This is a genomic window from Roseivivax sp. CAU 1753 (genome assembly GCF_054482575.1).
In genome coordinates this window covers 115344-172008 of sequence record NZ_JBTLRF010000005.1, presented here as the reverse complement: position 1 = coordinate 172008, position 56665 = coordinate 115344, and the positions used below count along the sequence as shown (strand labels likewise).

52 protein-coding genes (2 of these 52 only partly in view) are annotated in these 56665 nt (G+C 65.6%); 23 read left to right on the top strand and 29 right to left on the bottom strand.

The window, feature by feature from the left end:
• Positions 1–774 carry the 3' portion of a histone deacetylase family protein gene (locus tag ACXYMN_RS12395; RefSeq protein WP_459013993.1) on the top strand. The gene continues 144 nt to the left of window position 1, outside the view, so only the last 774 of its 918 coding nucleotides appear in the window; the start codon falls outside the window, past its left edge; its stop codon occupies positions 772–774.
• Between the two features lie 15 nt (positions 775–789).
• On the opposite strand, the gene iolG is transcribed toward ACXYMN_RS12395, so the two are convergent.
• Genes iolG through iolD form a run of 5 tightly spaced genes read right to left on the bottom strand, consistent with a single transcriptional unit; the run spans position 790 to position 6347 of the window.
• Positions 790–1779, bottom strand: coding sequence for an inositol 2-dehydrogenase (gene iolG / locus ACXYMN_RS12390; RefSeq protein ID WP_459013991.1), 990 nt, complete (start codon positions 1777–1779; stop codon positions 790–792).
• Between the two features lie 15 nt (positions 1780–1794).
• The gene (locus tag ACXYMN_RS12385; protein ID WP_459013990.1) at positions 1795–2625 is read right to left on the bottom strand and encodes a class II fructose-bisphosphate aldolase; all 831 of its coding nucleotides are present in this window, start codon (positions 2623–2625) and stop codon (positions 1795–1797) included.
• A complete protein-coding gene (locus tag ACXYMN_RS12380; protein ID WP_459013989.1) occupies positions 2622–3479 on the bottom strand; it encodes a 5-deoxy-glucuronate isomerase in 858 nt (285 codons plus the stop codon). The genes ACXYMN_RS12385 and ACXYMN_RS12380 overlap by 4 nt, the downstream gene beginning before the upstream one ends.
• A gap of 4 nt (positions 3480–3483) precedes the next feature.
• Positions 3484–4482 carry a 5-dehydro-2-deoxygluconokinase gene (gene iolC, locus ACXYMN_RS12375; protein ID WP_459013988.1) on the bottom strand — a complete coding sequence of 333 codons (999 nt, stop codon included), beginning with the start codon at positions 4480–4482 and terminating at the stop codon, positions 3484–3486.
• Complete coding sequence (gene iolD, locus ACXYMN_RS12370; protein ID WP_459013987.1) at positions 4482–6347, bottom strand: 3D-(3,5/4)-trihydroxycyclohexane-1,2-dione acylhydrolase (decyclizing); 1866 nt, start codon at positions 6345–6347, stop codon at positions 4482–4484. Before iolD ends, iolC begins: the two co-directional genes overlap by 1 nt.
• Positions 6348–6466: 119 nt before the next feature.
• On the opposite strand from iolD, the gene ACXYMN_RS12365 reads away from it, so the two are divergent.
• Genes ACXYMN_RS12365 through ACXYMN_RS12355 form a run of 3 tightly spaced genes read left to right on the top strand, consistent with a single transcriptional unit; the run spans position 6467 to position 9626 of the window.
• Positions 6467–7570, top strand: a complete 1104-nt coding sequence (locus ACXYMN_RS12365) for a Gfo/Idh/MocA family protein (protein WP_459013986.1) — start codon at positions 6467–6469, stop codon at positions 7568–7570.
• A gap of 11 nt (positions 7571–7581) precedes the next feature.
• Positions 7582–8478, top strand: coding sequence for a sugar phosphate isomerase/epimerase family protein (locus ACXYMN_RS12360; protein WP_459013985.1), 897 nt, complete (start codon positions 7582–7584; stop codon positions 8476–8478).
• A gap of 14 nt (positions 8479–8492) precedes the next feature.
• Positions 8493–9626 carry a Gfo/Idh/MocA family protein gene (locus tag ACXYMN_RS12355; protein ID WP_459013984.1) on the top strand — a complete coding sequence of 378 codons (1134 nt, stop codon included), beginning with the start codon at positions 8493–8495 and terminating at the stop codon, positions 9624–9626.
• Here ACXYMN_RS12355 and ACXYMN_RS12350 read toward each other — a convergent pair whose 3' ends face one another.
• Positions 9627–10622 (bottom strand): LacI family DNA-binding transcriptional regulator, encoded by a 996-nt coding sequence (locus ACXYMN_RS12350; RefSeq protein ID WP_459013983.1) that lies wholly within the window; start codon positions 10620–10622, stop codon positions 9627–9629.
• A 150-nt stretch (positions 10623–10772) separates the two neighbouring features.
• Here ACXYMN_RS12350 and ACXYMN_RS12345 point away from each other — a divergent pair, with 150 nt between their 5' ends.
• The 9 genes from ACXYMN_RS12345 to ACXYMN_RS12305 all read left to right on the top strand — a co-directional run bounded on the left by ACXYMN_RS12345 (position 10773) and on the right by ACXYMN_RS12305 (position 20288).
• A complete protein-coding gene (locus ACXYMN_RS12345) occupies positions 10773–11699 on the top strand; it encodes a sugar ABC transporter substrate-binding protein (RefSeq protein ID WP_459013981.1) in 927 nt (308 codons plus the stop codon).
• 64 nt (positions 11700–11763) lie between these two features.
• Entirely contained in the window at positions 11764–12864 is a 1101-nt protein-coding gene (locus ACXYMN_RS12340) for an ABC transporter permease (protein ID WP_459013980.1), read from the top strand.
• Between the two features lies 1 nt (position 12865).
• The gene (locus ACXYMN_RS12335; protein WP_459013979.1) at positions 12866–13660 is read left to right on the top strand and encodes an ATP-binding cassette domain-containing protein; all 795 of its coding nucleotides are present in this window, start codon (positions 12866–12868) and stop codon (positions 13658–13660) included.
• The gene (gene iolB / locus ACXYMN_RS12330) at positions 13657–14466 is read left to right on the top strand and encodes a 5-deoxy-glucuronate isomerase (RefSeq protein ID WP_459013978.1); all 810 of its coding nucleotides are present in this window, start codon (positions 13657–13659) and stop codon (positions 14464–14466) included. Before ACXYMN_RS12335 ends, iolB begins: the two co-directional genes overlap by 4 nt.
• 42 nt (positions 14467–14508) lie before the next feature.
• Entirely contained in the window at positions 14509–15690 is a 1182-nt protein-coding gene (locus tag ACXYMN_RS12325) for a phytanoyl-CoA dioxygenase family protein (protein ID WP_459013977.1), read from the top strand.
• A gap of 255 nt (positions 15691–15945) precedes the next feature.
• On the top strand, positions 15946–17259 hold the full coding sequence (gene ugpB, locus ACXYMN_RS12320; protein WP_459013976.1) for a sn-glycerol-3-phosphate ABC transporter substrate-binding protein UgpB: 1314 nt from the start codon (positions 15946–15948) through the stop codon (positions 17257–17259).
• Between the two features lie 238 nt (positions 17260–17497).
• Positions 17498–18379 carry a sn-glycerol-3-phosphate ABC transporter permease UgpA gene (gene ugpA / locus ACXYMN_RS12315; protein ID WP_459013975.1) on the top strand — a complete coding sequence of 294 codons (882 nt, stop codon included), beginning with the start codon at positions 17498–17500 and terminating at the stop codon, positions 18377–18379.
• A gap of 20 nt (positions 18380–18399) precedes the next feature.
• Complete coding sequence (ugpE, locus tag ACXYMN_RS12310; RefSeq protein ID WP_459014175.1) at positions 18400–19236, top strand: sn-glycerol-3-phosphate ABC transporter permease UgpE; 837 nt, start codon at positions 18400–18402, stop codon at positions 19234–19236.
• Between the two features lie 2 nt (positions 19237–19238).
• Entirely contained in the window at positions 19239–20288 is a 1050-nt protein-coding gene (locus ACXYMN_RS12305) for a sn-glycerol-3-phosphate import ATP-binding protein UgpC (RefSeq protein WP_459013973.1), read from the top strand.
• Between the two features lie 33 nt (positions 20289–20321).
• Here the strand turns inward: ACXYMN_RS12305 and ACXYMN_RS12300 are convergent, their stop codons facing one another.
• On the bottom strand, positions 20322–21647 hold the full coding sequence (locus ACXYMN_RS12300; RefSeq protein ID WP_459014174.1) for a GH1 family beta-glucosidase: 1326 nt from the start codon (positions 21645–21647) through the stop codon (positions 20322–20324).
• Positions 21648–21973: 326 nt separating this feature from the next.
• On the opposite strand from ACXYMN_RS12300, the gene cls reads away from it, so the two are divergent.
• Both cls and ACXYMN_RS12290 read left to right on the top strand, forming a co-directional pair.
• Positions 21974–23392: a cardiolipin synthase gene (cls, locus tag ACXYMN_RS12295; protein ID WP_459013972.1), complete on the top strand. Its 1419-nt coding sequence runs from the start codon at positions 21974–21976 to the stop codon at positions 23390–23392.
• A 3-nt stretch (positions 23393–23395) separates the two neighbouring features.
• Positions 23396–24151, top strand: a complete 756-nt coding sequence (locus ACXYMN_RS12290; protein ID WP_459013971.1) for an endonuclease/exonuclease/phosphatase family protein — start codon at positions 23396–23398, stop codon at positions 24149–24151.
• Here the strand turns inward: ACXYMN_RS12290 and ACXYMN_RS12285 are convergent.
• Together ACXYMN_RS12285 and ACXYMN_RS12280 are read right to left on the bottom strand one after the other, a co-directional pair.
• Positions 24136–24606 (bottom strand): hypothetical protein, encoded by a 471-nt coding sequence (locus ACXYMN_RS12285; protein WP_459013970.1) that lies wholly within the window; start codon positions 24604–24606, stop codon positions 24136–24138. The genes ACXYMN_RS12290 and ACXYMN_RS12285 overlap by 16 nt on opposite strands.
• A gap of 171 nt (positions 24607–24777) precedes the next feature.
• Positions 24778–25857, bottom strand: a complete 1080-nt coding sequence (locus ACXYMN_RS12280) for a fatty acid desaturase (RefSeq protein WP_459013969.1) — start codon at positions 25855–25857, stop codon at positions 24778–24780.
• A 689-nt stretch (positions 25858–26546) separates the two neighbouring features.
• On the opposite strand from ACXYMN_RS12280, the gene ACXYMN_RS12275 reads away from it, so the two are divergent.
• Positions 26547–26735 (top strand): hypothetical protein, encoded by a 189-nt coding sequence (locus ACXYMN_RS12275; RefSeq protein WP_459013968.1) that lies wholly within the window; start codon positions 26547–26549, stop codon positions 26733–26735.
• A 121-nt stretch (positions 26736–26856) separates the two neighbouring features.
• On the opposite strand, the gene ACXYMN_RS12270 is transcribed toward ACXYMN_RS12275, so the two are convergent.
• The 16 genes from ACXYMN_RS12270 to ACXYMN_RS12195 form a co-directional block, all read right to left on the bottom strand.
• The gene (locus tag ACXYMN_RS12270) at positions 26857–27258 is read right to left on the bottom strand and encodes a hypothetical protein (RefSeq protein ID WP_459013967.1); all 402 of its coding nucleotides are present in this window, start codon (positions 27256–27258) and stop codon (positions 26857–26859) included.
• Positions 27258–27992 (bottom strand): ABC transporter ATP-binding protein, encoded by a 735-nt coding sequence (locus ACXYMN_RS12265; RefSeq protein WP_459013966.1) that lies wholly within the window; start codon positions 27990–27992, stop codon positions 27258–27260. The genes ACXYMN_RS12270 and ACXYMN_RS12265 overlap by 1 nt, the downstream gene beginning before the upstream one ends.
• A gap of 4 nt (positions 27993–27996) precedes the next feature.
• A complete protein-coding gene (locus ACXYMN_RS12260; protein ID WP_459013965.1) occupies positions 27997–29133 on the bottom strand; it encodes an ABC transporter permease in 1137 nt (378 codons plus the stop codon).
• Positions 29130–30293, bottom strand: a complete 1164-nt coding sequence (locus ACXYMN_RS12255; RefSeq protein WP_459013963.1) for an efflux RND transporter periplasmic adaptor subunit — start codon at positions 30291–30293, stop codon at positions 29130–29132. The genes ACXYMN_RS12260 and ACXYMN_RS12255 overlap by 4 nt, the downstream gene beginning before the upstream one ends.
• On the bottom strand, positions 30290–30904 hold the full coding sequence (locus tag ACXYMN_RS12250; RefSeq protein WP_459013962.1) for a TetR/AcrR family transcriptional regulator: 615 nt from the start codon (positions 30902–30904) through the stop codon (positions 30290–30292). Before ACXYMN_RS12250 ends, ACXYMN_RS12255 begins: the two co-directional genes overlap by 4 nt.
• A 182-nt stretch (positions 30905–31086) precedes the next feature.
• Positions 31087–31401: a hypothetical protein gene (locus tag ACXYMN_RS12245; RefSeq protein WP_459013960.1), complete on the bottom strand. Its 315-nt coding sequence runs from the start codon at positions 31399–31401 to the stop codon at positions 31087–31089.
• A gap of 67 nt (positions 31402–31468) precedes the next feature.
• Positions 31469–33307: a Na/Pi cotransporter family protein gene (locus tag ACXYMN_RS12240; protein ID WP_459013959.1), complete on the bottom strand. Its 1839-nt coding sequence runs from the start codon at positions 33305–33307 to the stop codon at positions 31469–31471.
• Between the two features lie 7 nt (positions 33308–33314).
• Positions 33315–34886, bottom strand: a complete 1572-nt coding sequence (locus ACXYMN_RS12235) for an inorganic phosphate transporter (RefSeq protein ID WP_459013958.1) — start codon at positions 34884–34886, stop codon at positions 33315–33317.
• A 230-nt stretch (positions 34887–35116) separates the two neighbouring features.
• Positions 35117–36097 carry a type II secretion system F family protein gene (locus ACXYMN_RS12230; protein WP_459013957.1) on the bottom strand — a complete coding sequence of 327 codons (981 nt, stop codon included), beginning with the start codon at positions 36095–36097 and terminating at the stop codon, positions 35117–35119.
• A gap of 9 nt (positions 36098–36106) precedes the next feature.
• Positions 36107–37066 (bottom strand): type II secretion system F family protein, encoded by a 960-nt coding sequence (locus ACXYMN_RS12225; RefSeq protein WP_459013956.1) that lies wholly within the window; start codon positions 37064–37066, stop codon positions 36107–36109.
• Positions 37066–38517: a CpaF family protein gene (locus ACXYMN_RS12220; RefSeq protein WP_459013955.1), complete on the bottom strand. Its 1452-nt coding sequence runs from the start codon at positions 38515–38517 to the stop codon at positions 37066–37068. The genes ACXYMN_RS12225 and ACXYMN_RS12220 overlap by 1 nt, the downstream gene beginning before the upstream one ends.
• A 5-nt stretch (positions 38518–38522) precedes the next feature.
• The gene (locus ACXYMN_RS12215) at positions 38523–39899 is read right to left on the bottom strand and encodes an AAA family ATPase (RefSeq protein WP_459013954.1); all 1377 of its coding nucleotides are present in this window, start codon (positions 39897–39899) and stop codon (positions 38523–38525) included.
• A gap of 10 nt (positions 39900–39909) precedes the next feature.
• Positions 39910–40536: a TadE/TadG family type IV pilus assembly protein gene (locus ACXYMN_RS12210; RefSeq protein WP_459013953.1), complete on the bottom strand. Its 627-nt coding sequence runs from the start codon at positions 40534–40536 to the stop codon at positions 39910–39912.
• The gene (locus ACXYMN_RS12205; RefSeq protein WP_459013951.1) at positions 40533–41018 is read right to left on the bottom strand and encodes a TadE/TadG family type IV pilus assembly protein; all 486 of its coding nucleotides are present in this window, start codon (positions 41016–41018) and stop codon (positions 40533–40535) included. Before ACXYMN_RS12205 ends, ACXYMN_RS12210 begins: the two co-directional genes overlap by 4 nt.
• Positions 41015–42514, bottom strand: coding sequence for a pilus assembly protein TadG-related protein (locus tag ACXYMN_RS12200; protein ID WP_459013950.1), 1500 nt, complete (start codon positions 42512–42514; stop codon positions 41015–41017). The genes ACXYMN_RS12205 and ACXYMN_RS12200 overlap by 4 nt, the downstream gene beginning before the upstream one ends.
• A 126-nt stretch (positions 42515–42640) precedes the next feature.
• A complete protein-coding gene (locus ACXYMN_RS12195) occupies positions 42641–42841 on the bottom strand; it encodes a Flp family type IVb pilin (RefSeq protein WP_459013949.1) in 201 nt (66 codons plus the stop codon).
• Positions 42842–43158: 317 nt separating this feature from the next.
• Here ACXYMN_RS12195 and ACXYMN_RS12190 point away from each other — a divergent pair, with 317 nt between their 5' ends.
• On the top strand, positions 43159–44010 hold the full coding sequence (locus tag ACXYMN_RS12190) for a helix-turn-helix transcriptional regulator (RefSeq protein WP_459013948.1): 852 nt from the start codon (positions 43159–43161) through the stop codon (positions 44008–44010).
• Positions 44007–44507, top strand: coding sequence for an A24 family peptidase (locus ACXYMN_RS12185; protein ID WP_459013947.1), 501 nt, complete (start codon positions 44007–44009; stop codon positions 44505–44507). Before ACXYMN_RS12190 ends, ACXYMN_RS12185 begins: the two co-directional genes overlap by 4 nt.
• Here ACXYMN_RS12185 and ACXYMN_RS12180 read toward each other — a convergent pair.
• The 4 genes from ACXYMN_RS12180 to ACXYMN_RS12165 form a co-directional block, all read right to left on the bottom strand.
• The gene (locus ACXYMN_RS12180; RefSeq protein ID WP_459013946.1) at positions 44504–45985 is read right to left on the bottom strand and encodes a carnitine 3-dehydrogenase; all 1482 of its coding nucleotides are present in this window, start codon (positions 45983–45985) and stop codon (positions 44504–44506) included. The genes ACXYMN_RS12185 and ACXYMN_RS12180 overlap by 4 nt on opposite strands.
• Entirely contained in the window at positions 45982–46893 is a 912-nt protein-coding gene (locus tag ACXYMN_RS12175; RefSeq protein ID WP_459013945.1) for a beta-keto acid cleavage family enzyme, read from the bottom strand. The genes ACXYMN_RS12180 and ACXYMN_RS12175 overlap by 4 nt, the downstream gene beginning before the upstream one ends.
• Positions 46894–46998: 105 nt before the next feature.
• Positions 46999–48408 carry a sensor histidine kinase gene (locus tag ACXYMN_RS12170; RefSeq protein ID WP_459013944.1) on the bottom strand — a complete coding sequence of 470 codons (1410 nt, stop codon included), beginning with the start codon at positions 48406–48408 and terminating at the stop codon, positions 46999–47001.
• Positions 48401–49072: a winged helix-turn-helix domain-containing protein gene (locus tag ACXYMN_RS12165; RefSeq protein WP_459013943.1), complete on the bottom strand. Its 672-nt coding sequence runs from the start codon at positions 49070–49072 to the stop codon at positions 48401–48403. The genes ACXYMN_RS12170 and ACXYMN_RS12165 overlap by 8 nt, the downstream gene beginning before the upstream one ends.
• A gap of 246 nt (positions 49073–49318) precedes the next feature.
• On the opposite strand from ACXYMN_RS12165, the gene ACXYMN_RS12160 reads away from it, so the two are divergent.
• From ACXYMN_RS12160 to ACXYMN_RS12140, 5 genes are all read left to right on the top strand, one after another.
• Entirely contained in the window at positions 49319–50350 is a 1032-nt protein-coding gene (locus ACXYMN_RS12160) for a metallophosphoesterase family protein (protein ID WP_459013942.1), read from the top strand.
• A gap of 240 nt (positions 50351–50590) precedes the next feature.
• A complete protein-coding gene (locus ACXYMN_RS12155; RefSeq protein WP_459013941.1) occupies positions 50591–51280 on the top strand; it encodes a transglutaminase-like domain-containing protein in 690 nt (229 codons plus the stop codon).
• Positions 51281–51995: 715 nt separating this feature from the next.
• On the top strand, positions 51996–53126 hold the full coding sequence (locus ACXYMN_RS12150) for a branched-chain amino acid ABC transporter substrate-binding protein (RefSeq protein WP_459013939.1): 1131 nt from the start codon (positions 51996–51998) through the stop codon (positions 53124–53126).
• A 9-nt stretch (positions 53127–53135) separates the two neighbouring features.
• Positions 53136–56414 carry a response regulator gene (locus ACXYMN_RS12145; protein ID WP_459013938.1) on the top strand — a complete coding sequence of 1093 codons (3279 nt, stop codon included), beginning with the start codon at positions 53136–53138 and terminating at the stop codon, positions 56412–56414.
• Positions 56411–56665, top strand: the 5' portion of a protein-coding gene (locus ACXYMN_RS12140; RefSeq protein WP_459013937.1) for an Hpt domain-containing protein. It continues 102 nt past the right edge of the window; 255 of the gene's 357 nt are visible here — the first part of the coding sequence; it begins with the start codon at positions 56411–56413; the stop codon falls past the right edge of the window. Before ACXYMN_RS12145 ends, ACXYMN_RS12140 begins: the two co-directional genes overlap by 4 nt.

The following is a 56665-nucleotide window of genomic DNA, read 5'->3' as shown; positions in this document are numbered from 1 at the left end:
CTGGTTACCCGCGCCGCGCTTGAGCGGGTGCATGACGCCGACTACCTCGACCGCGTCTTCGCCATGGCCCCGAAGACCGGCAGCGTCGAGATCGACGGCGACACGGTGATGTCGCCGGGCACACTCAACGCGGCGCGGCGGGCGGCGGGTGCGGGCGTGCTGGCCGTCGATCTGGTGATGTCCGGCAAGGCCGCGCCGGTGTTCTGCGCGATCCGCCCGCCCGGACACCACGCCGAACGCGACAAGGCCATGGGCTTTTGCCTGTTCAACAATATCGCGGTGGCCGCGGCCCACGCGCTCGAGGTGCATGGCCTGTCCCGCGTCGCGATCATCGATTTCGACGTGCATCACGGCAACGGCACCGAGCACATCTTCGCAAACGACCCGCGCGTGCTGTTCTGCTCCAGCTTCCAGCACCCGTTCTACCCGTTTTCCGGCCACGCTTCGGACACCGAGAACCTGGTCGATGTGCCGCTGAAGGGCGGCACCACCGGGCCGGAGTTTCGCGCCGCGGTTGCCGAACACTGGTTTCCCGCGCTGGACCGGTTCGAGCCCGAGTTCCTGTTCATCTCGGCGGGCTTCGATGCGCATTTCCAGGACGACATGTCGACCATCGACCTGACCGAGGCGGATTACGGCTGGCTGTCCACCGAACTGCTCAGGATCGCCCGGCGGCATTGCGACGGGCGCATCGTGTCGATCCTCGAGGGCGGCTACGAACTGGGACCGCTGGGGCGCAGCGTGGTGGCCCATCTCAAGCCGTTCCTCGACTGACGGCGGCGCGATGCGTCAGTCCAGGCGGTGGACCGTGCCGTCCTGGCAGGACCGGGTGGCGGCATCGGCCAGGCGCTGCGCTGCGACGCCATCCTCGATGCCAGGCGCGGGCGACCTGCCCGCCGCGACCGCCGTCACGAAGGCGGTCATCTCGGCCAGGTAGGCGGCCCGGTAGCGTTCCAGGAAGAACAGCTGATTGACCGCGGTCGCGAACCCGTCGGGCCCGGCGCGTGTCACCAGATGCTCGGGCATGTTCGCGGCCTGCAACATGCCCGCCGATCCGTGCACCTCGACGCGCTGGTCATAGCCATAGGTGGCGCGGCGCGAATTGTTGATCTGGCACAGCTTGCCCGACGCGGTGCGCAGGGTGACGACGGCGGTATCGACATCGCCCTCGGCCCCGATGGCCGGGTCCACCAGACAGGACCCCACGGCGAAGACCTCGACCGGCTCCTCGCCCAGCAGAAACCGTGCCATGTCGAAATCGTGGATCATCATGTCGCGGAACAGGCCGCCCGATTGCGCGATGTAGCTGGCGGGCGGCGGCGCGGGATCGCGCGAGGTGATGACCACCAGTTCGGCGGCACCGATGGCCCCCGCGTCCAGTTGCGCCTTGAGATGCGCGAATTGCGGATCAAATCGGCGATTGAAGGCGGTCAGGAACGGCACCCCCGCTGCCTTCACCGCGTCCCGGCACTCGGCGGCACGCTCAGCCGACAGGTCGATGGGCTTTTCGCAGAAAATCGCCTTGCCGGCCCGGGCCAGCGCATGGATCTGGTCGAAATGCAGGCTGGTCGGCGTGGCGATGATGACGGCGTCGATGTCGGTGGCGGAAATGATGTCCCCGGCGGCGCGCGCCTCGGCGCCGCTGCGCGCGGCCAGCGCCTCTGCCGCCTCCGGCAGGGCATCGGCAACCGCGACCAGCCGTGCGCCATCGACCGACGCAATGCTCGTGGCGTGGACCTGCCCGATCCGGCCACATCCCAGAAGTCCAAACGCGATCATCCTGTTTACTCCTGTTTATGCCGGACCAAGCGCGCGCAGGACCTCTGCCGCCGCCGCCTGCAAGGGGGCCTCGACCTCGACCAGGATTTGCACCCGGTCAAAGCGGTCGGGATCGCGGGCGATGGCGGCGCGCAATTCGCGTCCAAAGGCCATGCGCAGCTCGGTTCCGATGTTGAACTTGGCGATTTTCGAGCCGCGCGCCAGCGCCGTGCGCTGCGCCACCGGCACGCCCGATCCGCCGTGGATCACCAGCGGCAGGTCCGTCACCGCCTCGATGGCGCGGATGCGGGCCTCGTCGAGCCCGCCCTCGTGGTCCTGTTGCAGATGCACGTTGCCGACCGAGATCGCCATCGCGTCGACGCCGGTTTCGCGGGCAAAGCGCGCCGCTTCTTCGGGATCGGTGCCCAGCGACGCGTCCCCCGATGCATATCCCACAAAGCCGATTTCGCCCTCGCAGGAGATGCCCGCCGCATGGGCCATCTCGGCGATGCGCGCGGTCTCGTCGATGTTCTGCGACAGGGGCTTGCGCGACCCGTCAAACATCAGCGACGTGAACCCCGCCTCCAGCGCCTCGCGGCATTCGTCATAGGTATAGCCGTGATCGAGATGCGCCACGACCGGCACCGTGACGCTGTCGGCAAGATTGCGGAACATCGCGCCCAGCACCGGCAGCGGCGTGTGCTTGCGACAGGACGGACCGGCCTGCAGGATCACTGGCAGGCCCAGCGCTTCGGCGGCACGGGCATAGGCGCGCATGTCTTCCCAGCCGAGGCAGACCAGCCCGCCGACCGCGTAACCGCCTGTCATCGCCGGTTGCAGGACGTCTTTCAGCGTCGCCCGCGTCATTTGAACTTCGCCACCATGTCCATGATCCCCGGAATGGTATGCAACTGCGCCGCATGGGTGGGCTGGAAATACTGCTTGAGACTGCGCTGGCTCAGCCCGCCGAGTATGGTGAAATAATACATCTCATAGCCCGGCAGCACGCAGCAGGGGTGATAACCCTTGTCGATCAGCATCGTCGAGCCGTTGACGATGTGATAGGCATCGCCCGGCTCGTTGTCTTCGCGCTGCAACATCTGCAGACCCGATCCGTAATCGGGCCGGAAGCGGAAGTTGTAGGTTTCGTCGTGGCGGGTCTCGATCAACGCCCCGTCGTCGCCCTTGCGGTCGGTGTCGTGCTTGTGGCTGGGAAAGCCGGACCAGCCGCCCTGCCCCACGGTATACAGCTCTGACACCAGCAGGCGGCCGACCCGGTCATGCTGGTTGGCACCCAGGATATGCTTGATCTTGCGATGGGTCTTGGTGTCGTCCGACCCGTATTGCACAAGGTCGATCTCGTCGCTGCGCACCGCGAAGGGCTCGAGCACGTCGTCAAATTTCGCGCCCGCGACAAAGACCTCGGCGCTGTCGGAAAGGCAGGTGAAGCGCGCCTCGGCCCCGGTGGGCACATAGACGCCCTCGGGTTCGCCGTCCCAGACATCGACGCCGCGCCCGCCCAGATCTTTCGCGGAAAACCCGCCCACGGTCACATCCACAAGCCCCGTCGCGGGGGCGATGCAGGTCTCGTATCCGGGCACCGCGTAGCCGAAGCTTTCGCCCTTCTTCAGCTTGACGATGTTGAAGTAGTTCAGCGGCACACGCGCGTCCTGGGTGTCGACGATGGGCGCGTTGGCGTTGTCGTAAGGGGCGATATGCATCGGCTCAGACCTCTGTCGGCTGGGGATGATCGGCAAGGAAGGCGGCAAGCTGCGCGTGATCGGGCATCGCCGGTGCGCAGCCGGGTTTCGAGACGACGATCGCGGCACAGGCCGACCCGCGCAGCACCGCATCGCGCAGGTCCAGCCCGTCGGCCATGCCCGCCAGCAGCCCGGCCATGAAGGCATCGCCCGCGCCGTTGGGCTTGATCGCATCGACCGGGTAGATGCCGGTGCGGATCTCCTGCCCGCCCGCCAGCGTGATCGCGCCCTGTTCGCCCATCTTGTAGATGACGATGGCCACGCCGTCCCGGGCCAGCGCCCGCGCTTTTTCAAGCCCGCGCGCCATGTCGCCTGCCATGAATCCGAACTCTTCGTCATTACCGACGATCATGTCCGACGCGGCACCGGCGCGGCTCAGCACCTCGGCGGCGACCTCCGGCGAGGGCCAGGAATAGGGGCGGTAATCGATGTCGAACAGGATCGGCAGACCGGCGGCGCGGGCGCGCTCGAAGGCGCGGAAGGTGGCCCCGCGCGACGGCTCTGCGGCGAAGACCGTGCCCGCCGTCACCAGCGCGCCGAAAGGGTCCAGATCGACCGCCGCCATGTCGGCCTCGGTGACCTGGAAATCGGCGGCGCCGTTGCGGTAGATGACGTTCTGGAAATTCTCGATCCGGCTTTCATACAGCGCCAGCGAGGTGCGGTACTCGCCCGCCACCTTGCGCACATGGCGCGTATCGACGCCGTAATGGCGCAGTTTGTTGATGCAGAACCGCCCGACCGCGTCATCCGAAACCGAGGTGACCAGCGCCGCCGTCGCCCCGAACCTGCAAAGTCCCGCCGCGATATTGGCCGAGGACCCACCCAGATCCGCATGGAAGGTGTCGGCATCTTCGCTTTTCACCCCCGGCGGATCGGCGAACAGGTCGATCCCGGCGCGTCCCAGCACCACGAAGGCGTTGCGCGCGATGCCCTTGCGGACCGCGTCGATGCCAAGCCCCGCCATCACACGCCCCGCCGCTGGCGCGCGCGCCCGGCCTCGGTCTCGGCGTGCTTTTCGCGCACCGCGGCATGGTCGGACACTTCCGGCGTGCCCACCTCCCACCAGGCGTGGCCTTCGGTGGTCCATCCCTCGTAGGCGTCGACGGTCATCACGATCACCGACGTGGTGTCCGCCGCCTTGGCCGCGCGGAAGGCCTCGCCCAGCTGCTCGGGCGTGTCGACGCGCACCGCATGCGCCCCCATCGCCGCCGCATGGGCCGCGAAGTCGACCGCGAAGGGCGCGGGGATCGTCGGCGCATCCGCGAGCAGGTTGTTGAAACTGGCATTGCCGGTGTTGTTCTGCAACTTGTTGATCACCGCAAAACCGCCATTGTCGAGCACGAGGACAATCAGCTTCTTGGCGCTCAGAACCGACGAATAGATGTCGGAGTTCAGCATCAGGTAGGATCCGTCGCCCACAAAGACGATGGTGTCGGCGTCAGGCTCGACCTCGGATTGCGCGATGCGCGCGCCCCAGCCGCCCGCGATTTCGTAGCCCATGCAGGAAAAACCGAATTCGACGTCGACGGTGCCGATATCCAGCGTGCGCCAGTTGGCCGTGACCTCGGCGGGCAGGCCCCCCGCCGCCGTCACCACCCGGTCGCGCGGATCGCAGAGCGCGTTCACCACGCCGATGGCCTGCGCGTAGGAGTTGGGGCCGTTGCCGGGGCGCACGTTCTCGGCGACATAGGCGTCCCAGGTGCGGCGCGCGTCCTGGGCGAACCCGGTCCAGCTGTCCGGCGCCCGGTAGCCCGCCAGACCCCGCGCCAACGCCTGAAGGCCCAGCCTGGCGTCGCCCACCACGGGGTGCGCGAAGTGCTTGCCCGCGTCGTGCCGCGCCGCGTTGAGCGACACCAGCGTGGCGTCCTGCGCAAACACGGTCCAGGACCCGGTAGTGAAGTCCTGCAGGCGCGATCCGACCGACAGGATCACATCCGCCGCCCCGGCCACCGCGTTGGCGCTGTCCGACCCGGTGACGCCCACGGGGCCGATGTTCAGCGGATGATCGGCGCGCAGGTTGGCGCGGCCGGCGATGGTCTCGATCACCGGAATGCCATGCGCCTCGGCAAAACCCGTCAATTCGGCCACGGCACCGGAATACTGCACACCGCCGCCCGCGACGATCACCGGGCGCGCGGCGGCTTTCAGAGCGGCCACGGCATCCGCGACCTCGTCCGTGTCGGGGGCCACCCGGCGGATGCGGTGCGTGCGCTCGGCGAAGAACGCGGCCGGATAGTCATAGGCCCAGCCCTGCACATCCTGCGGCAGACCCAGAAACGCCGGACCGCAATCGGCCGGATCGAGCATGGTCGCGAGCGCCGCGGGCAGCGACTGGATGACCTGCGCGGGATGGGTGATGCGGTCCCAGTAGCGGCTCACGGCGCGGAAGGCGTCATTCACGCCAAGGGTCGGATTGCCGTAATGCTCGAGCTGTTGAAGCACCGGGTCGGGCAGCCGTGTCAGGAAGGTATCGCCGCACAGCATCAGCATCGGCAGCCGATTGGCATGGGCCAGGGCCGCCGCGGTCAGCAGGTTCGCCGTACCCGGCCCCGCCGACGCGGTGCAGAACATGAAGCGGCGCCGCAGGTGATACTTGGCATAGGCTGCCGCGGCGAATCCCATGCTTTGTTCATTCTGCCCCCGATAATGCGGCAGCGTGTCCCTGTGATCGTACAGCGCCTCGCCAAGGCAGGTCACGTTGCCATGACCGAAGATGCCGAAGCCGCCGCCGCAAAGCCGCTGGCGCTGGCCGTCGATCTCGATGAATTGCGCATCCAGATAGCGAATGATCGCCTGCGCCGTGGTCAGCCGGATGGTGTCGTCGCGCATGATGTCGTCCCCCTTGGCGCTGATAAATTGCGTGCCTCTTGCAAACGCGCTTGACCGGAACAGTGGTTTATAGATACCGCTATTGCAACCGGTTGCAATAAAATTCTGGAGAAGGCCCCATGTCCGAGATCGGCATCGGCATCATCGGCGGCGGCTATATGGGCAAGGCGCATGCGGTGGCCTATTCCGCTGTCGGCGCGGTCTTCGACACGCCGTTGCGCCCGCGTCTCGAGATGGTGGCGGCGACGTCGCAAGCCTCTGCGGACCGCTACGCCCGCGCCTTCGGGTTCGCCCGCGCGGCCCCGGACTGGCGCGCTCTGGTCGGCGACGACCGCGTCGATGCCATCGTCATCGCCTCGCCGCCCGAAACCCACCTTGAAATCGTGCGCGCGGCGGCCGCCCTCGGCAAGCCCGTGTTCTGCGAAAAACCGCTGGGCGCCTCGCCGCGGGACGGCGCGGCCATGGTCGCCGCCGCCGAAGACGCGGGCATCGTCACCATGATCGGCTTCAACTACATCCGCACGCCGGCCTCGCAATTCGCCCGCCGCCTGATCGCCGACGGGGCCATCGGCGACGTCACCTGGTTCCGGGGCGAACACACCGAGGATTTCTACGCCGATCCCGCCCTGCCCGCCACATGGCGCGCCAAGGGCGACGCCAACGGTGCCCTGGGCGATCTGGCGCCGCACATGATCAACGCCGCGCTTGCCCTGATCGGCCCCATCGACCGCGTCATGGCCGAGATCGAGACGGTGCACCCCACACGCGGCGGCGATCCGGTGCTGAACGACGACCAGGCCCAGATGATGTGCCGTTTCGCCAATGGCGCGATGGGCCACCTGTTCTTCAGCCGCGTCGCGACGGGCCGCAAGATGGGCTATATCTACGAGGTGACGGGCACCAGGGGCGCAATTCGCTTCAACCAGGAGGACCAGAATGCCCTCTGGCTCTATGAGGCGGCGGGCCCTCAGGCCACGCGCGGCTTCCGCCAGATCCTGACCGGACCGGACCATCCCGATTACCTGCCTTTCTGCCAGGGTCCGGGCCATGGCACCGGCTATCAGGACCAGATCATCATCGAGGCGCGCGACTTCCTGCGCGCCATCCACGAAGGCCGCGCGATCTGGCCCACTTTCCGCGACGGGCTCGCGGTGTCGCGCGTGACCGAAGCCGCCCGCCTGTCGCAATCGCAGGGCCGCTGGCAAGACGTATCCCCCACATGAAGGAGGCTCGGATGAGCATCAAGATCGGCAATGCGCCCTGTTCCTGGGGTGTCGAGTTTGCGCAGGACCCGCGCAATCCCGATTGGCGCGACGTGCTGCGCGACTGCGCCGCGGCAGGCTACACGGGGATCGAGCTGGGCCCCGTCGGCTTCATGCCCGAGGACCCCGCGATCCTGGCCGATGCGCTGGACGAACACGATCTGACGCTGATCGGCGGCGTGGTGTTCCGCGCCTTTCACGACCCCGCGCAATGGGACGATGTGCTCGATGGCGCGGTGCGGACCTGCCGCGCGCTCAAGGCGCACGGGGCCGAGCATCTGGTGCTGATCGATTCGATCTCGCCGCGCCGGGCACCCACCGCCGGACGGGCCGATGCCGCCGAACAAATGGACGCCGCCGAATGGGCCGCCTTCCGCGACCGCATCGCCCAGGTGGCGCGGATCGGCGCCGAGGATTACGGCCTGACAGTGGGCATCCACGCCCATGCGGCGGGCTTCATCGACTTCGAGCCCGAGCTTGAGCGGCTTCTGGACGAGGTTGACGAGGGCATCCTGAAGATCTGCTTCGACACCGGCCATCATTCCTATGCGGGCTTCGATCCCATTGCCTTCATGGAGCGCCACCTGCCCCGCATAAGCTACATGCATTTCAAGGACATCGACCCTGTCGTCAAGGCGGATGCAATTGCCCGCGGCACCGGCTTCTACGAGGCTTGCGGCCAGGGCATCTTCTGCAACCTTGGCGATGGCGACGTGGATTTCCCCCGGGTTCGGGACCTGCTGGAGGGCGGCGGCTATTCCGGCTGGTGCACGGTCGAGCAGGATTGCGACCCGACCCTGCCCGGCACCGACGCGCTGCGCGATGCCAGGATCAACCGCGCATATCTGCGCTCTATCGGCTTCGACTGAGAAAGGTCTGCGACATGGCAAAACTGGGATGGGGCATGATCGGTGGCGGCGAAGGCAGCCAGATCGGCCCGGCGCACCGTCTGGGCGCACAGGCCGACGGAAACTTCGCGTTCGAGGCCGGGGCGCTTGACGTCGACCCGGCAAAGGGCCGCGCCTATGCCGAACGGCTCGGCATCGCGCCCGATCGGGCCTATGCCAACTGGCAGGACATGCTGGCGGGCGAAAAGGACCGCCCCGACCGGATCGACCTGGTGACCGTGGCCACCCCCAACGCCACCCATTTCGAAATCACCCGGGCCTTCCTGCAGGCGGGGTTCAACGTGCTGTGCGAAAAACCCATGACCATGACCGTCGAGCAGGGCGAGGAGATTGTCCGCATCGCGCGCGAGACGGGCAAGATCTGCGCGGTGAACTACTGCTATTCGGCCTATCCGATGATCCGCCAGATGCGCGCCATGGTGGCGGCGGGCGAACTGGGCGCGATCCGCTGCGTCGTGGCGAATTTCAGCCATGGCCATCATGCGGCGGGCGACGATGCGGACAACCCGCGCGTGCGCTGGCGCTACGATCCGGCGCAGGCGGGCGTGTCGGGCCAGATGGCCGATTGCGGCATCCACGCGCTGCATCTGGCCAGCTTCATCGCCGGCGACGAGGTCCGCAGCCTGTCCGCCGATTTTGCCTCGACCGTGGCCGGGCGCGTGCTCGAGGACGACGCCATGGTCAACTTCCGCACCGAACGCGGCACCGTCGGCAGGCTGTGGACCTCGACCGTGGCGCTGGGGCGGATGCATGGGCTCGATATCCAGATCTTCGGCGAAAAAGGCGGCCTGCGATGGGCGTCAGAGCAGCCCAACCAGGTCTATTATCAACGCCTGGGCGGTCGGGTCGAGATCATGGAAAAGGGCGAATCCGGCCTGGACGACGACGCCGCGCGGCTGTCCCGCGTCGCCATCGCCCACCCCGAGGGCTTCCCGCTGGCGGTGGCCAATATCTATGTCGATCTTGCCGCCCGCATCCGGGGCGAGGACCGCGACGGCCTGCCCGGCGCCGAGGACGGTCTGCGGTCGATGGCGGCGGTGTTCGCGGCGGTGGATTCGGCGCGGCGGGACGGAGCCTGGGTCGATGCCCGCCCGCCGATGTTTCGCTGATCAGAGCGGGCGCAGCGTGCCCCGCTCGATCACCTGACAGGCAAACAGCCGCGCTTCGGGGTGGCGGTCTGGGTCGTCCAGCATCGCCACCACCAGTTCGATCGAACTGTCGATGATCTGACGGATCGGCTGGCGAATCGTGGTCAGGTTGATGTTCTGCCAGCGCGCCATGTCCATGTCATTGAGCCCGATGATGCCGACATCCTCGGGCACCCTGCGACCGTTTTCGCGCAACGCCGACAGCGCCCCGATGGACAGCACGTCATCGCCGCAGAAATACGCCTCGCACAGCGGGGCCGCCAGCAGCGACAGCATCTCGCTCCGGCCCGCATCGAAGGAATAGGCCGCGGCGAAGCTTTCCGTCGCGGCGACGCCTTCGGTCGCGTCGACCACCTCGAAAAAGCCCTTGCGCCGGTCGATGGTCGAGGTCGCGCCGCGCGGACCGCCCAGAAATCCGATCCGACGATAGCCCCGCGCGATCAGCGTTTCCGCCGCCATCCGCCCGCATTCGACGTTGTCGATGCCGACCACATGCACCTTGGGCGCGCTGGCGAAGCGACCGAAGGAATGCACCACCGGGATGCGCGCCTTCTGGAACGCCAGGGCGAAGTCCGGCGACAGGGTCGAGGATGCCACGATCACCCCGTCGACCGAATATTGCCGCAGCAACTGCAGCGAATGGGCGGGGTCCGTCTCATCGGTCAGGTTCACCAGCAAGGGGCGCAGGCCCCGGTCCTGCAACAACCGGGTGAACAGGTCGAACACCTGCAAGAACAGCGGGTTGTGGAAGTTGTTCGAAATCAGGCCGATCAGCTTGGTCCGACCCGTGGTCAGGGACGAGGCCAGCGCGTTGGGGCTGTAGCCCAGTTCCTGCGCCGCCTTCTCGACCTTGCGGCGGGTCTTGGCCGACACCGACGCGCCTTCGGTATAGGTGCGCGACACCGCGGACCGAGACACGCCCGCGCGCTCGGCCACGTCTTTCAATGTCACGGGCATCGGTCACCTCTCTGGTTGCCGCGGTGTCAGCATCGGACGGAAGCGGCCCTCTCTGCAACCGGTTGCAAAAATTTTCGATCCATGCTTTCCTTCCGATAAGGTCCGAGGACGGCCTTTGAAAGACTGCAAAAGTCTTATTTGGGAGGAACTATGAAACATTTGATGAAAACCACCTTTGCCGCCGCGGCATTGGCCATCGCCACGCCCGCGCTTGCGACGGACATCATCGTGGTCAGCCACGGTCAGGCCAGCGACCCGTTCTGGTCCGTGGTCAAGAACGGCGTCGAGAAGGCTGCGGCCGATACCGGGGCCAACGTCGAATACCGCGCGCCTGAAACCTTCGACATGGTCGCGATGAGCCAGCTTATCGATGCCGCCGTCAACCAGGAGCCGGACGGCATCGTCGTGTCGATCCCCGATGCCGACGCGCTTGGCCCGTCCATCGAAAAGGCCGTGGCCGCGGGCATTCCGGTGATCTCGATGAACTCGGGCTCGGACGTTTCCAAGGGCCTCGGCGCGCTGCTGCACGTGGGCCAGGAAGAGTACGACGCCGGCCGCGCCGCTGGCGAGAAGATGGCCGAGATGGGCAAGACCAACGCCATCTGCATCAACCACGAGGTCGGCAACGTGTCGCTTGACGATCGCTGCGCGGGCTTCGAGGAAGGCTTCGGCGGCACCGTGACCGTCCTGCCCACCACCAACGACCCCGCCGAGATCGAGGCCAAGGTGAAGGCGTCGCTCGATTCCAACCAGGACATCGACGCGGTCATGGCGCTGGGTGCATCGCTGGCCGGTGAACCTGCGGTTGCGGCTGTCGCGGCTGTCGGCGGCAGCGGCGAGATTGCGGTCGCGTCCTTCGACCTGTCGGCCAACTTCCTCGAGTCGGTCCAGAACGGCGAAGCCGCCTTTGCCATCGACCAGCAGCAGTTCCTTCAGGGTTACCTGCCGGTCGTATTCCTGGCGCTGCATGCGCAATACGGTCTGGTGCCGGGCGGCAACGTTCCCTCGGGTCCGAACCTGATCACCGCCGACAAGGCCGGTCAGGTGGTCGAACTGTCCGCCAAGGGCATTCGCTGATCGACGCAACGGGCGGGACGGCACGCAGCCGCCCCGCCCTTTCAGCAATCCGGGGGGACACGAGATGCCGACAGATGCTGCGACCGACGAACGGATCCGGCAGGAATCCTTTTTCTCACGCGTGATGAAGCGACCCGAACTGGGTGCCATCGCGGGGGTCATCCTGGTCACCGTGTTCTTCCTGCTGACCGCCGATCCGGCGATGTTCACGCTGGCGGGCTTCATGAATTTCATGCAACCGGCGGCGCAGCTGGGCATCCTGGCCATCGGCGCGGCGCTCTTGATGGTCGGCGGAGAGTTCGACCTTTCGGTCGGCTCCATGGTGGCTTTCACCGGGCTCTTTTTCGGGGCCTGCGTCGTCACCTTCGGACTGCCGCTGATCATTGCCATTCCCGCGACACTGGTCTTTGCCGCCTGCGTCGGGGCCTTCAACGGGCAGATCGTGCTGGCGACCGGCCTGCCGTCCTTCATCGTGACGCTGGCCTTCCTGTTCATCCTGCGCGGCCTGTCGCTGGTCGGCCTGAAATGGGCGACCGAGGGGTCGACCCAGTTGCGCGGCGTGCGCGATGCGGTCGAGGGCGACCCGCTGACCGCGCTGTTTTCCGGTGACGCCTTTCCGGGCCTCTTTGCGAAATTTGCCGAGATGGGCCTGATCGATACGTTCCGCAACGGCCTGCCAAAGGTACAGGGCATTCCGGTCGAGATCCTGTGGTTCGTGGTGATCGCGCTGCTGGCGACCTACGTCCTGCAGAAAACCCCCTTCGGCAACTGGATCTTCGCCTCGGGGGGCGATGCCAACGCGGCCTCCAATTCCGGCGTTCCGGTGCGCCGGGTCAAGCTGATCCTGTTCATGGTCACGGCCTGCTGCGCCGCCCTGGTCGCCATCATCACGGTGCTGGATTCGGGCTCGACCGATGCGCGGCGCGGCTTTCAGAAGGAATTCGAGGCGATCATCGCCGCGGTCATCGGCGGCTGTCTTCTGACCGGCGGCTATGGCTCGGCCATCGGCGCGTTCTTCGGCGCCATCATCTTCGGCATGGTGCTGATCGGGCTGACCTATACCGATATCGATCAGGATTGGTATCTCGTCTTCCTTGGCGGCATGCTGCTGATCGCGGTGCTGTTCAACAACATGATCCGCAAACGCGTCACGGGGGAGCGGTAAGATGAACTCACGCACGGAACACGCGCCCATTGTCCACATGGACAAGATCGAAAAGCACTTCGGCAACGTCATCGCGCTTGCCGGGGTGTCCTTCGACATCGCCCCCGGCGAATGCCACTGCCTTCTGGGCGACAACGGCGCGGGCAAGTCGACCTTCATCAAGACCATGGCCGGGGTGCACAAGCCCTCGAAGGGCAAGATCATGTTCGAGGGCCGCGAGATGGACTTCGACAGCCCCCGCGACGCCATGGAGGCGGGCATCGCCACGGTCTATCAGGACCTCGCGATGATCCCGCTGATGTCGGTTACGCGCAACTTCTTCATGGGGCGCGAGCCAACCCGCGGGCGCGGCCCGTTCAAGCGCTTCGATACCGATCGCGCCAACGAGATCACCATGGAAGAAATGCGCAAGATGGGCATCAACCTGCGCGCGCCGGATCAGGCGGTCGGCACGCTTTCGGGCGGCGAGCGGCAGACCGTCGCCATCGCCCGCGCGGTCTATTTCGGGGCCAAGGTGCTGATCCTCGACGAGCCGACATCGGCGCTTGGCGTCCGGCAGACCTCGAACGTTCTGGCCACCATCGACCGGGTCCGCAAGGACGGCATCGGGGTTGTCTTCATCACCCACAACGTGCGCCATGCGATGGCCGTGGGCGACCGTTTCACCGTGCTGAACCGGGGCAAGACACTGGGCACCGCACAGCGCGGACAGATCACCCCGGACGAGTTGCAGGACCTGATGGCAGGCGGTCAGGAACTCGCAAAGCTCGAGGGATCGCTTGGCGGCACGGTATGAGCGAGCTTCTGGTCAAGCCAACCGGTCGACACGGCAAGGTGCACGACATATCGCCCGAACGCGCCGGCTGGTCCTACGTGGGGTTCGGCCTCTATCACCTCGCCGCGGGTCAGACAGCGTCCGAGGCGACCGGCAAGCGCGAGGCGATACTGGTTCTTGTCGAAGGCCGTGCGCGGATCGGCGCCGCGGGCACCGACTTCGGAGAGATGGGCGACCGGATGTCGGTCTTCGACAGGACCGCGCCGCATTGCCTTTATGTTCCGGGGGCCTCCGACTGGCAGGCCGAGGCCACCACCGATTGCGTGCTGGCGGTCTGTAGCGCACCGGCGACGGCCGCCTATCCCGCGCGCAGGCTCGGCCCCGAGGGCATCACCCTGACGTCGCGCGGCAAGGGTCAGAACACGCGCCACATCAACAACATCGCAATGGAAGACCACGACGTCGCCTCGTCGCTGCTGGTGACCGAGGTGTTCACCCCGCCGGGCAACTGGTCGTCCTATCCCAGTCACCGCCACGACGAAAACGACTTCCCGCGCATGACCTACCTTGAAGAAACCTACTACCACCGGCTGAACCCGGCGCAGGGCTTTGGCGTGCAGCGGGTCTATACCGAGGATGGCAGCCTCGACGAGACGATGGCGGTCAAGGATGGCGACGTGGTGCTGGTGCCACGCGGGCATCACCCCTGCGGCGCGCCCTACGGCTACGAGATGTATTACCTCAATGTGATGGCCGGACCGCTGCGCAAATGGCGCTTCCAGAACGATCCCGATCATGCCTGGATCGCCGAGCGCGACGCCGACTGACCCGGCATCCGGTCCGGCCCCGCCACCCCGAGGAGCACCCCGATGACCCCGCAGAGCACTGGCACCGCCGGCTATTACAGCGCCAAGGCCTGCGATCTGGCCGCCTTTGCCGCCCTCACCCGTCGCAACGTCGCGCCGGAAGACATCCCCCATGCCGAGGGCGCGCCGAAGAACGTCCCGGTCTACAAGGCGACCGCGCTGCGCCGCATTCTGCGGGCCCCGGGCAGCCGCGCGACGCTGATGGCCGAATGGGCGCGGATTCTGCGCGAGGGCGCGGGCGTGTTCGTTCTTAAAGCCGCCTGTGCCGATCTCGATGCCATCGACGCCGCGACGCGGATCTACCGCCGCATCATCGACACCGAAAAGGCCGCAAGCGGCGACGGGTCCGATCATTTCGCCGCCGCGGGCAGCAATGACCGGATCTGGAACGCGCTGCAGAAACTGTGTCTTGCGGCACCGGACGTCTACGTGCGCTATTTCGCCAATCCGGCCATCGATGCCGCCTGCGCCGCCTGGCTCGGCCCGAATTACCAGATGACCGCGCAGATCAACCTCGTCCATCCGGGCGGCGCGGCGCAGCAGGCCCACCGCGATTACCACCTGGGCTTCCAGACCGCCGAGGTCAGCGCCCGCTACCCTGTGCATGTGCACGAGCTGTCGCCGCTGATGACCTTGCAGGGCGGCATCGCCCATTGCGACATGACCGTCGAGGCCGGACCGACCAAACTGCTGCCCTTCTCACAGCTCTACGCCCCCGGCTACGTCGCCTGGCGGCGCGACGACTTCCGCGACTTCTTCGAGTCGCATTGCGTGCAATTGCCGCTGTCGAAGGGCGATGCGCTGTTCTTCAGCCCGGCGCTTTTTCACGCGGCGGGCGCAAACACGACCCCGGACGAGCACCGGATGGTCAACCTGCTGCAGGTCTCCTCGGCCTTCGGGCGCGCGATGGAGCAGGTCGACAGAACCGCGATGTGCCGGGCCGTCTTTCCGGTGCTGCGCAAGAAGCGCGCTGACGGCACGCTGGACGATGCCGCCCTCGATGCGGTGATCGCCGCCACCGCCGAGGGCTATTCCTTCCCCACCAACCTCGACCGCGACCCGCCCTCGGACGGGCTTGCCCCGGAATCCCAGGCGGCCCTGTTGCGGCGCGCGGTCGAGGACGGCTGGCCCCCCAAGGCGCTGGCGGCGGCGCTGACAGACCGGCAGGACCGGCGGCAGGCCTGACCGCCCGCCGCGCCGCATGCACGTAGCCGCGGCGCAAAGGACGCCGCAGCGCAGCGCGAAAATGCCCGGGATCGACCCCCTAACAAACTGATATCGTACCAGAAAAAGGATCCTCCGCCATGAGGCGTCCGACGATAGCGTCTTGCCATATCCCGTCTCGAATGTAGTCTGATCCCATGCCTGGGTCAGCACGGAGCGATCCGTCTGCCGCAGGGGTCAACGATCGCACCGCATCCGGTGCACAGGGAGAACAGTATGAAAAAGTCAACGCTCGGCATCCTTGCCGCCTGCGCAACCGCGCTCACGCCCATCGCGGCCAGTGCGCAAACCGAAATCCAGTTCTGGCATGCCTTTACCGGTCGCCTTGGCGAATTGGTCGCGGCCCAGGTCGAAGACTTCAACGCGGGCCAGTCCGACTACACCGTCACCGCCAGCCACAAGGGCAACTACTCCGAGACGCTGAATGCCGGCATCGCCGCCTTCCGCGCCGGTGAGCAGCCGCATATCCTGATGGTCTTCGAGGTCGGCACCGCCACCATGATGGGGGCCAGTGGGGCGATCCGCCCGGTCTATGAAGTCATGGAGCAAAGCGGCGCGGCATTCGATCCCGACGCCTATATCGGGGCCGTGAAGGGCTATTACACCACCACCGACGGCAAGATGCTGTCGCTGCCCTTCAACTCCTCGACGCCGGTGCTCTGGGTCAATCGCGACCGGCTCGAGGGCGCGGGGATCGACCCCGATGTGGATCTGTCCACCTGGCAGGCCGTCGATTCCGTGCTCGACCAGTTGAAAGAGGCCGGTGAGGAATGCCCGCTCGTGACCGCGTGGCAAAGCTGGATCCACCTCGAGAACCTGTCGGCCTATCACGACGTGCCCTTCGCCTCGAAGGACAACGGCTTTGCGGGCACCGACACCGAGCTGATGCTGAACGGCGAGGCGCAGGTCGCGCATATCGCGAAGATGGGTGAATGGGCCCAAGAGGGCAAATTCATCTATACCGGGCGGCGCAACGAGGGCGGCGCGAATTTCCGCTCCGGGGCCTGCGCGCTCTTTACCGAAAGCTCGGCGGGCTACGCGGGCATCAAGGCCGAGGCGGAATTCGACTTCGACGTGCGGCCCCTGCCCTATTGGGAAGGTGTCGGCAACGCGCCGCAGAACACCATCATCGGCGGGGCCTCGCTCTGGGTCATGGAGGGCCACGAGCCCGAGGAATACGCCGGTGTCGGCGAGTTCCTGAGCTACCTCTCCTCGACCCCGGTGCAGGCGCAGTGGCACCAGGATACGGGCTATCTGCCGATCACCACGGCAGCCGGAGACGCCACCCGCGAGGCCGGTTTCTACGACGAGAACCCCGGCACCGACGTGGCCGTGATCCAGATGACGACGAATACGCCCACCGCCAATTCCAAGGGCCTGCGCCTGGGATCCTTCGACCAGATCCGTGGCATCATCGACGAGGAACTGGAAGGCGTCTGGGCCGGTGACAAGACCGCACAGGAAGCGCTCGACAGCGCGAAAGAGCGTGGCGATCAACTGCTGCGCCGCTTCGAGCAGTCCAGCCGCTGAAGCCTGACATGCGCGCGCCCCGCCCCCCCGGGGCGCGCACCCTATTATGCTGCCATACTGCGCGGCGATGACGACCGGAACCGGCCCGCGCTGACCGCCGCCCATTTCCATACGGGCCCGGCCCGCGCCGGTGGCTTTCGCGCTGCAAGGGGGCCGTGATCCGCCGATCCGGGCGTTCCGGGCTGTGTGCCGCCGCTGCCTGACGTTCGCCAATCTGAATACTCCGAGGAGGAGCCCGATGGAAAAACGCGTTACCTTCAAGGGCTGGCTTCTGCCGCTCTTGCTGATCGCGCCGCAGGTCTTCATCTCGGCGGTGTTCTTCTTCTACCCGGCGGGTCAGGCGGTCTGGCAATCGCTGTTCATCCCCGACCCGTTCGGGCTGTCGTCGCAATTCGTGGGGCTTGGCAATTTCGAATACCTGCTGGGCGACAAATATTACCGCGCCTCCTTTGTCACCACGGCGATCTTTTCGATCCTGGTGACGCTTTGCTCGATGATCCCGGCGCTGTTCCTGGCGGTCATCGCGGACCGCCTGATCAAGGGGTCGGGCACCTATCGCACGCTGCTGATCTGGCCCTATGCCGTGGCCCCCGCCGTCGCCGGAGTCCTTTGGCTGTTCATGTTCAACACCCGCGTTGGCGTGGTGGCGTGGTATCTGGGCAAGCTCGGCTATGACTGGAACCACGTGCTGAACGGCGGCGAGGCGATGGGCCTTGTGGTCGTGGCCTCGGCCTGGGGCCGGATCAGCTACAACTTCCTGTTTTTCTTTGCCGCCCTGCAATCGGTGCCGAAATCGGTGATCGAGGCGGCGGCCATCGACGGTGCCCGCTTCTGGCGGCGGTTCTGGACCATCGTGCTGCCGCTTCTGTCGCCCACCACCTTCTTCCTGCTGGTGGTCAACGTGGTCTACGCCTTCTTCGAGACCTTCGGCGTCATCCACACGATCACCGCGGGCGGGCCGCAGCAATCGACCACGATCCTGGTCTACAAGGTCTTTTCGGACGGCTTCGTGGGGCAGGATCTGGGCTCGAGCTCGGCGCAGTCGGTGATCCTGCTGATCGTCGTCGGACTGCTGACGGTGCTGCAATTCAAGTATGTCGAGAAGAAGGTGCATTACTGATGGCCCGCGACGTGCATGGCATGGTGGAAAAGCGCGGCGCGGGCCTGTGGCTGACGCATGTGTTCATGATCGCCGGGATCCTGGTGATCTTCTTTCCGATCTGGCTGGCCTTTGTCGCGTCGACCGTGACGCAGGCCGACATCATCCAGCCGCCGATGCCGGTCTGGCCGGGCGATCAGTTCTTCATAAACTACAAGAACGCGCTGTTTTCCGGCGTCAATGTGCCGGTGGCCACGATGTTGATGAACAGCATGATCATGGCGATCGGCATCGCCGTGGGCAAGATCGTGATCTCGCTCCTGTCGGCCTTTGCCATCGTCTATTTCCGCTTTCCGGCGCGCAACCTGTTCTTCTGGCTGATCTTCCTGACGCTGATGCTGCCGGTCGAGGTCCGCATCGTGCCCACCTACGAGGTGGTGGCGAGTTTCGGGATGCTGAACTCCTATTCCGGGCTGATCTTTCCGTTGATCGCGTCGGCGACGGCGACGTTCCTGTTCCGGCAATTCTTCATGACCATCCCCGACGAGCTGGCCGAGGCCGCCCGCGTCGACGGCGCGCGCCCGATGCGGTTCTTCTGGGATATCGTCGTCCCGATGAGCCGCACCAACGTGGCCGCGCTCTTCGTGATCCTGTTCATCTACGGCTGGAACCAGTACCTCTGGCCTCTCCTGATCACCACCGACCCCGAGATGAACACCATCGTCATGGGCATCAAGCAGATGTTCCCCTCGGGCGATGATTTTGCCCATTGGCCGACCATCATGGCGACCTCGATCCTGGCGATGGTGCCGCCGGTGATCGTCGTGGTGTCGATGCAGAAACTCTTCGTCCGCGGCCTTGTAGACAGCGAGAAATAAGAATGGCGACAGTCACACTTCAGAACGTCAAGAAAAGCTTCGGGGCCACGGATGTCATCCACGGTATCGACGTCGAGATCGCGGATGGCGAGTTCATCGTCATCGTCGGTCCCTCGGGCTGCGGCAAGTCCACGCTTCTGCGCATGGTTGCCGGGCTCGAGACGATCACCTCGGGCGATATTCTGATCGGCGGCGTGCGCGCCAATGACAAGGAGCCGATGGACCGCGACATCGCCATGGTGTTCCAGAACTACGCGCTTTACCCGCACATGTCGGTCGAACAGAACATGGGCTACGGGCTCAAGATCGCCGGGCTTCCCAAGGACGAGATCCGCAGCAAGGTCGCGGCGGCGGCAAAGCTGTTGCAACTCGAGGCCCTGCTCGACCGCAAGCCCCGGCAACTCTCGGGCGGTCAGCGCCAGCGCGTCGCCATGGGCCGCGCCATCGTGCGCGAACCGGCGGTGTTCCTGTTCGATGAGCCGCTGTCGAACCTCGACGCCAAGCTGCGCGTGCAGATGCGGCTCGAGATCAAGGAGTTGCAGTCCAAGCTCGGTATCACCGCGCTTTACGTGACCCACGATCAGGTCGAGGCGATGACCATGGCCGACCGGATGATCGTGATGAATGGCGGCGTGGCGGAACAGATCGGCACGCCGCTGGACGTCTACGAACGCCCGCGCACGCTGTTTGCCGCGCAGTTCATCGGCAGCCCCGCGATGAACATCCTGGATGCCGAGGTTGCGGGCGGCAAGGTGATGCTTGCGGGCGCAGCGATCGCCGATACCGACAAACGCCCGGGGCCGGTCAAGCTGGGCCTGCGCCCCGAACACCTGCACCCGGACCCGGACGGCCCGCTGGCGATGCTGGTGCAGCTGTCCGAACCCCTGGGGGCCAATACGCTGCTGCACGGACGGCTCGACCCCGACGGTCTTGCCTTCACCGCCAGCCTGCCCGGGGTGCACACGCCCAGACCCGGCGGCGCGCCAATGCACCTGTCGATCGACGCCGCGAACCTGCACCTGTTCGATCCCGACAGCGGCCTGCGGCTCTAGCGGTGTGACAGGCCGGGCGGCGGCTGCGCGATGTCAGCGCGCGAAGGCCCCGGCCAGCGCGTGATAGGACGCCTTGGGGGTACGCGCCTGCGTTTCGTAATCCACGTAGACGATGCCGAAGCGTTTGTCGTAGCCGAAGGACCATTCGTAGTTGTCCATCAGCGACCAGGCGAAATAGCCCCGCACCGGCGCGCCCTCGGCGATGGCGGACTGCACCGCTTTCAGATGATCGTCGAAATAGGTCACCCGCACCGGGTCGTCGACGGCGCCGTCCATCAGGTGATCGTCGCCCGCCATGCCGTTTTCGGTGACATAGATCGGCGTGTCGCCGGTGTACTCCGTCGCCAGCCGCACCAAGAGCGACCGCAACCCGTCGGGATAGATCTCCCATCCCATGTCGCTCTTGGGCAGCGGACCGGGGATTTCCCGGTAATGCGGCCAGAGGCTGCCCTCTTCGTGCCGCAGCGTGGTGCGCGTGTAGTAATTCACCCCCAGCCAGTCGATCGGAGCCGAGATTGCGCCCATGTCGTCCTGCCAGCCCTCGGGCATGTGCGGCGCAAGCGTGCCGAGGATATCCTCGGGGTAAGTGCCCCTGGTCAGCGCCTCGATGAACCAGCGGTTATGGATGCCGTCGAAGGTCCGCGTGGCGGCCTTGTCGGCGTCACTGGCGCTGGCGCAATGGGGATGGGCGAAGTTCAGCACGATGCCCGCCTGCACATCCGCGCCGCTGCCCCGGATCACCTCGAGCGATTTGGCATGCGCCAGCAGCACGTGGTGCATCGCCCGGCTGGCCGCACGGATGTCGCGCAGACCCGGGGCCTGAAGCCCGAGGAAATGGCTGAGCCAGGCCACGCACCACGGCTCGTTGATGGTGGCGACGCTGTCCATGCGGTCGCCGATCCGGTCCATCACGACGCGGGTGTAATCGGCGAACCGCGCGGCGGTGTCCCGATTGGCCCAACCGCCCTGATCGGCCAGCGCCGAGGGCAGGTCCCAATGGTAGAGCGTCAGCGACGGGCTCAGCCCGCGCGCGGTGATCGCGTCGGCCAACCGGTCGTAGAAATCCAGCCCCTCGGGGTTCACGATGCGACCGTCGGGCATGACCCGCGCGAAAGATGTGGAAAAGCGGTAGACGTCGAAATTGCCGTCCCGCACCAGGTCGAGGTCGGTCTCGAAGCGGTGGTAATGATCGCAGGCCACCGCCCCGTCCTCGCCTCGCACGACATTGCCGGGGGTCGCGGCATAGCTGTCCCAATGCGACGCGCCCGCGCCGCCGAAGGACGCCCCCTCGATCTGGTAGGCGGCGGTCGAGGCGCCAAGCTGGAAACCGGTCGGAAAATCCCTGCGCGATAGCGACAAAACCATGTGTGCACCTTCAGGTTTGCGGTGGTTGACATCGATCCGGACGGACCCGCGCGCGGCCTTGCCCCGCTTTCGGACCGACCGCGGCGAATAGGTCAACGCTAGCAGCCGCGACCGGGTGGTAAAACCCACTTCGCGGCGTGTTTCGCGGCTTTCCGCGCCGGGCCCGTGCCCAGTGCGTGCCCAGTGCGTGCCCAGTGCGCGCCGGGTGCGTGCCAAGCGCCCGTCGCACCCTTGCCCGGCCCGCAGCGATGCAGGCCTGCGGTGCGCAGGAATGCCGTTTTCCGCATGCACAGGGAAACGCTTCGGCCTACATTCACGCGATGATCACATTCGAATCCTATCTTCTGGCCGCTGCGGCGGTGCTGGTCCCCACGCTGATCTTCTATGCGGTGTGGCGCGCCATCGTCTCGTCGCGCACGCCGCAGGGGGCGGCTGCCTGGGTCGTGTTCCTGCTGGCCGCGCCATGGTTCGCCCTGCCGTCCTATCTGGTCTTCGGACGGCACAAGCTGCGCCGATACGAACGGACGCGCCTGATCTCGCACCAGACCACACAGGAAATCGAGATTGTCAGCCAGAACTACCCGCCCGCGCCGCGCGACGACGGGCTTTACCGACCGTTCGAACGGCTGGCCGGGATGCCGGTGCTGGGCGGCAATGCCGCGACGCTGCTGATCGACGGCAGAGCCACTTTCGACGCCATCTTCGCGGCCATCGACGCCGCCGAGAAATACGTCTGCGTGCAGTTTTATACCATCGTCGACGACGAACTGGGCAGCGCGCTGGCCGACCGCCTGATCGACGCCGCCAACCGCGGCGTGGCGGTGCGGGTGATCTATGACGGGGTCGGCAGCTACGGGCTGGCATCGGACTACCGCGCCCGGCTGCGCGACGGCGGCGTCACCATCCTCGATCCGATGGACGCACCCGGCCCCAACAAGCGGTTCAAGCTGAATTTCAGAAACCACCGCAAGACGGTCATCGTCGATGGCATCGTGGGCTTTACCGGCGGCCACAACGTGTCCGACACCTATGTCGGCAAGGATGCCCCCGGCGGCGACTGGCGCGATACCCATGTGGCGTTGCGCGGCCCGGTGGTGGCGCAGCTTCAGCTCGCGTTCTACGAGGATTGGCACTGGGCGACGCAGGAACGCCTTGACGTGGCGCTGGACTGGCAACCCGAAGCCTGCCCCGAGGACCTGTCCGCGCTGATCGTGTCCGCCGGTCCGAACGACGAGATGGACACCGCCGCGCTGCTGTTCTTCAGCGCCATATCGCGGGCGCGGCGGCGGGTGTGGATCGCCACACCCTATTTCATCCCGGACGATGCGCTGCTGACCGCGCTCAAGGCGGCAGCGCTTCGGGGGTGCGAGGTGCGGCTGATCGTGCCGGCCATGGCCGAGAACATGCTCACTTGGCTCGCGGCCTTCGCCTATTTCGACGAAATCCGCGCCGTCGGCGTCGAGGTCTATTGCTACACCGAAGGCTTCACCCACCAGAAGGTCGTAGTGATGGATGACGACCTTGCCGCCATCGGCACCGCCAATTTCGACAATCGCTCGTTCCGGTTGAACTTCGAGACCATGGCGCTGATCTTCGATACCGGCTTTGCCGGTCAGGTCGCAGCCATGCTGGAGGCAGACATCGCCAGAAGCGACGGGCTGGAGACCGATCTGGCTGACCAACCGCTGAAGGTGCGCGTCGGCGCGCCCTTCGCGCGACTTCTGGCGCCGGTGCTTTAGCGCATGTTGACATTGGCAAGCTACAACATCCGCAAGGCTGTCGGACTCGACTGGAAACGCGATCCGGCGCGGATCCTCGCCGTCCTGAACGAGATCGACGCCGATATCGTGGTCCTGCAGGAGGCCGACAAGCGTCTCGGCGCGCGCCCGTCGGCACTGCCGCATTTTCTGATCGAGCAGGAAACCGACTACGTGCCCGCCGATCTGGCGCGCAACGCGGTCAGCCTGGGCTGGCACGGCAACGCGATCCTTGTCCGGCGGGGTCTTTCGGTCACTAATCCGCGCCACCTGACCCTGCCCGGGCTGGAACCGCGCGGCGCGGTCATGGCCTGCGTCGAGGGGGTGACCGTGGTTGGAACGCACCTTGGGCTGATGCGCAGCTGGCGCCGCCGCCAGATGCAGCAGATCTGCGCCCATATCGGCCCCGAGACCCAAACCGCGCTGATCGCCGGGGATTTCAACGAATGGTCCGACCGCAAGGGCTTCGAGCCGTGGTCGCGCGACTTTAACATGGTTGCCCCCGGGCCAAGCTTTCACGCCTCGCGGCCTGTCGCGGCGCTGGACGGCATCGCCCACGGCACCGGGATCGAAATCGACGAGGCCGCCGTGCACGGCGGCTCACACGCGCGCGTGGCGTCCGATCACCTGCCGATCTGGGCCCGGCTGCGCCTGCGTCCGGACAGGGATGAGGCACCGCGCGACACGGGGGACGCGACAGATACGGACGCCGCAACGTCGCCCGATCAGGCCGCGTCGTAGTCGAAATCCGCCGCCACGAGCTTGTGAAAGCGGCGGTGCCGGTGCCCGTAGAACCACCGCGCATAGGCGGCGATCAGGGGGGTCAGAAGGCCCGCCTCGATCTCGATATGGTCGCTGTAGCGGGTGCCCGTGCCTTCGGGGGCCACGGTCATCACGTGATCCCATCGCCGGATCAGCGCGCTTTGTCCGTTGTCGCGCAGCTGTCTTGACGGTCCATCCGTCGCGGGGCGCGAGATGCGGACCGTCTGGCGCCCGAACGGGATGCGGCACCACAAGGTCAGGCGCAGGACATAGGCCCGATTGTCCCATCGTTCCGGCCACGCGGGTGGGTCCACCGGCTCGAAATACATCACCGGGCGCGCCACGAACAGGAACAGGCGCGGCGTGTTGATCGCGTCCCAGACCCGGTCGGGCGGCGCGTCGAGATGGGTGGTCAGAAGTACGGTTTTCATCATGTCCAAGCCTAATCCCTGCCATGCGCGTCGAAAAGCCACGATCGACAGCCGGGCGCGGACACCGCGCGGGCAAGCGCACGGCATGATCGCCCGCGCCGCAGAAACCAGAACGGTCGCCCCCTCGGGGCCGACCGTCCCGGTCGCTTGGATCGCTCGGATCGCTCGGATCGCTCAGGCGACGCCCTGGCGCACTTCCCGAAAGGTCACCAGCCGCTTTGCGCTTTCGTCCCAGAGCACGAGCTTTACGCATCCCAGGCTCTCGCGCAGCGTCAGACGCCCGATGTTGCCAAGCTCCGGGTGGTCGCGCAGGATCTGCGGCAGCCGGTAGAACGGCACCCTGCTTGCCATGTGATGCACGTGATGGATGCCGATATTGCCGCTCAGCCATTGCAGCACCGGCGGCAGATCGTAGTGCGAACTGCCGTGCAGGGCCGCGTCCAGGATGTTCCAGTCATCGCCCTCGGACCAGTGGGTCTCTTCGAACTGGTGCTGGACGTAGAACAGCCAGACGCCCGCGGTCGCGGCCATCAGGGTGATCGGCAGCTGCACCGCCAGAAACGGCCAGATACCCATGAGCCAGATCAGGATCCCCGCAGGCACCGCGATGAACAGGTTGGTCACCAGCGTCGACGCCCAGGGCTGCACACCCGCGCGCATCAGCCCGACCGGCAGACGGTACTGGCAGATGAACAGCCAGGCGGGCCCGAAGCCCAGCAGCACCAGCGGATGCCGATAGAGCCAGTACTGCGCGCGGCCCCACCAAGACAGGGCGCGGTATTCGGCGACGGTCAGGGTGGTCACATCCCCGATGCCGCGCTTGTCGAGGTTGCCCGACCCTGCGTGATGGACCGCATGCGTGCGGCGCCAATAGTCGTAGGGCGTGAAGGTCAGCACCCCGAGGATGCGCCCGGTCCAGTCATTGGTCCGGCGACTGGCGAACAGCGACCCGTGGCCGCAATCGTGCTGCAGGATGAACATCCGCACGAGGAAGGCGGCGGCGGGGATCGTCAGCACCAGCCCCCACCAGACGCCGTTCACGGCGGCCAGCGCGGACAGGGTCCAGAAGATCACGAAGGGAACGACGGTGATCACCAGCTCGAAGGTGCTGCGCAGCGGGCTGGGCGTGCGATAGCGTGCCAGCACCCGACCCCAGGCCCGGCTTTCGGCATGGCGTTCTGCAAAAGGGTTCCCGGCGGCACCGACGGCGGCCTCTGCGGTCAACGGGGCGTCAGGCATGGACAGGTCGTTCACGCGCGCCGACTCCTGAAGAGGCTCATGTGGCGGTCGCCCCGGCCGTGGCCGGATGGGCCCATGCGGATATACGGCTCGACAAGGCAAAGCCGGTTGCAGCCCTTTCGGGATTCGTCATTCGGTGTCCTCCAACGGGGCAAGTGCCGCGTTCCATTCAATCGCCTCGGTTGCCTCCGCGGAGTCGGGAACCGGGGCGGCCTCTCGATGTCGTCCGGCAATCCGGTGCGGCTGGGTTCGGCCCGGCGGGCCGCCCCTTGCATGCACCATCATACTGGTTGCCGTTTGCCGGCAGGCTTGAACCTCGGCTTCTGCAGAAGCTCGTCCCCGACGTGAACGTCATAGAGCGCTGCAACGCGTTCGTCCATATGGCCAGACATGTTGTGCAACACCGGAACCTTTGTGTCGCAGGGCATGACCTCGTGCCTGACCTCATGCCTGACCTGGGGTCGCGGGTCATGCCAGGCATATGGGGTCGGTGCCAGTGCATCGGTCAATTTTTCGGCATTCGCGGCAGTTTCGACGCGTGATCGCGTGACGTGCGCCCGCTTTCCCGCGCTGACCGGTGATCGGTCCCGACGGCTGACCGCCTGTCGCCGCGCATTCGCGGATGTGCTGGGGCGCGATGCGCTCTACAAGGTGGATGTGACCGAGCACGACTCACGCTCGGAGCGTCCATGAAAGGACACCCAGTGGCTATCCAAATGATCAAGACGCCCGAGAAGATGCGCACCGTACAGGCAACCTGCGACAAGGCCCCCGCGGGACCCGGAAAAGAGACCGCCGAACGGCTTCTCAAGACCGCGCACAAGGCGCATTGCGCGGAAAACGACGCCGAGATGCACAAGGCGCTCGACGCCGCCGCGCGCGCGCTGGCGTGACACACCCGGCTGACCCGATCCCCAGACCGCCTGACAAGTATCGGAAACGGTCCGACCCGACAGGACCGACCCGAACCGGCTGGACTGACCGGCCTCATGGCCTTTCACGCGCGCCCGTCGATCACGCCGGCGCGGCCAGCTTGCGCACCGCCACCCATGCAATCGCGATCCATACGCCAAGACGCAGGATCATCGCGCCGATGGTGCGCATCTCGAAGGCACCGCCCTGCAGGATGTGCAACCCGAACACCGCGAAGATCGCCAGGATCGCCACGACGAGACCCACCGACACCCAGACCGACCACCGCCGACGCAGCGCCAGCCCGATCCCCGCTAGCACATAGCCGAAGCCCGACAGGAAGTTGAACCACAGCACGAAGGGCACCGCGTCGCCCGCCGCCGCCTGGGCCGCCTCGCCGCCGAACAGCGCGCGCCCTCCGGACAGGACGGTCACGGCACCGAACATCACCGCGACACCGGCGGCGACCCGGAGAGCCCGGGATTTCAAGGATTGTGACGTCATCAGGTGGTCTCCTTGCTGTTGTCCAGAACGCCGTCCCGCAAGTGGAACAGATGGTCGAAACGGTCGTAGATCTTTTCGTCATGGGTCACCGCGACGATGCAGGCATCCTGTTCGGCGGCCAGCTTGCGCAGCAGATCCATCACGATCCCGGCGCGCTTGCTGTCGAGCGCGGCGGTCGGTTCGTCGGCAAGGATGATGCGCGGGCTGTTGGCCAGCGCGCGGGCGATGGCGACGCGCTGCGCCTCTCCGCCGGACAGCAGCGCGGGCATCGCCCGGGCCCGGTGCCCGACCTCGAGATAGGCGAGCAGTTCGTCGGCGCGCGCCTGCGCCTCGGCGGCGGACCGGCCCGCAAGCGTCAACACCAATGCGACATTGTCGCGGGCGTTGAGAAACGGCAGCAGGTTGTGGAACTGGAAGATGAAGCCGATCTTGTCGAGCCGGAGCTTGCGCAGATCGCCGCCGAGCCAGCGCGCGTCGAACACCACATCGCCGTCCAGCGTCACCTTGCCCTTGGTCGGCTCGATGATGCAGCCGATGATATTGAGCAGCGTGGTCTTGCCCGACCCCGACGGGCCAAGCAGTGCCACCACCTCGCCCGGGCGCACCGTCAGGTCGATGTCGCGCAACGCGTCGACGCGGGCGTCGCCCTCGCCGAAGTGCTTCGACACGTGGTCGATCTCGATCAGGGGCCGATCTGTGCTGTCTGTTCTGCCTGTGCCGTCCGTTCTGTCCATCGCCTCACCCTCCGATGGCCGTGGCCGGATCGACCTTCAGCGCCGCGCGCACGCCAAGCCCGCTGGCGACAATGCACACCACGATGATGATGCCGCCCAGCGCCGCTGCGTTGACCGGCTCCAGCACGACGCGACGCGGAAAGTAATCCTTGATCAGCAGGATCAGCAGCAGCCCAAAGCTCCACCCGACGAGGCCCAGCGCCAGCGATTGCTGCACGATCAGCCCGATGATGGTGCGGTCCGGCGCGCCGATCAGCTTCAGCGTGGCGATCTGCTTCAGCTTCTCCATCGTCATCGTGTAGATGATCAGCGCGATCACCACCGCCGACACCGTCAGCAGGATGCCCAGAAACAGGCCGATCTGCCGCTTGGCCCGGTCCACGACCGAGCCCAGCAGGATCGCCTCCTGCTGGTCCTGCGTCAGCGCCCCCAGATGCTTCCATTGCCGCACGTTCCGGGCCACGTCCTCGACATCGGCCAGCGGGTCGATGCGCGCGATCACCGCCGCCACCGTGGCCTCGCTGTCGGCAGAGGCCGCACCGCGCGCCGCCGCGACCCTTTGCGCGGGCGGGGCCAGTTGCGACTGCAGCACCTGCGCGTCCACCAGCGGGATGAAGACCGCCGGGTCGCCGCCCGAGTTCATCACGTCCTCGACCAGCCCGACCACCGCGAAGCTGTCGCGCCCAAGGCGGATGCGGTCGCCCAGGGCCAGGCCGGTCTTGCGGTCGGCCACCATCTCGAAATGCGTCCGGGTAATGCCGCGCCCCTGGGCGATGGTTTCCGGTCCGCCCGGATCGCCGGGGGCGTAGCCGATGACGTAGAGGCGCAGGGTCTTGCCCGCGTGGCTGGCCTCGACGGTCTGATAGGTGATGCTTCCGGCCTCGGCCACACCATGCAGCCGCGCCACCGCATCGCGGGTGTCCCCGGGGATGCGCGAGGCTTCGGCGAACGGCCCCTGGGTGCCGGATTCCACCACCCAGAGATCGGCGCGCGGGGCCTTCACGATGTTCAGCGCATCGGCCACCAGCCCGTTGTAGATCCCGATCATCGCCAGCACGACCGCCATCAGCAGGCTGAGCCCGAGACAGGTCAGCACAAAGCGAAACAGGTTGTGGCGCACATCCCGGTAGGCAAGGTTCATGGTGCCCCCCTGTCGACGATGCGGGCCCTGGCCCCGACAGCCCCGGCCCCAAGCGGCACCGCGACGATCCGCGCGCCCTCGGGCAGGCCGTTCACGACCTCGAGCCGCGCGTCCTCGGTGCGATGCCCGAAGGTGACCGGAACCTCCGCCAGCCGCCCGTCCTGCACCACCCGGATCCGGCCCTTGTGCCCGTCGAACCCCGTGACCGCGATCTCGGGCACCAGCAGCGCCTCGGCCAGGGTGGCGACCGTGATCCGGACCTCGGCCTGCTCGCCCAGAAAGATCCGCGGCGGGCAGCGGTCGCAGGCCACCCAGACGCGCCGTTCCTCGTTCACGCGGTCGCTTTCGATGCCGATGCGCGCCACCGTGCCGCCGAAAACTTCTTGCGGCAGCGACCGCATCGTGACCTCGGCGGTCTGGCCGACGAAGATATCCCCGGCGCGGGCCTCATCGACATAGGCCAGGGTCCAGACCGTGGCCGGATCCATCAGGGTGAAGATCTGCGCGCCCGCCTGCACCACGGTGCCGACCTCGGCATGGCGGTCGACGACAACGGCGTCGAAAGGCGCGCGCAACTCGTGATGATCGCGCAGCGCCGTCTCAAGCCGCAGCGCCGCATCGGCATCGGCCTTCTGGGCCCGTGCCACGCCGATTTCGCTTTGCGCAACTGCAAGATCGGCGGCGGCGACGTCAACATCGCGCTGCGATTCCTCGGCTGTCTGAACCGAAATCGTGCGCCGCTGCGCAAGTTCCTGCTGGCGGACATTGGTGGCTTGGCGCTGTGCCAGAACCGCCTCGGCGCGGGTCACAGTGGCGGTGGCTCTGCCAAGACTTGCCTCTGCCGCCGCGACCGCCGCCTCGGCGCGGGCGACGCGGGCGTCCTGCTCGGCGGGGTGCAGTCGTGCCAGCACCTGGCCCCTGGCAACCGAATCGCCGCTGTCGGCGGTCAGTTCGACCAGCGCGGCCCCGACCTCGAAGCCGATCCGCGACACGATACGCGCCTCGACGGTGCCCAGCCCGTAGACCCGGACCGGAACGTCCCGCTCTGCCGTGACCACGGTCACCGATACCGGGCGTTCGGTCAGGAACATGTATCCGCCGAACGCGGCCAGAAGGGCGACCGCGAAAAGCCCCAGACGGCGCGGTGTGAGCCGTTTCATGATACACCCCCCGCCACTGGCACCGTGCGAAGCATCGCCATCTGCGCATCAAAAAGCCGCATCCCTTCGGGCACCAGCGCAAAGCCGCGATTGCCCAGCGACCAGCGGATCGCCACCCCCTGGATGAGAGATATCAGCAGCGTGGCACCATCCGCGGGCGCGAGATCCGCCCGGATCAGCCCTGCGTCGCGGGCCTGCGTCAGTTCTGCCAGCAAATGCCCCCGAAACGCCGTCATCAGCGTCGTGAAGCGCTGACGCAACCGCGCGTTTTCGGTCTGCAGCTCGTGCGAATGCAGCAGCGCCGGGATGGCGGGATTTGCCGCGATCTGGGCAAACTGCACCGACACGAGCGCCTCCAGTCGGTCAATCGGGTCGGTCGCGTCGGCCAGCGCCCTGCCCCAGGCTGCGGTCATCTGGTCAGCGACGGCGTCCGCCACCGCCAGCCACAGCGCCTGCTTTGACGCGAAGTGCCGGAAGATCGCAGGTTGCGTCAGCCCGACCGCATCGGCCACCGCCTGAACCGTCAGCCGGTCCGGCCCCAATTCGTCGGCCAGGCGCAAGGCGGTCGCGACGATCTCGGCCTTGCGGTCATCGGCGGTCTTGCGGGCCATGGCACCTGTCCATTAGTGAGTGATCAATTACTAACTAAGAACCGCCCGCCTTCCAGTCAAGGGCCCGCGCATCCCGACCGGCGGGGCGCAGCACCGCGATCGCACCCACACCTGCGTGAAGCCTGCGAAATCGCAAGACAAACCGTTCCATCTATCCTGAAGCACGCCGCCAAACGCAAACCCTAGCCAGAGTTCTCGGTCCCGCCCTCCGGTGCCGGGGCGTCGGCTTCGGGCTGGGTCGGACCGCCCCCGCCGATCTGGCCAAGCAGCAGGTGCGCGCGCCTGATCTGCTCATCGGCGATCAGTTTCTTGCGCGCGAGCCGCAGCCGCTTCGACTCCTTGGTGGTGGCCTCGATCTCGGCTTCCAGCTGCTGTTTTTTCGTCTCCAGCTTGGCGATCACCTTCTCGACGTGGCTGGCTTCGATCTTCTCGGCCTTGCCCTGGGTCAGCCTTGCGTAATAGTCGTCGAGCTTGCCCGCGTATTTCTTCAGCCCCATGACGGACCCTCCTGTGATGGATGCACGATCGTTCGGGCGGTCCGCCAGCTCGATGCGGCCCGGTTGGTCATTGCTCCGCTTCCCCTGCCCGCGCGGCCTCGACGGCGACCACCTCGCCGACCTCCTCTTCGTCCAGCGCCACGATCCGCTCGACCTCGGCGACCGCATCGTTGGGCGCGGCGTAATAGGACCGCGCGGCACCGATCAGATCGCGCATGGCGTTGTAGGCATAGCCTGAATCGTTGAGAAACGAGGTCGCGGCGTCGGCGTCGAGACTGCCCTTGCGGATCAGCGCATCGACAAGACGGTTGCTGTTCCTGGCGTCCTCTTCCACCTGCGCCGCCTCTTCGTCGAGCCACAGGTTGCTGCGGTCTTCGGGGGCGGCGACGTCGAGCTTGCGGATCTCGACCAGGATGCGCGCGATCTCGGTGCGCAAACCGTCATAGACATCGGTCACCGCCCCCCGATCCCGCGTGGTATAGGAGGTCACGTTGCGGCGCAGGTGCTTGACCGCCTTGACCGCGCGCACGATCTGGCCAGCCACGTCGCGCAACACCTGGACCCGGTCGGCGACCACCGGCGGCAGGTCCTTGGCCCCGGTCCGGGTGGTGAATTCGACAATCGCGGCATAAAGCGTCTTGACCCGGGCCTCGTAGCGTTCGTCGAAGTCGAACACCACCTGGGTCCGGCTGTTGCGGACCGTGGCCGCCACGTCGCGGGACGCAAAAATCTCGTGGCGTCGCAGGTTCAGCCCGTGCGCGATCAGTTGTTCCGCGTTGTCATAAAGATGCTTGACCTCCTTGCGCATCGCCGCCTCGATGGTCGCGGGGAATTCGTCCACCGCTTCCGACAGGTATCTCGGGCGGCTCACATCCGGCTTCGGTTCCTCGATCAGCTTCTGGATCACCCCGATCAGCCGGGGCAGAAGCGGCAGCATGATCGCCACCCCCATCACGTTGAAGAGGGTGTGGAACATCGCCACCTTCAGCGCGAAATCCCCCTCGGCGATGCCGACCAGCGCGCTCAGCGCATCGACAAGGGCCTGCAGCGGAACGATCAGGATCAGCGCGAACACGGCGGTCGTCAGCTTGAAAATCACGTCCGAAAGCGCCAGCTGCTTGCCCAGGTAATTCGCCGTCAGCGATCCCAGAATGGCGGTGATCGTGGTGCCGATATTGGCCCCGATCGCCAGCGCCAGCGCGTTCTCGTAGCTGATCTGCCCGGCCGCCAGCGCGGTGATGATCAGCACCAGGGTGGCGTGGCTCGACTGCATGATCACCGTCGCCAGCGCCCCCACCAGCGTATAGACCAGCAGCCCCGCGATCCCGATCATCGCGTATTGCGTAAGATCGACGGTGTCCCTGAAGCTTTCGAACCCGAGCTTCATGTAGTGGATGCCCAGAAACAAAAATCCAAGCCCGGCCAGGATGTAGCCGAAGCCGCGCAGGTATTTCGACTTCTGGAAAACCAGCACCACGCCGATGGCCAGCAGCGGCATCGCATAGGCCGAGATATTGACCTTGAGCCCGAACCCCGCGATCAGCCAGGCACCGGTCGTGGTGCCGATATTGGCGCCGAAGACAATCCCGATCCCCGCCACGAGGCTGATCAGCCCGGCGCTGAGAAATGAGATCGTGATCACCGATATCAACGAACTGGATTGCACGATGGTGGTGGTGACCATCCCGAACGCCATCGCCCGCGGCATCGAGCGGGTGGCATAATCGAGGATCCGCTCCAGCACCCCGCCGCTGAATTCGCGGAACCCGTCCTCGAGCATCAGCATCCCGAACAGGAAGATCGCGACGCCTGCCGCGATCTCCTGGAATTCCGGGCTGAACCAGAACCCGGTCAGAAGCAGCGCCAGGATGACCGGCAGCAGTACCTTTTTCAGCGGGAAGCTCATCGCTGGCTCATGGCAGCATGATCCCCCGCAGCACGAAGTAGAACAGCGCCGCGAGGAAGCCCGAGACCGGCAGCGTGATGATCCACGCGGACACGATCTTGAGCAGCGACGCGCGGCTGACCAGTTGCCGCTTCAGCGCCTTCTGCAATTCCTTGCGTTGCGCCGCCGGGATCACCGCCTCGGGGCCCATGCGCTTCAACTCGGCCAGGATGCGCCGCTTTTCCTCGACCGGCGCATTCTGGAAATCCCGCAGCACCGCTTCGGTTTCCGTGAAATCCGGTTCGCCCTCGTGGCGGGCGAGGACATCCTCGACCACCTTGCCGATGCGCTGGTCAAGGAATTCGCGCAGGAAGCCGACGCCGAAGACCGCGCCCAGCGCCACGTGGGTCGAACTGATCGGCATGCCAAGCTGGCTTGCCACGATCACCGTGATCGCCGCCGACAGCGCGATGCAGAAGGCCCGCGACCGGTCCAGCTCGGTGATCTCCGAGCCGACCGTGCGGATCAGCTTGGGGCCGAACAGCGCCAGCCCCACCGATATGCCCAGCGCGCCGATGGCCATCACCCAGATCGGGATCGCGACCTTGGCATCGGCATCGCCATCGCTCAGCACATCGACGATACCGGCCAGCGGCCCGACGGCGTTGGCGACGTCGTTGGCCCCGTGCGCAAAGCTCAGCAGCGCCGCCGAGAAGATCAGCGGTATGGTGAACATCCTGTTGACCCCGTCCCGGTCCGCGCTGACCTTCGGGCCCATCCGGCGGATCATCGGTCGCACCACCGCCAGCGACAGCAGCGCCGCCAGCAGACCCAGCCCCAGGGCCATCGGGAACGACACCTGGACCACCTGCTTGAGCCCCTTGAGCACGAGGTAGGTGGTGAAGGCCCAGACCATGATCGCGATCATGACGGGCACCACCTTCACCGCCTGCGCAATCGGGTCCGGGCGGAAAAAGATCAGCGATTTCAGCGCATAAAGGAAAGCCGCGGCAAAGATACCGCCGACCACGGGCGAGATGACCCAACTCATGCCGATGCTGGTGACCGAGCTCCAGTTGACGATGTCCCATCCGGCGGCGGCGATGCCCGCGCCCATCACGCCCCCGACGATGGAATGCGTCGTCGATACCGGCGCGCCCAGCCATGTCGCCGCGTTGAGCCAGATCGCCGCCCCCATCAGCGCGCCCATCATCGCCCAGACATAGCCGTCGCCATTGCCCAGATCTTCGGGATCGATGATGCCGTTCTTGACGGTCTTGACCACCTCGCCCCCCGCCAGAAGCGCGCCTGCGGATTCGAAGAACGCGGCGATCACGATCGCGCCGGTCAGCGTCAGCGCGAAGGACCCGACAGCCGGTCCGACGTTGTTGGCAACGTCATTGGCCCCGATGTTCATCGCCATATAGCCACCGATGACGGCGGCGGCGACCAGCAGGTAGGATTGCTCGACATGGGCGAATTGCGATCCGGTGAAGACCATCACCCCGACGATGAACAGGATGGCCGTTCCCAGCCGTCCGACCTCTGAACTGCTGATCTTCGAGGCGCGCTCGATCTTCAGGTATTGCTTGATCTTCATCCCGTGTCCCTTTTGGCCCTGAACGGACAGATGCCGCGCAGGGCGACGTCACCCAACCGCAAAGCGCGCAAAAAGCCCGTGCCCCGCCTGGGCCCGGACCGATTCGTGCTGGTGCGATGATTGTTGCTTTCCGCGGGCTTGGTCATGACCCAGATCAATCGCAGGCGCAGCACGCGCAGGGCGGCGTCGCGGTCCTGTGGCCCGGTGACCCGGCGGCCCGGTGGCGCGGGTCAGCCGACCTCGAGATAGCGGATGATGATCGGCGTCAGGGTGATCAGGAACAGCGCGGGCAGCATCAGGACCGACATCACAGCGGACATCTGCACCGGCAGCTTGTTGGCCTTTTCCTGCGCCACCAGCTCGCGCATCTGGCGCATCTCGGCGGAATAGGTCTTGAGCGCGGTGGTCAGGCTGGTGCCGAACTGCATCGACTGCACGATCACCAGCGCAAAGGACTTGGCCTCCTCGATGCCCATGCGGTCGGCCATGTCGAACAGCGCCACCTCCCGGTCACGCCCGGCCTGTATCTCAAGCTGCAGCAGCAGCAGCTCATAGGCCAGTTCGGGCGACACGCGGCCCAGTTCATGCCCGACACGGGTGACAGCGGCATCGAACCCCATGCCCGCCTCGACCGAGATCTGGATCAGGTCCATGGCGTTGGGAAAGGCCAGCATGATCTTCTGACGCCGTTCACGGATACGGGTGTTCAGCCAGTAGCCGGGCACGTAGAACCCGATGGCCGCGCCGATGGCGGCGATCTGCATCAGGGTCAGGCCCGACGTATTGTCGACGACCCGTGCCAGCGCCGCGGGCAACATGTCGATGCGCCCAAGTCCAAGCAGTCCGAAGACGATGGCCGGGGTCGACAGGGCAAGCACCAGGCGGATGAGAAAGAACAGCTCGACCGAATCCGGTCGATCAAAGCCGACCTTGGCCAGCTGGAACCGGATCTGCGCGCGCTCCGAGGGGTCCTCGGGGATCAGTGCCTTTTTCCAGCCATTCGGGGCGGATGCCTCCTGCCCGCGGATCAGCGCCGGGCCGGTGCCGTTCAGCGCCATCGACAGGGCCCGCATGCGCGCCGCCCCGGGGTTGCGGATCGCCATGACGCCAAAGGCCCCGAAGATCAGCAGCGCCGCGGCAAAACCGATGATCAGGATCATCAGCCCGTCCTGACCCATCGTCATGGTGGTGAAGACGTCATCCGTGAACATGCTCAGGCCTCATAACTTGAAGGTGACCAGCTTGCGCAGCGCCAGAAAGTTGCCGACCACAAGTGCCACGATGGTGACAGCGATGGGCAGAAAGGCCGGATCGTCGCTGACATCGGTGTAATAGCCCGGCGAACTGAGCGAGGTGCTCACGAAGATCAGCACCGGCAGCGCCGACAGGAGATAGGCCGACAGTCGCCCCTCGGACGAAATGGCGCGGATGCGGCGGCGCATGACGATCCGTTCGCGCACCACCTTGGACAGCGTGCCCAGCACGTCGGCCAGGTTGCCGCCCGACCCGTGCTGGATGGTGATCGACACCGACAGGTACTCGACATCCTCCTGCCCGACGCGGTCGGCCATGTCGGCAAAGGCGTCGGTCAGGTAGTCGCCATGGCTGATCTGATCGGACAGGATGCGGAACTCGCGCCCGATCGGGTCGGCCATGGTGCGCCCCACATTCGCCACCGTCGCGCCGACCGGATGGCCCACCCGCAGACCGCGCATCATCAAGTCCAGCGCGTCGGGCAATTGCCGGGTCAGCGCGGTGATGCGTTTCTGATGCAGGCTCTTTAGATAGGCGATGGTGCCGAAGACGGCGATGACAGTCCCCAGAACCACGGCCAGCACCCCGTTCATCACGAACATCAGCGCCACCGACGCGCCCAGCGCCGTCGCGACCAGACCCAGCAGAACCGCGGTTTCGCGCCCCTCCATGTCGGCGTGACGCAGCAGCAGCCGGGGATTGCCGATCACCGGCCAGCTGCGCCCGATCCGCGCCTGGCGCTGCTTGAGGATGATGGCTTCGGCCTCGTCCTGCCGGGCGCGGTCGGGCCGGTCCTTGATGCGCGCGGCGGCGACCTGCTCCTGCCGGGTCTCCGGGGCAAAGACCAGCCGCAGGGCCAGCGCCAGCAGCAACGCCCCGCCAAGCGCGGCCGCCATCCATGTCAGAGTTTCGGGGCTTGCGGGCATCAGGCGACCTCGTCCATCGGGTGGAACGACGCGGCGGCCAGCGGCACGCCCGCGGCCATGATATCCTCGAAGCAGCGCGGGCGAATGCCGGTCGCCATCATCCGGCCCATGACGTTGCCCTCGGCATCGAGGCCCATCTTCTTGAAGGTGAAGATGTCCTGCATCATGATCATGTCGCCCTCGAGGCCGACGATCTCGGAGATCGAGGTGACCCGGCGGCGGCCGTCCGCCATGCGGTTGAGTTGCAGCACCAGCTGCACGCCGGACGCGATCTGCGACCGGATCGCCTGGATCGGGAAATCGCCGCCGATCATCATGATCATCTGTTCCAGCCGGCTGACCGCATCGCGGGCGGTGTTGGCGTGGATCGTGGTCATCGACCCGTCATGCCCGGTGTTCATCGCCTGCAGCATGTCGAACGCCTCGCTGCCGCGCACCTCGCCAAGCATGATCCGGTCGGGGCGCATCCGCAGGGCGTTGATCACCAGGTCGCGCTGCGAAATCCGGCCCTGGCCTTCGGCGTTGGCGGTCCGGGTTTCCAGCCGCACCACGTGGTCCTGCTGCAGTTGCAGCTCTGCCGCGTCCTCGATGGTCACCATCCGATGCCGCGGGTCGATGAAGGCCGACATCGCGTTCAGCATCGTGGTCTTGCCAGACCCCGTCCCGCCCGAAATCAGCACGTTCAACCGCGACCGCACCACCGCTTCGAGGAACTGCGCCGCCGGTTTGCTCAGCGCGCCATGCTCCAGCAGCTTGTCCATGTGCAGCGGCGTGCGCGAGAACTTGCGGATCGACAGGCTGGCCCCGTCGATGGCGCAGGGGCGGATGATGGCGTTGACCCGGCTGCCGTCTTCGAGCCGCGCGTCGACCCAGGGCTGGCTTTCGTCGATCCTGCGGCCCACGCTCGAGACGATCTTGTCGATGATGCGCAGCAGATGCCGTTCGTCGCGAAACCGCACCGGCGCGCGTTCCAGCATGCCCGCGCGTTCCACGAAGACATGATCCGGCCCGTTGACCAGAATGTCCGAGACCGTCGGATCGGCCAGCAGGGGTTCGAGCGGTCCAAGCCCCAGCACCTCGTCCAGCAACTCGTCGATCAGCTGTTCGAAGGCCGGACCGGGCATCAACTTGCCGATCTCCTGCAGATGCTGCGCCGACAGCCCGGCGATCTGCTTGCGCAGGTCGGTCTTCGACACCTTGTCGATCACCGCGAGGTTCAGCTGTTCCAGCAGCAGGTTGTGCAGGACGCTTTTCAGCGCGCTGTTGGGGTCGATGCGGATATCGGTCGACCGGCGTCTCGGGGTCGGCTGGTCGGTGGCGTTGGCGCTGGCGGGCATGGCCTGGCGCGCGGGCGGATGCGCGGCACCGGCACCGGCACCGGCATTGGAACCAGCACTGGCACTGGAACCCGAGGAGGCCGCATAGGGTGCCGTGTTGAAAGACCTGAACATGGCAATCAGCCCTTCTTCACTTCGGTGAACAGCGATTTGCGGAGCGCCGAGATCGCCTTGGCCGCGCCCGACCGCTTGGCCCCGACGCGCATCGGCACGCCCATGTCGACCGCCCGGCGCGCCGCGCGCGGCTCGTTCGGGATCCAGTGATCCAGCGTCCGTCCGATAAGGTGGGCGGCCTCCTTGTGGACCTGCGACGGGAACAGCGGGCGCTTCTCGAAGTTGATCACGGTGCGGATCGGCAGGGTCATGTGCTCTTCGCTGATCAGGTCGATCAGCCGACGCACGCGCTTGACCGACGGCACCGACATGTCGCTGACGATCAGCGCCCGCGACGCCTCGGCCAGGATCGGGCTGGTCCAGTCCAGCACCGCCTGCGGCAGATCGAGCACGATATGGTCGTAACGCGCCTTCAGCGCCGCGATCAGGTGGCTGACCATGGCGGGGGTCATGGCACTGAGCGGGGCGAAGACATCGGGGGCCGTCAGTACGTCGACGCCGCTGCTGTGGCGCACCATCGCCCGGTCCAGAAAGGCGCCCGTGGGCAGCGATCCGGCGCGGATCAGGGCGGTGGCTTCGGTGCTTTCGGCAAGATCGAGGGCAAGGCCGACGCTGCCGTTCTGCAGGTCGAGATCGACCAGCGCCACGCTGCCCGCCGCCGCCCCCGAGGCCAGATCCATGGCCAGGTTGACCGCGACCGTCGTGGCCCCGGCCCCGCCCCGGGCGCGCAGCACGACGGTCACGTCGCCCCCCGCCGCGGGCGCGTCCTCGGCCACGTCCTCGACCACATCCGCAGACTGCGGCGCGGTGGCCGCGTCCGGGTCGGGCGCGCAATGCGGCTCGGCTGGCTCTGCCGTGATCGCGGCGGGCTCGGACGGCGCTTCGGCCTTTGCTGCCACCGGCTCCGGCCCAGACACTGGCCCTGAATCCGGCACAGACGCAGGCGCTGAATCCGACGCGGGGGCCTCGGCCCCGATGCCGGATGCGGGCGCGCTCAGCACCAGAACCTCCGCGACGCCCGCCGCAAGATATTCTGCCTTCAGCGGATCGGCGACCGGCGTCGGGCTGACCGCGATGCAGGGCAGCGTGCCCCCGGTGCGTCCGTGCAGCCTGCGCACCGCCTCCAGATCGGCATCCATGTCGCAGCCAAGCTCGAAGACCACGAAGTTCAGCAGGTCCCAGTTCTGCCCGTCGGACCGGACCACTTCCGGAAATTCCGCGCAGACCGTGTGGCCCTGCACATTGGCATCCGACGCCATTTCCCGGCTCAGCGTATCCAGCAGCGCCTGCGACCGTGCGATGATCAGGATCTGCGCCAGTTCGGGCTCCGTCATGATCGCTTGCGCTGTCTGAAGTTCGATATCTTTTTGTGCAATGCTCATGGTCTTGATCCTATCTTAGGTCTTCCGAGGGCAGTGACGCGCTCATCCCGGCAAAGGTGAAGCTCTGCCCGAGTGTGGACCCCGATGTGCCGGCGGCGAAGTCGGCCAGCGCGCCCAACGGGGAAATGAAATCAAAGGTCAGATCGACGATCTCGACGGTGACGATCGGCGCATAGGGCGTGCCGACGCGGTTGAGGCTTTCGTCGAACGAATAGGAAAAGCGCAGGTTTTCCGGCGCGGCACCGGTCGGCATCATCGGGCTGACCTGCGCCCAGATCTCTGCCGCCGTGGGGTTGTCCAGCGTGCCGGTGCAGCTGACCGTGCCGTGGTCCTGGCACAGTCCGGTGCGGGCCGTGCAGGCGGTGCCGTTGCGCAGATCGAGCGACAGTTGCCCCACCAGCCCGCGATTGACCAGCGCGGGCACGTTGGGACAGGCGGCCGGGCGCACCGTGGCCATGCGCACCGCGCGTTCGGTGGCCTTGTCGGCAATGACATTGGCCAGACCCAGCCGGGCAAAATCGATCAGCCCGAACAGCAGGAACAGCAGTATCGGCACCACCACGGCGAACTCGATCAGGAAGGCCCCGTCTTCGCGCCGCGCGAAGCGACGGAGATATGTGTGCGCGGTGCGGATCATCGGCTCAGCACCCGCGCGCTGTCGCTGACGCTGGTGGTGACGGTCGGAAAGCTGCCGCCCACAAGCGCGATCATGCCCGCCAGAGGAAAGGTCATCTGCAGCGTCGCGGTCACGCTGGCCACGCCGACATCGCCGCCGCGATAGGACCCCGAGATGCACGCCAGCGACGCGCTGACATCGGTGATCGTCACCGATTGCGGGAACGGGCTGTCGCCGGACTGGCTGGTGCGCACGATCTCGCCCAGCCGGGTGTTCCATTCGTCGGTGCTGCGCCCGGCGCTGCACGAATCCGACGGCATCGCCCGCGACAGGTAGCGGGTGGCGTCCTGGACGCCCGCAACCGTGGTCTGGAACGCCCAGAACATCCGCGCGCCTTCGATCGACAGCCCGAGGAACATCAGCATCAGCGGCAGGATCAGCGCGAACTCGACGATCGCCGCCCCGCTCTGCGCGCGCCAGAATATGACGAGGTGACGGGTCATTCCACCAACCTCACCACGTCGTTGACTTCGGTCCCGAGGTTGCCTTCGCCGCAGCTGCCGCCGAGGCAGGCGGTGATCTCGACCTTCAGCTCGCCGCCGTCGCCGGGGCCGAGGTTGAAGACCTCGAAGAACTGCTGGACCGGCGCGGTCGAGACCCGGGCGTCGATATTCGCGGACAGACAATCGATCCCGGCCACGACCATCAGGCGGCGCGTGGGGTCAGGGTCGCTCTGCGGGGCGCAGTAATTCGGCTCGGCGGGGCTGCCGCCGCCCAGAAGGCCGCCCAGACCACCGGTCAGGCCGCCCAGCAACCCGCCCAGCGTCTCGTCCAGCGTCGACAGCAGCGAGTCCGGCGCCTCTACGCTGCCCGAAGCGGCCAGCTCTGCCAGATAGAACTCGAACCGGGTGTCGGCGTCGGGATGCGGATCGGTGCCGCCGTAATGCGCGTTGATATAGGCCAGTCGCCCATCGTCCCAGTTGCCATCGCCCTGGATGCTGCAACCGCCGCTTTCGACGCAATCGTCGGCGGGAAGGCTGGCGTCGTTGGCCGCCTCGCCCAGCGGCAGACACAGCCCGGCGGTGTCGGTCAGCCCCTGCAACACGCTGGGCGCGCCGGAAAAGTCCGGGTCGCCAAGCAGGCCGGTGGCGACGCCGGTGAACTGGCCGAAGCGGGTATTGATCGCGTTCAGCACCCCGGTCCCGTCAAGACTGGCCGACAGGCGCAGCCCGCCCTGCCCGGCGCAGGCCGATTCAGGCTCCCGCGCTGCCAAAAGGCAGGCATCGAGGCTGCCGCCCAGAAGGCCCGCGCACACGTTCAGACCGTCAAGCGAACCGGTCAGCGTGTCGACAAGGCCGATCTGCCCGGGCTGAAGCAGATCGAGGGTGATGTTGGTATCCAGTGTCAGCGTCTGGCCGATGCTGCTGCCCGCATCGAAATCGATCGTCGGCAGGCACACCGACACCGGTGCGACGTTGCAGGCTTCCAGCGAAAACCCGGCGGCGGCATAGGCACCGATGTCCGCATTGACGCTGTCATCGCCGCTATAGCGCCGGAACGCCGCCGAAAGACCCGCCAGAACCGACCGCTCGGCCAGTTGCACCGCAACATAGCGGGCGCTGTGCGGGTTGGTGGTGGCAAAGCCCGCATCACGGGTAAAACCGCCCGTCGCGTCCGGTCGGTAAAAGCTCAGGTCGACGATGTCCGCCGCGCCCAGCAGACGCGCACCCTGCGCAAAGGTCTGACGGTCGGCGATCAGGGAATTGGCGGCGGTGGTGGCGCGGCTGATCGCGTCGGCGCGTCCGTCCAGCTCGGCCGCGGCGGCCAGGCTGACCGAGTCCGCGAAATTCTGCAATTCGGCATGTGTGCTGGCCCTGCGGCCGTAATCCAGGATGAAGCCGACCATGCCCAGCATCAGCGCGAGCGTGACCGCACCCAGAAGCAGGATGCTTCCGTTTTCGTCGTCACGAAACCTTGTGATGACCGAACGAAGAGACACGCGGACACACCTTTTCTACGGGGTTAAGACTGCAAAGCCCAACGCGCCCAGGGGCCGCGTTGGGCGATGACTTGCACGAAGCGGAAGGGCCTGAGCGCTGGCGAACCGTTGCTCAGGCCAGCGCGCTTAGGTTCCGCCTTCTGCGGGGGCTTCGTCGAAGGCCGAGGACGCGGCGGTGACATTGCCCGAGACCTTGCCGCCAAGGGCGGTGAACCCGCCGACGCCGACAGCGGCGGCAACAGCCAGCGCAATGCCGTATTCCACGAGGGTTGCACCTTGTTCGCAGCTGCGAAGGCGTTGGAAGAGGGTCTGGATCTGGGTTTTCATGGTCGTTTTCCTGAATTGTGGCGCGAGGGGCCTGAAGGGATTGATCTGTTTCGCCTTGGGAAGGCTAGACTTGCGATAGATCAAATTTAGCCGAGTTTCGCGCCTCCGGCATCGTTCAGACGGATGAGCGAGCGGGGCCATATCAAGGCGTTTGCGCGAAGCTTTGGCCGCAAATGGGACCGGTCTGCCACAATTCCCGCGGACCCGCGTCGCAAAGAATGCAAGCGATCATAGGACGTTGACTTAACGTTGGCGCTGTTGATTGTCGGCTGGCATGTTAGGCCTGACCCACCCGTCGACCCCAAGGACCCACCCCAGTGCCCCACCGCAATCTCAAGGATCGCAGCCAGCAGACACCTTTCCCGGATGCGACCGACCTGCACTTCCGCCTCGCCCGCAGCTTCGATCTGATCAACAACTGGAACGCGGCGCTTTGCGGGCGCTACGACATGCGCGACGTTCTCGCGGTGATGATCCGGCAACTCGACGCCTGCAACATCGTGCTGTTCCGGTTCGACCATGACCGCCCGCTGCCGGTGTCGGCGGCCTGCCGGTCGATCGATGGCGCAAAGCCCGACATTGGCAGCGGCAGCTTGCTGCATCACGTGCGGCAGACCGATGCCGCGGCCCTCTTGCCCGGGGCGATCCTGCGGTTGAGCCGGTTGCGGGCGGAGCCGGGCTTTGCGCAGTCGCGGGCCGGGCGCGAATGGGACGCCCGCCCGGACATTGCCGAATGCCACCTGATCGTGCTGGGCGTGGCCGATCACACCGTTGATGCGCTCGAGGTGGCGTATCGCACCCCCCACACCAGCGTGCCCGAATTGCCCGACGTGCTGATCTCTGCGGCGATGGCCCATGCCTGGGAAAACCGCGCCACCGGCCTGATCTCGCGGCAGATCCGGGAATTTTCGCGCGGTCGGACCGCGCCTGTCCTGCCGGGCGGTGCCGACCTTCTCGGGCCGCACAATCCCGCCGGGCTGAGCCGGGCGGAACAGCGCGTCTGTCAGGTTCTGGCCGGGGGTGACAGCGCCCGGGACATTGCCGAAACGCTGGACCTCTCGGTCTCGACGATCCGCACGCATCTGCGCAACATCTATGCCAAGACCGGCACCGACGGGCAGAAACGCCTGATCGCCCTGATCAACGAAACAAGGGGCCGGACCGAGTGACCGGCCTGCCCGCGATTTCGGTGGCATGGCTCGTGGTGCCGCTGCTGGTCGCGGTGATCCTGTATGACATGCGGTTCATGCGCATTCCCAACTGGCTGGTCACGCTGTTTGTCATCGTGGCGCTGGTCAGCCTGCCGGGATCGGTCGGCTGGAGCGAACTGGCCTGGCGTCTCGTTGCCGCCGTTGCGGTGTTCGCGGCCAGCCTGCTGCTTTTCGCGCGCCGCCTGATGGGGGGCGGCGACGTGAAGCTGATGACCGCGCTGACCCTGCTGATCCCGGTGGACGCGCTGGCGCTGTTCGCGGTGATCCTGTCGCTGTCGATCTTCGCCTCGGTGGCGGCACTCTACCTGACACGGCGCGGCGCGGGCACCCGCCCGACCCGGTGGCGGGCGATCTCGGACCGGACCGGCTTTCCGCTGGGCCTTGCCATCGGGCTTGCCGGGATCGTCTTTGTGCTGTTCGGCCCGGCACTGATGCGAATGATCGCGGGCGCCTAGGGCGCGCGTTGCGACTGGCCCACGCGCCGCCCCGCGCCCTGCGGAACAGCCAACCCGGCATGGGCGCGCCGGACAGTCTCCAGCGCCCGCGCGACGGCGCTTTCGGGCTCACTGCTGCGGCGCGCGGCCAGATCCATGTGCAACAGCAGCGTCTCGACCGTCGCGGCCAGCGTGGCGCCCTGCCAGAGCCGGTGAAACAGGTGCATCTTCCTGCCCTGTCCCGCCAGCACCTGCGTCGTCACGCGCAGCCGCTGGCCCGCCGTGACCTCGGCAAGGTAACGCACATGGCTTTCCACGGTGAAATAACTGCGCCCGCTTGCGACATAGGCCGCATCCGCGCCAATCATCTCCATGAAGCGATCCGTCGCCTGCGAAGCAACCTCGAGGTAATGCGTCTCGTTCATGTGGCCGTTGTAATCGGTCCAGGTCACCGGCACCTGCCGCGTGACCGTGACCGGCAGCGCCGTATCCCCGACCGCATCCCCGGGTGCGTCCTCGGGCGCGGGACCGGGGCGCGCGGGACCGGTCAGGCGCGCCTCATGCGCGGTCAGAACGACCCCCGCGCCAGAGCCGGACGCGCGCAGACTGCGCATGATGCCGACAAGGTTGTCGTCGCGCAGACGCTCGAGCGCACGGATCGACATCGCCCCCGACTGCGCATCGGACTGCGCGGCGATCCGCGCCACCAGGGAGTCGTCCAGATCGGGCACATCCATCAGCTTGGTCCAGGGCCATGTCAGGCACGGGCCGAATTGCGCCAGAAAATGCGTCATCCCGGCCTCGCCACCGGCGATGCGATAGGTCTCGAAGAGGCCCATCTGCGCCCATCTGAGCCCGAACCCCATGCGGATCGCGTCGTCTATCTCACCGGTGGTGGCGATGCCGTCCCTGACCAGCCACAGCGCCTCGCGCCAGACCGCCTCGAGCAGACGATCGGCGATATGGGCGTCGATCTCCTTGCGGACGACCAACGGGCACATGCCGATGTCGCGCAGGATGTCGGCGGCGGGCCCGGTGCGTGCCGCGTCGCCCACCAACTCCACCAGCGGCAGCAGATAGACCGGGTTGAACGGATGGGCGACGATGGCCCGCGCGCCCCCGGCGTTCAGCTCGGACGGCTTGAAGCCCGATGTCGAGGACCCGATCACCGCCCCGTCCGGTGCCGCGGCGCAGATCGCACCCAGCACCCGGTGCTTGAGGTCGAGCCGCTCGGGTACGCTTTCCTGTACCCAGTCGGCCCCCGCCAGCGCCTCGGCCATATCGCTGTGAACGCCAAGCCGCCCTTCCCCGGGCAACGCCACGTCATAGAGCGCGGGCAGGCTGCGGCGGGCATTGGCGATCACCTCATCGACCTTGCGCGCGGCCTCGGGGTCCGGATCGAACAGCGCCACATCCCAGCCATTGAGCAAAAAGCGCGCGGCCCAGCCGCCGCCGATGACGCCGCCGCCGACAATTGTCGCCTTGCGCGCGGCGGTCATGTCGGATCCCGTTTCACCAGGCCCAGCCGTTCGCGCACGGCTTCGGGGCCGATGACGCGCGCGCCCATCCCCTCAACGATGCCGACCGCCCGTTCCACAAGCTGCGCATTGGTAGCCAGCACGCCCCTGTCGAGAAACAGGTTATCCTCCAGCCCGACGCGCACATGGCCACCTGCCAGCACCGATGCTGCCACATAGGGCATCTGGTCGCGACCCAGCGAAAAGGCCGACCAGGTCCAGTCGGGCGGCACGTTGTTGACCATCGCCATGAAGGTGTTGAGGTCGTTCGGCGCGCCCCATGGCACCCCCATGCACAGCTGCACCAGCGCCGGGGAAGTCAGGACGCCCTCGCGCACCAGTTCGCGGGCGAACCACAGATGACCGGTGTCGAAGGCCTCGATCTCGGGCCGCACGCCAAGGTCTGTCATCATTTGACCCATGGCGCGCAGCATGCCGGGGGTGTTGGTCATGACGTAATCGGCTTCCGAAAAGTTCATCGTGCCGCAATCGAGCGTGCAGATCTCGGGCAGGCATTGCGCCACATGGGCCATCCGTTCGGCAGCACCGATCATGTCGGTCGCCGCCGCGTTGACCGGCAGCGGTGCCTCGGTCGACCCAAAGACCATGTCGCCGCCCATCCCCGCCGTGAGGTTCAGCACCACATCGACATCGGCTTCGCGAATGCGCTGGGTCACCTCGCGGTACAGATCGAGCCTGCGCGACGGCGCGCCGGTGTCCGGGTCGCGCACATGGCAATGGACGATGGCGGCACCCGCCCTGGCCGCGTCGATTGCGCTGGCGGCGATCTCTGCGGGGCTGCGCGGCACGTGGCGGGACTTGTCCTGCGTGCCGCCTGACCCGGTGACGGCGCAGGTGATGAAGACGTCTCGGTTCATGGTCAAGGGCATGGGCTCTCCGCGTGTTCGGGGCAGGACCGGGCGCGGTCGCGGCGGTTTGGTCCGCGACGCGCGCGACCGGCACCGCGCGCGCCTACCTTACGCCGCAGACACGGGCTAAAGGCAAGCCGTCCCCCCGGCACCGGCCCCGGCGCGACCACGGAAACGGATCTCGAAGACGGTGCCGGGCGCGTTGTCGGACACGCTGACCGATGCATCGTGCATGTCGGCGATTGCCTTGACCAGCGCCAGACCAAGGCCGTTTCCGGGGCTGTTCCTGCTTTTCTCGCCCCGAAAGAACCGCTGGAAGATGCGCTCTCGATCCTTGTCGGGAATGCCCGGCCCGCTGTCCGCGACCCGCAGGATGATGCCCGAAGCGGTGGCCCGGCCGGCAATCTCGACGGTTGTGTCCGGGGGGCAATGCTTGATCGCGTTCTCGACCAGGTTCGACAGCATCTGCGTCAGCAGCCCTCGGTCGCCGAACACCTCAAGCGGGGTCGTCGGCACATCCGTGGTCAGCACCACCCCTTCGTCTTCGGCGGCAGGGTCGAACACCTCCGCGACATTGGCGATGATCCGCGCCAGATCGGTCGGCTCGAACCTTTCGCGCCGGTTTCCGGCCTCGATCTGGGCAATGCGCAGAAGCGCGTTGAAGGTCGCGATGATATCTTCGGTCTGCTCCAGGCTCGCGGCCACGTCATCGGGCCGGATCTCGGGGCTGTTCAACAGGGTCTCAAGACGTTGCCGCAGGTGCTGAAGCGGCGTCCGCATGTCGTGGGCGATATCGTTCGAGATCTGTTCCTGACTTTCAAGCAGACGCCGGATCTGGTCGAGCATCGCGTTGATATCGCCGGACACTCGCGCCAGATCGTCCTGCGCGCGCGCCGCTGTGGGAACCCGCGCGGCAAGATCGCCCGACGAGACGCGCGCCAAGGTGTTGGATATCGCGGTGATCCGCTGCTCGGTGATGCGCCCGACCCGCACCCCGAAGATCAGCCCCAGCACGATCACCGCCAGATACCCGACAAGCAGCGAAAGCCCCAGCGCCTCCAGTATCTCTGCTACCATGTGGTCGCCCGACCCCTGGACAAGCACATAGGGCCCGATCCGGTCGACCCGCATCCAGTAGCCCTCGACCTCGTCATGGGCGCCCCCCGTGGTCTCGATATCCTCTGCCGACAGGAAATCCGGCGGAGGTTCGACAAACGCGGTCAACAGGTTTCCCGACACCATGTCGCCTTCGGGCGTGGCGAGCTGGAAGATCCGGGTATTCTCGAAGCTGACCTCGGCCAGCGCGCCGACCCGGTCGATCAGGGCGTCCGGGCCATCGTCGCGGAAGATTGCCGAAAGCGTCCTGGCGTCGCCTCGCATCTGGTCCAGCACCCAGTCGCGGACCTCGTACTGGGTGGACCAGTAGGCCACCGCAAAGACCAGCGCCGACAGGACCGCGTAGAGAAACGAGTATTGCAGCGACAGCCTGTTCGAGGTCCGCAGGAACGACGGCCAGCGGTGGCGCGGATCAGCCATGAAGGCTGTATCCCGTCCCGCGGATCGTATGGATGAGCGGCCTGTCGAACGGCTTGTCGATCTTGTTGCGCAACCGGCTGATATGGGTTTCCACGACGTTGGTGTTCGGATCGAAGTGAAAGTCCCAGACCGCTTCCAGCAACATGGTGCGGGTGACGACCCGGTCGGCATTTTTCATCAGGTAGATCAGAAGGCGAAACTCGCGGGGTTGCAAGGCGATGTCTTCCTCGGCGCGGCGCACCGAATGACGGATCAGATCGATCTCCAGATCGGCAACCTGCAATCGCGTCTCCTCGGCCTGTATGGGGGGCCTGCGCGCAAGCGCGGTCAGGCGCGCGGACAGTTCGGAAAAGGCAAAGGGCTTCACCAGATAATCGTCGGCCCCCGCTTCCAGACCGTCCACCCGGTCGTTCAGCCCGCCAAGCGCGCTGAGAAACAGGATCGGCGTGGCGACGTTGGCGCCGCGCACCGACTTGATCAACGTCAGCCCGTCCAGCCCCGGCAGCATCCGGTCGAAGACCATGACATCGAAATCCTCGTCCAGCGCGTCGAGAAAGCCCTGCCTGCCGTCGGTGGCATGTTTCGTGACATGCCCCAGCGCTTTCAGGCTTGAGCAGATATACTCGGCCGTCTCGCGATCATCCTCTACCACAAGCACCCGCATACGCGCCAAACTCCTTCGGTTGACGCAGAAATACCGAAGTTCGGACAGGCCCACCATCATCGAATTGTTAACGATCGGTATAGAAACGGCGGCCGTCCACCGACAGCGACATGGGCCAGCGCCCCCGAAACCCGGGCGCGGCGCGGCCCCCGCGCGGTCCGGACACGCGGACATTACCGATCCGTAAGCTTCCGGCAAGGCGTCCAACAGCGCGGCAGATCTACGGCTCTCCCAAAGGAGAGCATGATGAAAAAGACACTATTGCGCACCCTGCTGGCAGTGACGTCGATCCTCGTTCTGGTCGCGGCAACGGAAGGCCAGATCCTGTCGTTGGCAACATCGGGCGTCCGCACCTTGAGCGATCCGGAACCCTCCGACCTCTACGACGGCTATCGGGTTCACAGGTTGGATACGGGCCCCGAGTTTTCGGTTCTGGCCGCCGGAGACATCGCCGAATGCGAGAATGGCAACGCGCTGCAACGCACGGCCAGCAATCTTCGGTTTTCCGTGGGTCTCGCCCGGTCCGACGCCATTCCCAACGACGGCATGGTCGAGACGACGCGCATTCTCGACCGCTATCCCGACGCCTGGGTTCTTGCCCTGGGCGATCTGACCTACAATCGCGGCGAACCGATTGGCTTTGAGGATTGCTACCATCCCTATTGGGGCACCGCGAAGCTTCGGACATGGCCGGTCCCCGGCAACCATGAATACCTGTCCACCAATGCATACGGTTATTTCGACTATTGGCGGGACCGGGCCGGACCGGACCGAGCGGGATACTACGCGCTGCTGGCCGGAAACTGGCTGGTTCTGTCCCTGAACAGCGAAGTCGACGCGTCGCCCGGGTCGGCGCAGGCCAACTGGCTCGGGGCGGTGGTTGCCGAACACCCCGACAGCTGCATCGCGGCCTTCTATCACAGACCGGCATATTCGACCGTGACGCGCAGCGGGTTCGAAAACGCCCGGCACCTCTTCGGCTTGCTGGCCGATCAGGGGGCGCGTCTGGTCCTGAACGGGCATAATCACTTCTACGAACGCACCCGACCGCTGGACGCGACAGGCACGCCTTCCGATTCGGGCACAGTGACCTTCGTCGTCGGCGCAGGGGGGAAATCGACGTCGAAAAAAATCGTACCCGCCGACGTCTCGGAGCGGCTGATCACCGGCACCACCGGGGTCTTGAAGCTGGATTTCACGGCAGAGGCGGTCGCATGGTCCTATCTGACCGGGACCAGCCCTGCAGAAACCGATGGCGGCACCCTTCCCTGCCGTTAACCCCGACGGCAGGCGGCGTCCGCCGCCGTCCTGTCCGATCCGCGTTTTGTTGCAGCGACGGCCTGGCGGGCAAAGTCGGCTCGCGCGACCGTCTGACAGCTGGCATCCAGCCTCGACCGCGACAGGTGCGCCATGCGCGCCGGCCCTCGGTGTGCTCTTTGACACACGATGGTGGGACGCCGCAAAGTGACCGTTGACGTGCGTCATTGTCGCGGATGCCGGATTTGATAGCATGCGCCCATGACCCAATTTGCTGACCACGATCATCCGGCCATCAAAGAGTTGGCGGATACGTTGACCCGATCCGAGACAACGCCGCGCGCCAAGCTCGACCGGATTTTCCATTACGTGCGCGACGATATCCGATTTGGATTCCCTGTGGATGGCGACTTCATGAAAGCGTCAGACACGATCCGACTTGGGTATGGTCAGTGCAACACCAAGGCGACGCTGCTGCTTGCCCTTTGCAGGGCAGCGGGCATACCGGCGCGCATCCATTTTTCGCTGATTTCAAAAGACATTCAAAAAGGCTTTTTCAGAGGGCTGGCATATTGGTTGATGCCGAAAGAGATTTCGCATTCGTGGATCGAAGTCGAGATCGACGGACGCTGGCGGCGCATTGACACCTTTATCAATGATCGGACGTTGTTCGATGCGGCCAAGGCAAAGGTCAGGAAATTGGGCTGGTCAGTGGGCTATTCCGTTGCGCTGAAGGATGGAGAGGCCAGTGCCGAGTTGAACCTCGACGACGAGGCCTATCAGCAAATGGCTGCGGTAACCGATGACCACGGCATTTGGGATGATCCGTCGGACTATTACGCAAGCGAGAGTTACAGAAACAAGCCCGACGGTTTTCGAATGTGGGTCTACCGCCACCTGATCGGCGGAATAAACCGCCGCGTCGAGACCCTGCGCCGTGAACATGTCTGACCGAAAACCCTATTCGGGAAAGCCCTTGATAAAGGGTTGGAGCAGCGATGAATCAGTCTTTGGGTCCGGATCGGTGCAGGACAGCCAAGCCCGCATCTCGGTCTATGGTGCGCGCTGCGGCAATTGACCGGTCCGGGATCCGGTGACCGCAGCCGCGGACGCGGACGCGATGTCGCCTCATCCGGGTATGGCCCGTAAACCCCGCTCGATCACGCCGCCCTCGGATGTCTCTGACCGTTGCGGCAACACTCGCCCCCGCCGCAACAGCGGCGCAACCCGGATTTCCCGCCCCTGAACCTGCGCCGCCTCATGAATGCGCCACTCACCGGGCAAATTGCGGATGGACCGACACGCCGTGCATCGGGCGAGCAGTTCGAACTGTTCGAATGACTCGACCGGCCGATGCGTAGGATGCAGCGCTTTTTTCCGCCCAGCGCCGCCGCGCGTCGGTTTTCGGTGTTACCTCAGGTCAGGGCCTTTTCGCGGCGGCGTCGGCGCGTTCAGCTGGACTGCAGCAGGATTTATGCGGGTGGTGGCCAGTAAAACTGCGAATAATTGGGGCGCGTATCCCATATGGGGTATGGACGCGTGGGCCGACCTTCGGTCCAATTAGGGGCCGCGAACAACGTGCGGACTCGGTCTGCGAAGGCTGCGACGTTGGGCTTGGCCTTTCGAAGGCCAATACAGCTCTTGCTCATTAGAACTGGAGGTGTGCATGCACAGTTTATTCACGACGCTTGCCAGATCCATGCTGTTCCTTCCAATGGCCCTTGCCCTTGGATCCATTGGAAATGGCGCCGCAGCAGATACGATCATAGGTATCGCGGGGCCATTGACAGGAGACGTCGCGTCGAACGGCGAACAAAACGACCTGGGCGCTCAAAGAGCGATTTTCGATCTGAACGAAGCGGGTGGCGTTCTGGGCGAACCAGTGGAGTTCATATCCGTTGACGACGCCTGTGACGCCGGTCAGACGGTTGCAGCCGCCAAGCGATTGATCGCTGCAAAGGTGGATGTGGTGATCGGTCACCTGTGTTCGCGCAGTTCGATCATAGCAAGTGAACTCTATGACGCAGCGGACATCGTCATGATTTCGCCATCGTCGACGAACCCGGCGGTGACTGATTCCGGGCGGGAAAACGTGTTTCGCACCATCGGCCGGGACGACGCGCAGGCTGCGGTGGCGGCAAAATTCATTCTCGAGAACTTTGGCGACCGCCGCATTGCACTGCTGCACGACGGAAACACCTATGGAAAGGGGTTGGTCGAAGGGGTCAGGGCCGAACTGAACGCGGCGGGAAAGCAGGAGGTGTTGTTTGCCGCCCTTGAAGCCGACCAGACAAGCTATGTGACAATCATCGAGGAAGTCGTCGCCGCCGAAGCGGATCTTGTCTACCTGGTCAGCAACGCCGTCAACGATTTCGCTCTGTTCACCAGGCAACTCAAGGAGGTGGTGCCAACGGCGGTGCTGATTTCCGCCGACGCGATGGCGTCGGAAGGATTCTTGCTGATTGCCGGAGAGGCCGCCACCGGGACATTTTTTACCTTCAGTCCCGATGCCCGGCTGTTGCCACGCGCCGCAGATGTCGTGGCAAGCTTCCGGGACGAAGAAGCCTATGAGCCAGAAGGCACCACGCTTTCCGCTTATGCGGCTGTCCAGGCCTGGGCCCAGGCCGTCGAGGCGGCCGGCAGCACACTGACGCCTGACGTGATCGCCGCCTTGCGATCCGGGACCTTCGACACGGTCATTGGCGATATCGGCTTCGATGCGAAAGGCGATGTGACCGGTGTCGACAACTTCGTCATGTATGTCTGGAAAGCGTCCGGCTACGCGCAAATCGAATAGCGTTTTGAAATGGCCCCGAGCGCATCAGCAACAGGTTTTGGTCGCGTTCGCCGGGTTTTGTCCAGCGTCAGAACCCGGTTGATGGTGGCCTTCCTGGCCGTCAGTTTCTTTGCAATCGCGGCGGCGGCCCTTGGGATGCTGTCGCTTGCGCGCGTGGATTCGTCGTTGCGCGTGGTGACCGATGTTCGCATTCCCGAAACCCTGACGCTGACCGATGTTGCACGGCAAACGCAGCAGGTGCTGCGGGCCGCGCCCGCCTTGCTGATCGTCAGCGACGAGGAACAGCGCAGTGCGACTTCGGCCATCGTTCTGGAGGAAGCCAATCATCTGAAACAATTGATTTCTCAGGTCAACGCTGTAGAGCCCCGCACGTTCTTTGAGCCCTTCCATGCAAATCTGCTGGACCTTGATGCGCTCGTCAAATTGCGGCTCGCGACAACCAATCAACGCAAGGACGTCAACAGCCGGATGATCAAGGCCGCTGACGTCGCGACGCGGCTGGTATCGGCTGCCGAACGTATTCTGGGCGGCCAGCTGAGCGAATGGCATTCGAGCGATGCCGCCAACGCCGACCAACTGACGGACAGGCAGATTGAGTTGTCCCGGGACATCATCGGAATTCTGCCGCAGATCGACTTGCTGACAAAGATCGGGGATCTGAAATCGGCGCTGCAACGGATATCCGAAGCGACATCGGAAGAAGAGATCGACGTGCTGGCCTTTGGGCTGGACCGTGCCATTCTCGATGCCGAAGCCGTTGTCGATGTCGTGCCGGTCCGCGCGCGATCACGGCTCTTGCGGCAAGTGGAGATCCTCAAAAAGCTGAGCGGCGGTAGCGACGGGCTGACCGCGCTTAGAAAGCAGGAGCTGCGCCTGATCCGTGATGCCGAACGCGCGCTCGAGATCAACGCGAGCCTGTCGATCCAGTTGAGTGAAAGCGTCAATCGACTGGTCGCGACGGCCAAGGCCGAGATTGAACAGGCCAAGTCGGAAGCAACCACCGTGACCGATCGCAACACGGTCATTCTGCAGGGAATGGGGGCGGCCAGTGTCATCGTGTCGGTTCTGGTCGGGTGGCTATACGTCAGTCGCAACCTGATTGCCCGTCTGGTGGGTCTGTCACGAAGCATGCTGTCCATTGCCGATGGCAAACTGGACGTAGACCTGCCCGAAGCCACGAACGCGGATGAAATCGGTCAGATGGCATCGGCGCTCAGGGTATTTCGCGACACGGCGGTGAAGGTTCAACGGTCAAACCTGTTCGAGATCCAGACGGCGCGGCAACGTCTGCAAGAGGCCATCGGCAGCCTGTCACAAGGTTTTGCGCTGTTCGATCAGGACGGCGGGCTGCTGATATGCAACGCACGGTACCGCGAGATCATGCTGGGCAATCCCCGGCTCATCAGCGAAGGGACATCGTTCGAGTGGATCGTTGCCACCGCCGCGCAGTCGGGAAGGTTTCTCTCGGCGCGGGGCGATCCGGACACCTGGGCGCGCGAGATGCTGACGAAATTCCGGTCTGGCGCGGACACGTCGAACGAACAGTTCGACACCGATCAATGGGCGCAGGTGACCATTCGTGACACCAGGGAGGTCGGCACTGTTGTGGTCCTGTCCGACATCACCGAAGTGCAACGCATCTCCGACGAACTGCTGCAGGCGAAGGACGAGGCTGAAGCGGCAAATGAGGCGAAAAGCACCTTCCTGGCGTCGATGAGCCACGAGATCCGGACCCCGATGAACGGCATCATGGGAATGTCGAACCTGCTCAAGGGCACGAAGCTGAACGCGGAACAACGTGATTACGCGTCGACCATAAGCGAAGCCGCCGAAACGCTGTTGACGATCATCAACGACATTCTGGATTTCTCCAAGGTCGAAGCGGGCGCGATGGACCTCGAAAAGGCGCCCATCGACCTTGTCGAGACAATCGAAAGCGCCGTGGACCTGATGGCACCGAAAGCGCGGGAGCAGCGCATCGTGCTGGCCTGTCGGCTGTCGCCGCGTGCCCCCGCAGCGATTCTCGGTGACAGCGTCCGACTGAAACAGGTTCTCCTCAACCTTCTGAACAATGCCATCAAGTTCACCGAACAAGGCGAGGTCGAGCTTTCCGTCGAAAGGCTCGACTTTCCGAAAAACGAAAACTGGCTTCAGATCACCGTGCGCGATACCGGGATCGGTATCCCCGAAGACCGGATGGACCGATTGTTCAAGTCGTTCAGCCAGGTCGATGCCTCGACCACGCGGCGCTTTGGGGGCACCGGGCTGGGACTGGCGATTACGCAGCGGTTGGTCGCCTTGATGGGGGGCACCATCGACGTCACAAGCACCGCGAATGTGGGATCCGTGTTTACCATCAATCTGCCCTACGAAACTGCGACCCTGCCGGTGTCGCGTCCCGTCGACGAGATGCTTGCGCTGATCAAGCATCGTCGCATCCTGATCGTGGATGACAACCAGACAAATCTGACGATCCTGGCGGAGCGACTGCTGAGTTGGGACCTGACCCCGGAAATGGTCAATCATCCCGACAAGGCGCTGGACTTGTTGCGCGACGGGCATGGCTTCGACGCCATCATCACCGACTTCAAGATGCCGGGCCGCACGGGGCTGCACATGGCCCTCGACATGCGTCAGGAGTTCGGTGATCGGGCTCCGCCGATGATCCTGTACAGTTCCGTCTCGCTGTTGGATGCGGCCATGCGGGCCAAGTTCGAGAGCGCGGGCTTCAAGGCGCATTTGATGAAGCCTGCGAAGACACAGCAACTGCTGAATGCCCTGATCAAGGTCCTGCGGCCCGACGCGGATGTTCCGAAAACGCCGGAGGAGACGGCGTCGCACGTCTGGGCTGCGGCAGATGATGCAGAAAAACTGGATATTCTGTTGGTTGATGACAACGCGATCAATCGCAAGATCGGCGCCAAGATCATGAATCGCCTCGGACTTGACGTTAAGGTCGTCAATAGCGGCGCCGAGGCGCTGACGGCCTGTGCGGACCAGACCTTCAATGTCGTATTCATGGATATTGAAATGCCCGACATGGATGGCGTCACGGCCACCGCGAAGTTGCGCGACAGCCTTGCCGACCAGGTCCAGCCCTACATCGTTGCACTGACCGCAAACGCGATGGTGTCCGACCGCGAAAGCTATCTGCAATCGGGCATGGATGATTACCTGAGCAAACCCATCGACATCAAGAACCTCACCGACTGCCTGCATCGCGCCCATGCCTTTGTGCAGAGTCGGTCGATTTCCCTGTCCCCCGAAGTTGGAGCGACAAAGTCATGACCGAGGCACTCGACCTTTCCGCATTGCGAAACCTGAAACAGATGATCGGCGGCGATCCCGATGATTTGTCCGAGCTGATCGGGGACTTTGTCGCGACCTTGCCGGTTCAGGTGCAACAGATGCGCGAGAATGGCGAAAACGGCGATCTGGTGGCCCTCAGGATTGCCGCGCATAGCTGCAAATCGAACTCCCGCGACCTGGGTGCACTGTATCTTTCGCAGCTGTGCGCCCGGCTGGAAACCGAATGCGCC

Excerpts from the sequence above, each read along its gene's own strand:
- iolG (WP_459013991.1), bottom strand. The coding sequence starts at position 1,779 with ATGATCGCGTTTGGACTTCTGGGATGTGGCCGGATCGGGCAGGTCCAC.
- ACXYMN_RS12385 (WP_459013990.1), bottom strand. The coding sequence starts at position 2,625 with ATGACGCGGGCGACGCTGAAAGACGTCCTGCAACCGGCGATGACAGGC.
- ACXYMN_RS12380 (WP_459013989.1), bottom strand. The coding sequence starts at position 3,479 with ATGCATATCGCCCCTTACGACAACGCCAACGCGCCCATCGTCGACACC.
- iolC (WP_459013988.1), bottom strand. The coding sequence starts at position 4,482 with ATGGCGGGGCTTGGCATCGACGCGGTCCGCAAGGGCATCGCGCGCAAC.
- iolD (WP_459013987.1), bottom strand. The coding sequence starts at position 6,347 with ATGCGCGACGACACCATCCGGCTGACCACGGCGCAGGCGATCATTCGC.
- ACXYMN_RS12365 (WP_459013986.1), top strand. The coding sequence starts at position 6,467 with ATGTCCGAGATCGGCATCGGCATCATCGGCGGCGGCTATATGGGCAAG.
- ACXYMN_RS12360 (WP_459013985.1), top strand. The coding sequence starts at position 7,582 with ATGAGCATCAAGATCGGCAATGCGCCCTGTTCCTGGGGTGTCGAGTTT.
- ACXYMN_RS12355 (WP_459013984.1), top strand. The coding sequence starts at position 8,493 with ATGGCAAAACTGGGATGGGGCATGATCGGTGGCGGCGAAGGCAGCCAG.
- ACXYMN_RS12350 (WP_459013983.1), bottom strand. The coding sequence starts at position 10,622 with ATGCCCGTGACATTGAAAGACGTGGCCGAGCGCGCGGGCGTGTCTCGG.
- ACXYMN_RS12345 (WP_459013981.1), top strand. The coding sequence starts at position 10,773 with ATGAAACATTTGATGAAAACCACCTTTGCCGCCGCGGCATTGGCCATC.
- ACXYMN_RS12340 (WP_459013980.1), top strand. The coding sequence starts at position 11,764 with ATGCCGACAGATGCTGCGACCGACGAACGGATCCGGCAGGAATCCTTT.
- ACXYMN_RS12335 (WP_459013979.1), top strand. The coding sequence starts at position 12,866 with ATGAACTCACGCACGGAACACGCGCCCATTGTCCACATGGACAAGATC.
- iolB (WP_459013978.1), top strand. The coding sequence starts at position 13,657 with ATGAGCGAGCTTCTGGTCAAGCCAACCGGTCGACACGGCAAGGTGCAC.
- ACXYMN_RS12325 (WP_459013977.1), top strand. The coding sequence starts at position 14,509 with ATGACCCCGCAGAGCACTGGCACCGCCGGCTATTACAGCGCCAAGGCC.
- ugpB (WP_459013976.1), top strand. The coding sequence starts at position 15,946 with ATGAAAAAGTCAACGCTCGGCATCCTTGCCGCCTGCGCAACCGCGCTC.
- ugpA (WP_459013975.1), top strand. The coding sequence starts at position 17,498 with ATGGAAAAACGCGTTACCTTCAAGGGCTGGCTTCTGCCGCTCTTGCTG.
- ugpE (WP_459014175.1), top strand. The coding sequence starts at position 18,400 with ATGGTGGAAAAGCGCGGCGCGGGCCTGTGGCTGACGCATGTGTTCATG.
- ACXYMN_RS12305 (WP_459013973.1), top strand. The coding sequence starts at position 19,239 with ATGGCGACAGTCACACTTCAGAACGTCAAGAAAAGCTTCGGGGCCACG.
- cls (WP_459013972.1), top strand. The coding sequence starts at position 21,974 with ATGATCACATTCGAATCCTATCTTCTGGCCGCTGCGGCGGTGCTGGTC.
- ACXYMN_RS12290 (WP_459013971.1), top strand. The coding sequence starts at position 23,396 with ATGTTGACATTGGCAAGCTACAACATCCGCAAGGCTGTCGGACTCGAC.
- ACXYMN_RS12285 (WP_459013970.1), bottom strand. The coding sequence starts at position 24,606 with ATGATGAAAACCGTACTTCTGACCACCCATCTCGACGCGCCGCCCGAC.
- ACXYMN_RS12270 (WP_459013967.1), bottom strand. The coding sequence starts at position 27,258 with ATGACGTCACAATCCTTGAAATCCCGGGCTCTCCGGGTCGCCGCCGGT.
- ACXYMN_RS12265 (WP_459013966.1), bottom strand. The coding sequence starts at position 27,992 with ATGGACAGAACGGACGGCACAGGCAGAACAGACAGCACAGATCGGCCC.
- ACXYMN_RS12260 (WP_459013965.1), bottom strand. The coding sequence starts at position 29,133 with ATGAACCTTGCCTACCGGGATGTGCGCCACAACCTGTTTCGCTTTGTG.
- ACXYMN_RS12255 (WP_459013963.1), bottom strand. The coding sequence starts at position 30,293 with ATGAAACGGCTCACACCGCGCCGTCTGGGGCTTTTCGCGGTCGCCCTT.
- ACXYMN_RS12250 (WP_459013962.1), bottom strand. The coding sequence starts at position 30,904 with ATGGCCCGCAAGACCGCCGATGACCGCAAGGCCGAGATCGTCGCGACC.
- ACXYMN_RS12245 (WP_459013960.1), bottom strand. The coding sequence starts at position 31,401 with ATGGGGCTGAAGAAATACGCGGGCAAGCTCGACGACTATTACGCAAGG.
- ACXYMN_RS12240 (WP_459013959.1), bottom strand. The coding sequence starts at position 33,307 with ATGAGCTTCCCGCTGAAAAAGGTACTGCTGCCGGTCATCCTGGCGCTG.
- ACXYMN_RS12235 (WP_459013958.1), bottom strand. The coding sequence starts at position 34,886 with ATGAAGATCAAGCAATACCTGAAGATCGAGCGCGCCTCGAAGATCAGC.
- ACXYMN_RS12230 (WP_459013957.1), bottom strand. The coding sequence starts at position 36,097 with ATGTTCACGGATGACGTCTTCACCACCATGACGATGGGTCAGGACGGG.
- ACXYMN_RS12225 (WP_459013956.1), bottom strand. The coding sequence starts at position 37,066 with ATGCCCGCAAGCCCCGAAACTCTGACATGGATGGCGGCCGCGCTTGGC.
- ACXYMN_RS12220 (WP_459013955.1), bottom strand. The coding sequence starts at position 38,517 with ATGTTCAGGTCTTTCAACACGGCACCCTATGCGGCCTCCTCGGGTTCC.
- ACXYMN_RS12215 (WP_459013954.1), bottom strand. The coding sequence starts at position 39,899 with ATGAGCATTGCACAAAAAGATATCGAACTTCAGACAGCGCAAGCGATC.
- ACXYMN_RS12210 (WP_459013953.1), bottom strand. The coding sequence starts at position 40,536 with ATGATCCGCACCGCGCACACATATCTCCGTCGCTTCGCGCGGCGCGAA.
- ACXYMN_RS12205 (WP_459013951.1), bottom strand. The coding sequence starts at position 41,018 with ATGACCCGTCACCTCGTCATATTCTGGCGCGCGCAGAGCGGGGCGGCG.
- ACXYMN_RS12195 (WP_459013949.1), bottom strand. The coding sequence starts at position 42,841 with ATGAAAACCCAGATCCAGACCCTCTTCCAACGCCTTCGCAGCTGCGAA.
- ACXYMN_RS12180 (WP_459013946.1), bottom strand. The coding sequence starts at position 45,985 with ATGACCGCCGCGCGCAAGGCGACAATTGTCGGCGGCGGCGTCATCGGC.
- ACXYMN_RS12175 (WP_459013945.1), bottom strand. The coding sequence starts at position 46,893 with ATGCCCTTGACCATGAACCGAGACGTCTTCATCACCTGCGCCGTCACC.
- ACXYMN_RS12170 (WP_459013944.1), bottom strand. The coding sequence starts at position 48,408 with ATGGCTGATCCGCGCCACCGCTGGCCGTCGTTCCTGCGGACCTCGAAC.
- ACXYMN_RS12165 (WP_459013943.1), bottom strand. The coding sequence starts at position 49,072 with ATGCGGGTGCTTGTGGTAGAGGATGATCGCGAGACGGCCGAGTATATC.
- ACXYMN_RS12160 (WP_459013942.1), top strand. The coding sequence starts at position 49,319 with ATGAAAAAGACACTATTGCGCACCCTGCTGGCAGTGACGTCGATCCTC.
- ACXYMN_RS12155 (WP_459013941.1), top strand. The coding sequence starts at position 50,591 with ATGACCCAATTTGCTGACCACGATCATCCGGCCATCAAAGAGTTGGCG.
- ACXYMN_RS12150 (WP_459013939.1), top strand. The coding sequence starts at position 51,996 with ATGCACAGTTTATTCACGACGCTTGCCAGATCCATGCTGTTCCTTCCA.
- ACXYMN_RS12145 (WP_459013938.1), top strand. The coding sequence starts at position 53,136 with ATGGCCCCGAGCGCATCAGCAACAGGTTTTGGTCGCGTTCGCCGGGTT.